Genomic DNA, 57,671 nt, shown 5'->3' with positions numbered 1-57,671 from the left:
CATCTGCTCCCAGATGCCCATGGTCCGGTCGCCCTGGACGTTGGAGTGGCCGCGGATCGGGGAGGCGCCGGCGCCGGGCTTGCCCATGTTGCCGCGCAGCAGCAGCAGGTTGATGATCTCCTTGATCGTCGCGACGCCCTTTTTCTGCTGGGTGATGCCCATGGCCCACGTGATGATGACCTTGTCGGCCTTCAGGTAGCGGGCGGCGAGCTCGTCGATTTCCTCGCTGCGGAGCCCGGTTGCCTCCAGCACCGCCTGTTCGTCGAGCATGGCCAGGTGCTCCTTGAGCTCCTCGAGCCCCTCGCAGTGTTCGGCCAGGAAGGCGTGGTCCAGGACGGTGCCGGGGTTCTTGGCCTCGGCGTCGAGCACGCGCTTGGAGACGGCCTGCAGCAGTGCCATGTCTCCGCCGATGCGGATGTGCATGAACTGGTCCGCGATCGGCGTACCGCGGCCAATGATGCCCTTGACCTTCTGCGGGTTCTTGTACCGGTGCAGGCCCGACTCGGGCAGCGGGTTGACGGCGACAATTTCACCGCCGTTCTCCTTGCAGTTCTCCAGTTCGGTGAGCATGCGCGGATGGTTGGTGCCCGGGTTCTGGCCCATGATGATGATCAGGTCCGCGTCGGCATAATCATCGAAGTTGACCGTGGCCTTGCCGATGCCGATCGTCTGCCCCATGGCCCAGCCCGAGGACTCGTGGCACATGTTCGAGCAGTCCGGCAGGTTGTTGGTCCCGTAGCCGCGCACCATCAGCTGGTACAGGAAGGCGGCCTCGTTGGACGTCCGTCCGCTGGTGTAGAACGCCGCCTCGTCGGGGGAGTCGAGGCCCTTGAGCTTCTCGGTGATGATCCGGATCGCGTCGTCCCAGCTGACCGGCTTGTAGTGATCCTCGCCGGCGGCCTTGTAGACCGGCTCGGTGAGCCGCCCCTGCATGCCGAGCCAGTAGTCGGAATGGTTCCGCAGCGAACTGACTGAGTTCTCGGCCCAGAACGACGTCGGAATCACCACCGGGGTCGCCTCCCAGGTGACCGCCTTGGCGCCGTTCTCGCAGAATTCGAAGGCCTTGCGGTGGTGCGGATCCGGCCAGGCGCAGCTGGGGCAGTCGAAGCCGTCCTTCTGGTTCATCTTCATGACCGTCTTGCGGGTCCGGTTGACGCCCATGTGTTCAATGGCCGGCTTCATCGAGTGATAGACGCCGGGGACGCCGGCGGCCCAATGCTTCGGCCCGTCGCCGACTTCGATGTCCTTTTCGCTGGTTTCCTCCACGCGCGGAGTCTTACGAGTCACGACAACTTCCCTTCTCCGGTTGCCCCCGGAGACCCGGCGGCCGGCACAACTACCTCTAGGCACCCTACCTGCCCGACTATTACCGGCCTACCAGCTTGCCCGGAGCGCCGCAAGCAATCTCACGGCATCCGGCGCCGGCGTCGTCAGCCCTGCCGGCCGGCCACCAGCTGGTCCTGGATCTCGCGGCGCAGGACCTTGCCGATCAGGGACCGCGGCAGCTTGTCCATGACCGCGACCCGCCGGGGCACCTTGTAGGCCGCCAGGTGCGCGCGGGCGAACTCCCGCACGGCCTCCGTCCGGAGGGTGGTGCCCGGGACCGGCACGACGGCGGCCACGACGTCCTCCCCGCCGCCGGCCCGGGGCAGGCCCACCACCGAGACCTCCGCGATGCCGGGGCACTCGGCCAGGACCTCTTCCACTTCGGTCGGCGAGACGTTGAAGCCGCCGGTGATGATCAGTTCCTTGATCCGGTCGCGGACCGTGACGAAGTAGTCCTTGTCCACGGAGACGATGTCCCCGGTCCGGAACCAGCCGCCCTCGAGCAGGGCGTCCTCGGTTTCCTGCGGCCGGTTCCAATACCCGGCAAACACCTGGGGGCCGCGGATGAGCAGCTCGCCGGCTTCACCTTGGGCCCGGTCGATCCGCACGTCGCGCGGGTCCACCACCCGGATATCGGTCAGCGGGAACGGCACGCCCACGGTGCCCGGCTTGCGGCTCGGGCCGAACGGGTTGCCCAGCGAGATGGGGGAGGTCTCGGTGAGCCCGTACCCTTCGATCAGGTGCCCACCGGTCGCCTTCTCCCAGGTCTCCACGGTGGCGACCGGCAGGTTCATCGCCCCGGAGATGGCGTAGCGGATGCTGCGCAGGCTGACGTTTTGCCGCGCGGCCGCGGCCGCGATCCGGTCGTAAATCGGCGGGACGGCGGGCAGGAACGTCGCCGGTGATTTCCGGTGCGCTTTCAGCACCAGGTCGGCGTCGAACTTGGGGAAGAGAACCAGCTTGGCGCCGATACTCAGCGCGAACGTCATGCACAAGGTCAGCCCGTACGCGTGGAACATGGGAAGCACCGCATAAACGGTCTCACGCCCGTCTTTGAGCCCGGGAACCCATGCCCGGCCCTGCGCGGCGTTGGCCTGCAGGTTTGCGTGCGTGAGCATGGCCCCCTTGGGTGCCCCGGTGGTGCCGCTGGTGTACTGGAGCGCCGCCAGGTCTGTCGCAGCCGGCCGGGGGTGCCGCTTCCGCAGCTCGCCGGCGTCAAGCAGCCGGTCCCACGGCAGGACCGTCCGGTCCGCGCTGCCGTGCCGGGCCGACGGCGTGCCGGCGGACAGCGCGGCCCGGGCCTTACGCGCGGCGGGGAGCGGCAGCCGCAGGGCTAGCCGTTTGCCCAGCGGCATCGCGGAGATCAGGTCCACCGAGACGACTTTCCGCAGCCCGACGTCGGCCGGCAGCTGCAGCACCCGGTCCACCGCCTTGTCCCAGACGACGGCGACCGCGGCACCGTGGTCCTCGAACTGGTGGCGCAGCTCCCGGTCCGTATAAAGGGGGTTGTGCTCCACCACGACGGCGCCTAGCCGCAGCGCCGCGTGGAAGGCGACCACGTGCTGCGGGCAGTTCGGCAACACCAGGGCCACCCGGTCGCCGGGCTTCACGCCCAGCTTCCGCAGCCCCTCGGCAGCCCGGTTGATCAGCCGTCCCAGCTCCCGGTAACTTGTCCGGGCCCCGAAGAACTCCAGCGCGGTCCGGCCCCCGAAGCGGCGGACCGAGGCGTCCATCAGGTCCACCAGGGACCCCTTGGGCAGCGGCAAGTCGGCACGGACGCCGGGACCGTAGTACCGGGTCCAGGGACGGTCGGCCCAGGGGTGCCCGGGGGTCCCGGTGACCGGGGTGGATTTCATAGTCATGCGCCGTCCTTGCAGCTGGCCCGGCGCAGCGCACTGTCCCGCTCCGCTCGGAGGCCGGCTCAAAGACCGGCCACCAAAAATCCTACCGGCGCGGCCCCTGGCGTCCCGGCGCGGAACCTGGGGATCCCGGTGCAGGCCCTGGCCGGGGCTCGTGACTTTCGGCCCTAGGTCGGGTGCGCGAATGCGCGGATGGTGGCCTTGACGGACTCCGAAACGGAGGCACCATGAAACATGAGCGACCGTCCCTCCGGTTTTTCGGTGCCACCGACACCGTGACCGGTTCCCGCTACCTGCTCGAGGCCGGCGGCCGCCGGGTCCTCGTGGACTGCGGACTTTTCCAGGGCTACAAGCGCAGCCGCGAACGCAACCGGATGCCCTTCCCGGTCCCGCCCCGCTCGATTGACGCCGTCGTCCTGACCCACGCGCACCTCGACCACACCGGGTACGTCCCGGCCCTGGTCCGCGACGGATTCACCGGGCCGGTCCACGCCACCGAAGGGACCACCGAGCTGAGCAAGCTGATCCTGCCGGACAGCGGCTACCTCCAGGAGGAGGAGGCCCGCTACGCGACGCACCGCGGATCGTCAAGGCACAGCCCGGCGCTGCCGCTGTACACGGCCGCCGACGCCGTCAGGTCGCTGGACAGTTTCCGGAGCCGGGACTTCGACGATCCGCTGGACCTTGGCGGCGGCATGGAGATGACCTTCGTGCCGGCGGGGCACATTCTCGGGGCTGCCCAGGTCCACGTCCGGTTCGGCTCCCAGTCGGTGCACTTCACCGGCGACCTGGGCCGCACGGACGACCCGCTGATGCTGCCGCCGCGGCCGCTGGGCGCCGTCGACGTGCTGGTCACCGAGTCGACCTACGGCAACCGGCAGCACTCAACTGTGGACCCGGAAAAGCAGTTGGGGGAGATCATCCGGCGCGTGGCCAAGCGCGGCGGCGTGGTGATGTTCGCCGCGTTCGCCGTCGGACGCGCCGAGACGCTCATGCTGTACCTCTCCCGGCTCCGCCGGAAGAACGCCATCCCGGACATCCCGGTCTTCCTCAACTCACCGATGGCTATCGATGCCTCCGACATGTACCAGCGGCACCCCGAGGAACACCGGCTTCGGGAGGATGAGTACGCGCACATGTACAGCGTCGCCAAGCTCACCCGCAGCGTCGACGACTCCAAACTCCTGAACCTCCGCGGCGGCCCGATGGTCATCATCTCCGCCAGCGGCATGCTCACCGGCGGCAGAATCCTGCACCACCTCGCCGCGTACGGCCCGGACCCGAAGAACGCCATCATCCTCAGCGGCTACCAGGCCGGCGGGACCCGCGGCGCAACGCTGGCCGCCGGCGAGCGGCAACTGCGGATCTACGGCGAGGACGTGAAAATCCGGGCCGAGGTCATCCAGATGGAAAGCCTGTCCGCGCACGCGGACTGCGACGGTCTGCTGGCCTGGATGCGCACAGCGCCGCGCGAACCCCGGATGACCTACATCACCCATGGTGAGCCGGATGCCGCCGATGCGCTGCGCATCCGGATCAAACGCGAGCTCGGCTGGCGGGCCAGGGTCCCCGAACACCTGGAACGGATCGACATCGGGGACCCGCGGTGAGCCCCGCCGGCGTGACCAGGGCGGCCGTGCTGGGCGAAATCCATTCGCTGGCACGGCAACTCCGCAGCGACCGTGACCTCGACGGGGTGGTCCGCCGTGCCGGCGACTGCCGCTTCACCGCGATCGGCGAAGCCTCGCACGGGACCCACGAGTTCTACACCTGGCGTGCCACCCTCAGCCGCCGCCTGATCGAGGAGCAGGGGTACACCTGGATCGGCGTCGAGGGGGACTGGCCCGACTGCTGGCGGATCAACCAGTGGGTCCGGGGGCAAAGCGGGCAGGACCAGGGGGTCCACGCGCTCCTGGCCGGCTTCCAGCGCTGGCCCACCTGGCTGTGGGCGAACGAGGAAGTCGCCGGGTTCCTCGACTGGCTGCGGACCTGGAACTCCCGCCGGCCGCTGTCCGAGCGGGTGGGTTTCTACGGGCTGGATGTGTATTCGCTCTGGGACTCGCTGCGCGAGATCATCGCCTGGCTCCAGGCGAACCAGCCCGACGCCGTCCCGGCCGCCCTGCGGGCCTGGCAGTGCTTCCAGCCGCACCACGAGGACCCGCACCAGTACGCGTGGAGCACGCGGCTGGTGCCGAACTCCTGCGAAGCCGACGTCGTGGCCCTGCTCAGCGAGGTGCGCAGCCGGGTCTTCAGCCCCGGCGACCACGACGAGGAGGCCTTCGACGCCGTCCAGAACGCCGAGGTGGCCGCCAACGCCGAGCACTACTACCGGATCATGGTCCGCGGGGACCGGCAATCCTGGAACGTCCGCGACCACCATATGGCGGATACCATCGACCGGCTGAGCCGGCACCTGGGCGCCGGGTCCAGGGGGATCATCTGGGAGCACAACACGCACGTCGGCGACGCCCGCGGAACCGACATGGCGCAGGACGGCCTGGTCAACGTCGGCCAGCTGCTGCGCGAGCGGCACGCCCCGGACGGTGTGCTGCTGGTGGGGTTCGCCGCCCACCGCGGCACGGTCATGGCCGCAGGTGCCTGGGGGACCCCGGAACGCATCCTGCCCGTTCCCGCGGCCCGGCCCGGCAGCCATGAGGACTTCCTCCATGAGGCCCTCGGGGTGCCTGCCGTGCTGGACTTCGGCGAAGACCGGAGCGGGGCCTGGCTTTCCACCTGGCTCGGGCACCGCGCCATCGGGGTGGTCTACCACCCGGAGCGGGAACAGGGGAATTATGTCCCGACCCGGATGGGGGAGCGGTATGACGCCCTGATCTGGCTCGAGGACACCGCTGCCCTGCGCCCGCTCCACCACGAGGGACCGCCGCTGGAGCCGGAGTTCGAGACCGAGCCCACCGGTTTTTGACCTGCTGCTTTTGACCTGACGTGCCGTCCGCGCGCCTCGGGGCTTAAGGCCCTAACCGGGCACCCGGGCCCGCGGCACACTGAAGTGTCGGCAGGGCCCCAGGCGCTGCCGGCATGTCATGCAGACAGCAGCGGCCGTTCCACGGTCTTCGCAGCGGTCCGGCAGCGGTCACAGACGGGTGCGCTGCCACGGCCGCGGCCGGGCCCGCGCAACAGGCCGCGGTAATGCGGCACCACGGACAACGCGCTACGGAAAAGAGCAGGGTTGAGCATGGGTAAACCAATCGTCGTCGGCATCAACGGTTCGGCGGGCAGCGAGGCCGCACTGACCTGGGCCTTGCAGCGCGCCGGCGCGGGCAAGCTGCCCGTCCTGTGCGTCCACGCCGTGGACGACCGCTGGATGTCACCGGACTTCCAGTACCACGAACTCATCCGCGAATCCGGGATGGAACTGCTGGAGAAGGCCCGGACCAGCGCCCGGAGCCAGGCGCCCGACATCGACGTCGACGTCCAGCTCCGGCACGGCAGCCCCGGCGCCGGCCTGCGCGAGGCCTCCAAGGAAGCGTCCATGGTGGTCGTCGGCGGCCACGACAAGCACTGGCTCGACGGCGGCCCGATGACCGACCGGGCGCTGCAGATCGTCAGTGCCGCGGACTGCCCGGTGGCCGTCGTCCCCGCAGCGGGAACCGGCGGCAAGCGCGGCGTCGTCGTCGGCGTGGACGGGTCGGAGGAATCGCTGCAGGCGGTGGCCTACGCCGCTGCGGAGGCCGACCGGGGCGGCGACGAGTTGACCGTGGTGCTGGCCTTCCGCAGCCCGGCCCGCTGGGTGGAGCAGCAGTTGCCCGAGAGCGGCCTGGCGGAGACGATCGTCGAGGAGAACAGGATCATCCTCTCCGAGTCCGTCGCCGGGCTCGGAGAGAAGTACCCGGACCTGGTGGTGCACCAGCGCCTGGAGACGGACACGGACCCGGCGAAGGCGCTCGTGGACATCGCCCGGGACGCCCGCCTGCTGGTCATCGGCAGCCGAGGACGCGGAGGTTTTTCCCGGCTGGTGCTCGGCTCCACGGCCCACGCCGTGCTGCTCAACGTTCCCTGCCCCACCGTGGTGACACGGGTACACAAGGCCAAGCACGGGGACTGACCCCGTCAGTGGCCCGGGCAGCGTCAAGGCCTCCTCACGTGAGGGGGCCTTCCCGTTGCCAGCCGGCCGTAGGAGGTAGTGCAGTGGACGGAATCACCGGCGCCATCGGCAACAACTGGTGGATGGTTTTTCCGCTGGGCGCGCTTTTCATTCACTGGTCCCGGTCCGGTGTCCGGACCCTCGGTCGCCGCCACCGCCGCAGCCTCGCCCGACGGCGGGCCCGAACCGGCCGGGCCAGGGCCGGCGTCCCGGATCCGGGCGAGGTGCGCAGGCTCACCGAAGCCCATGAGGCCGTGAACCGCCGGTGGCTCGATTACGAACTGGACATCGGCAAACTCATCGACTTTCCGCTCATGACAGATGTCCGGGAACCACTCACGGTCGCGTTCCTCCGGGCCAAGCGGGACGCGGACGGGCTGCGCCCCGAGGGATCGGCACCGCAGACTCTCGCACGGCTGGCCGAATACCGCGCCGCGGTCCGCAGCTTCGAAGCAGCGTTCGACGTCGCGGAGCGGGAAGCCCGCCGCATCAGGGACAGCCACTTCGCCGGGCCGGAGCGGGAGCGGCTCGCCACAGCGCGGACCCTGCTGCGGATCGCGGCAGATGAGTCCGCCACCCCGGCCGAGCGGCAGGCCGCCTACCGCCGGGCGCGGCGTGAACTGGATGGCCTGATTGCCCTGCCGGACGCGGCGCGCGCCGCTCTTGACCAAGGGGCGGCGGGCAGGCTCGGGGGCGGGCCGCGCCCTGCGCCGCCCGCCTGAGCCGGGACCGCCGCCCGGCCGGCACCTTGTTTTGCCCAGCCACCGCTGGCACGTACGATCTATAAGGTTTCAGGACAGCTTTGGTGAACCGCACAGGTGAAACCGGCCAAATAGCCGGTGAACAGTGAAAGACAAGGCCGCCACGGGGAATGAGACTGCTGACCGTCGACTCTGCAGATTGGGCAACAGGTGGAAATCACCGTCATGGTGGCGCTAGTAATTACGCTGGCGCTGTTCTTCGACTTCACTAACGGGTTTCACGACACCGCCAACGCGATGGCGACGCCCATCGCGACCGGTGCGATCAAGCCGAAAACCGCCGTCGCCCTCGCGGCGGTGCTGAACCTGGTGGGGGCCTTCCTCTCCACCGAGGTGGCAAAAACCGTCTCCGGCGGCATCATCCGCGAAGGCTCCGACGGCATCCAGATCACGCCGGCGATCATCTTCGCCGGCCTGATGGGCGCCATCCTGTGGAACATGATCACCTGGCTGAAGGGCCTGCCGTCGAGTTCCTCGCACGCGCTCTTCGGCGGCCTGATCGGTGCGGCCATCGCCGGCATCGGCCTGCACTCGGTGAACTTTGCGTCGGTGCTGCAGAAGGTGCTCCTGCCCGCCGTCTTCGCGCCCGTAATCGCTGCCGCCGTCGCCTACGTGTGCACCCGGCTGGCGTATGCCCTGACCTCCCGGCACGACCCGGAAACCGGCAGCAAGCTGACGCAGAAGCGCGGCGGCTTCCGCACCGGGCAGATCTTCACCTCCAGCCTCGTGGCCCTCGCCCACGGCACCAACGACGCGCAGAAAACCATGGGCATCATCACCCTGGTGCTCATTTCCGCCGGTAGCCAGGAGCCCGGCTCGGGCCCGCAGTTCTGGGTCATCGCCGCCTGCGCCCTGGCGATCGCGATCGGCACCTACTCCGGCGGCTGGCGCATCATCCGGACCATGGGATCCGGCCTCACCGACGTCAAGCCCGCCCAGGGCTTCGCGGCCGAAACCAGCACCGCCGCCGCGATCCTCGCCTCGTCCCACCTCGGCTTCGCCCTCTCTACCACGCACGTCGCCTCGGGTTCCGTCATCGGCTCGGGCATGGGCCGCCGCGGCACCACCGTCCGCTGGGGCACCGCCGGCAAGATCGTCACCGGGTGGCTGTTCACGCTGCCGGCCGCCGGAATCGTCGGTGCCCTGACCGCGCTGCTGGTCAGCACCGGCACGGTCGGCTTCATCATCGCCGCGGTCGCCGGCACTGCCGCCGTCATCTTCATGTTCTTCGCGTCCCGCAAGTCCCACGTCGGGCACCACAACGCCGTCGAGGTCGAAGAGGCCGGCCAGGCCATCCGTTTCGCCAAGAAGAAGGCGGCTGCGGTCAGCCGCACCAACAACTCCAAGGACGGCCGGAAATGAAATGGCTTGAACTCGTCCAGGTAGCGGGAGCAACCCTCGCCGCGGCCGTCACCGTCACCGTGCTCTACGCCCTCGGCGTCCGGCTCACCGCCATCGCCGGGGATGCACGGACTACCCAGCCGGGCTGGGTCCGGCCGCTGTCCTACGTCTGCTTCGCCCTGTGCGGCGTGGCCGTCCTCTTCGGGCTCTACCTGATCATTCCGTACTTCAGCAAGTAACCGCCGGCCGCTTCCGTCCACTGGGAAAGCCCGCACCGAATGGCTACGCTGGGCCCATGCCCGGTTTCCAGTACTTTGTAGGGTCCTCGCTGGACGGCTTTATCGCCACCACCGACGACCGGCTCGACTGGCTGCTCCAGTTCGACGGCTTCGAGGGCGGCGAGGAAAGCTACAAGGCCTTCATGGCCGACGTCGGCGCCGTCGTGATGGGCGGGGAGACGTACGCTTGGCTCCGCGCCCACGAGAGCGACTGGCCGTACCCCGGCATCCCGTGCTGGGTCTTCACGCACCACGAACTGGCCGCCCCGGCGGGCAGCGACATCACTTTCGTGCGCGGGCCCGTGACCGAGTTTGCGGAGGACCTGAGGCGTGACGCCGGCAACCGGAACGTCTGGGTGGTCGGCGGCGGCGTCCTCGCCGCACAGTTCGCCGACGCCGGCCTACTGACCGAACTGATCGTCTCGGTGGTCCCGGTGGTGCTGGGCTCCGGCAAGCCGCTCCTGCCGCTTGCCCGGCCGACGGCGCCGCTGGAACTCCTTGGCTGCCGGGCCATGGGCCGCGGCGTCGTCGAACTGCGCTACCGGCTCAGCTGACGCGCCCGGGCGCCGGCGCCGCCGGCCGCTGGCTACTCATCCGGGCGGGTGCCGCGCTGGGCGTGCGCTCCCGGGCGGGACCGCTACGCGGGGATGTCCCGCAGCAGGTTCGTGATCCGTGCCGTGGAGAGCCGGCGGCCCTGCTCGTCGGTCATCACAATCTCATGCGTGGTGAGCGTGCGGCCCAGGTGAATTGCGGTGCAGGTCCCGGTCACGGTGCCGGAGGAGACCGCCCGGTGGTGGGTCGCACCGACGTCGATCCCCAGCGCCTGCCGTCCCGGGCCGGCGTGCATGCCGGCGGCGAACGAACCGAGCGTTTCGGCCAGCACCACGTGGGCGCCGCCGTGCAGGATGCCGGCCACCTGCGTGTTGCCTTCGACCGGCATCGTGGCGACCGTCCGCTCCGGGCTCATCTCCAGGAAGTGGATTCCCATCTTCACCACCAGGGCACCCACGCCCATCCGGCCCAGCCAGCCGTGCAGCTCCGCCGGGACACCGGCCGCCTCCAGCTCGGCGGCGAACGGGGCGGGCGTGAAATTGTCGACCATGGCAACTAGGCTGGCACCTGTGAGCGAAACTACCAAACCGGCCCCCTCCCTTTCCGCAACGGACCTTCTCCCGGCCTCCGGGCCCGACACACTGCCGGCCGACCCGCCCGCCGCGAAGTCCAGCCGGGGCGCCGGGGTCTCCGCCACCGAAGCCCCCGTGATTCCGCTCACCGACCAGCCGCGCCTGCTGGTGCTCGACGGGCACTCCATGGCGTTCCGGGCCTTCTTCGCCCTGCCCGCGGACAAGTTCTCCACCTCCACCGGGCAGCACACGAACGCCATCCACGGATTCACTTCCATGCTGATCAACCTGATCAAGGAGCAGAAGCCCACGCACGTGGCCGTCGCGTTCGACGTCTCCGATGACACCACGCACCGTAAAGCGGAGTACGACGGCTACAAGGGTGGCCGCAACGAGACCCCCCGCGAAATGAGCGGCCAGATCGACCTGATCGACAAGGTCATGGGCGCGTGGGGCATCAAGACCATCAAGATGCCCGGCTGGGAAGCCGACGACATCCTCGCCACCCTCGCCGCCAAGGGCGAAGAAGCCGGATATGAGGTGTTGCTCGTGTCCGGGGACCGGGACACGTTCCAGCTCATCACGGACAACGTTTTCGTGCTCTACCCCCGCAAGGGCGTCAGCGACATCCCGCGGATGGACGCGGACGCCATCCAGGAAAAGTACTTCGTCAGCCCGGCCCGGTACTCCGACCTCGCCGCCCTGGTGGGGGAGACGGCCGACAACCTCCCCGGTGTTCCCGGCGTCGGGCCCAAGACCGCAGCCAAGTGGATCAACCTCTACGGCGGTCTTGAAGGCGTGCTGGAGCACCTCGACTCGATCGGCGGGAAGGTCGGGGACGCCCTCCGCGAGAACCTCGAAAACGTCAAGCGCAACCGCCGGCTCAACCGGCTCCGCACCGACCTCGACCTTCCCGTCAGCCTCGAGGACCTGGCGGATCCCCGGCCGGACCAGGCCGCGCTTGAGGAGCTCTTCGACACCCTCGAATTCAAGACCATCCGGACCCGCCTTTTCGCCCTGTACGGCAGTGAGACGCCGGAAGCCGAACGCGAAAGCATCGACACCCCGGACTACGTGACTCCGAAGGACGCCGCGGCCCTTGAGGAATTCCTCGCCGCCGGAGCCGGGAAGCGGTCCGCCGTCGCCGTCGACCTGGTGCCGGGCAGGATCGGCGAGGACGCCGCCGCCGTCGCCATCGTCCGGGACGACGCCGCCGCGTACATCGACCTCGCCACCCAGGACGCCGCCGCCGAAAACGTGCTGGCCGCCTGGCTGCGGGACCCGGGCGCGGCCAAGGTGATGCACGGCTTCAAGGCCGCCCTGAAGGCGCTGTCCGCCCGCGGCCTGGAACTGGACGGCGTCGTGGACGATACCTCAATCTCCGGCTACCTCATCCAGCCGGACCGCCGCAGCTACGAACTCGCGGAGCTGGCGCAGCACCACCTGAACATCGCCGTGTCGGCGGAGGCCGCGAAGGCCGGCCAGCTTGAGCTGGCGTTCGACGGCGACGACGCGGCCGCTGCCGGCGCGCTGGTCCATGTGGCCGCCGTCGTCCGGGAACTGAGCCGCTACTTCGAAACCGAGCTGCAGGAGCGCGGGGCGCAGGACCTGCTGACCACCCTCGAACTGCCGGTCAGCCGGGTGCTCGCCGACATGGAGCTGGCGGGGATCGCCATCGACATGGAACGCATGGACGAGCAGCTCGCGGACCTGGCCAAGGTCATCGACAACGCCAAGGAACAGGCATTCGCCGCGATCGGGCACGAAGTGAACCTCGGTTCGCCCAAGCAGCTGCAGACCGTCCTCTTCGAGGAGCTCGGGCTGCCGAAGACCAAGAAGATCAAGTCCGGGTACACCACGGACGCGGCATCACTGAAGAACCTGCTGGAGAAAACCGGCCACGAGTTCCTGGTCCAGCTGATGGCGCACCGGGAGTCGTCCAAGCTGCGGCAGATGCTCGAGTCGCTGAAGAAGTCCGTGGCGGCCGACGGCCGGATCCACACCACCTACGCCCAGAACGTCGCAGCCACCGGCCGGATCTCCTCGAACAACCCCAACCTGCAGAACATCCCCATCCGTAGCGAGGAAGGCCGCCGGGTCCGGGGCATCTTCGTCGTCAGCGAGGGCTACGAATGCCTGCTGTCGGCCGACTATTCGCAGATCGAAATGCGGATCATGGCGCACCTGTCCGGCGACGCCGGGCTGATCCAGGCGTACAAGGACGGCGAAGACCTGCACCGGTTCGTGGGCTCGAACATCTTCCACGTCCCCACCGACCAGGTCACCAGCGCCATGCGCTCCAAGGTCAAGGCCATGTCCTACGGCCTCGCCTACGGACTGACCTCCTTCGGGCTGTCGAAGCAGCTCGAAATCTCTGTCGATGAGGCGCGGACGCTGATGAAGGACTACTTCGACCGGTTCGGCGCGGTGCGCGACTACCTGCGCGGCGTCGTCGACCAGGCCAGGATCGACGGGTACACCGCCACGATCGAGGGCCGCCGCCGCTACCTGCCGGACCTGACCAGCAGCGACCGCCAGCTGCGGGAGAACGCCGAGCGGATCGCGCTGAACTCTCCGATCCAGGGTTCGGCTGCGGACATCATCAAACGGGCCATGCTCGGCGTCGCGGGCGCCCTGGAGGACCAGGGCCTGAAATCACGCATGCTGCTCCAGGTCCATGATGAACTGGTCCTCGAAGTCGCCGAGGGCGAACGCGAGGTCGTGGAGAAGCTCGTCACGGAGCAAATGGGCGCCGCGGCGCAGCTCAGCGTTCCGCTCGAGGTCCAGATCGGCATCGGGTCCAGCTGGTTCGAAGCCGGGCACTAGCCGGCCCGCCTTCGGGCCGTTCACGTTAGCAGCACATCCAGGGGGAGAAGCACGTGCCAGACCAGTATGAAATCCGACGGTTCAAGCCCGCCGCCAAGGACGACCCGGGGTACCCGGAAGCCGTCGCGTGGATGCGTGCGGTCGCGTTCGGGTTCCACGACGCCCGACGCAGTGACGAGCGGGTGGACCGCGGCATCGAGATGCAGCGCGTCGACGGACGGGAGATGACCGGCGTCTACCAGACCGGCGCGGTGCCGGAACACTCGCTCGGCGCCGAGATCCCCGTGGCGACCTTCGGCACCATGGACAAGACGCTGAACATCGGCTTCGGCCGGCTGCTGGATACCCGGCTCGTCACCGCGGTGACCGTGCGCACCTCGCACCGCCGCCGCGGGCTGTTGCGCCGCATGATGGCCGAGGACCTGGCGCAGGCCCGTACGGAGGGCCTGGCCATGGCGGCCCTGACCGCCTCCGAGGCCTCCATCTACGGCCGCTTCGGCTTTGGCGTGGCCACCTCGGAGCAGTCGATCAAGGTCGACACCGGTGCCCGCTTCGTCCTTAACCACACCCCGACCGGCCGGGTGGAAGTCGCCGACCCCAAGGTCCTGCTGGAGCTCGCGCCGGCCGTCTTCGACCGGCTGCACCGCCGCACGCCCGGCTCCGTCGACCGGCACGAGTTCTACCGGCAGTTCGCATCCGGTTCCGTCAGCCGGGACGACGGCGAGGACCCCAAGGTCAAGGTTGCGCTGCACTACGGGCCCGACGGCGGCGTGGATGGCTACGTGTCCTACAAGTTCGGCGGCTGGTCCAGCACGCCGCACACTATGGAGATCGTCGACCTCGTGGCGGCCACACACGCCGCCTACCTGGAGTTGTGGCAGTACCTTGGCGCCATTGACCTCGTTGAACGTGTCACCTGGGAAGAGGCGCCCGTGGATGACCCGCTGCCCTGGGCGCTCACGGACCCCCGCTGCGTCGACGCGTCGGAGGCCCGGGACATGCTGTGGCTGCGGATCCTCGACGTTCGCAAGGCGCTGGAGGCCCGCCACTACCCGCGGGACGGGCGGCTGGTCCTGAAGGTATCCGACACGCTGGGCCTGACCGGCGGAACGTTCGCCCTCGACGTTTCCGGCGGCGCCGCCGTCGTCAGCGATGCCGACGGCGCCGATGTCGACCTCGAACTCGATGTGGCCGTGCTGTCCTCGATCTACCTCGGCGGGGTGCACCCGGTGACGCTCGCCGCGTCCGGCCGCATCCGCGAGGCAGCGCCCGGGGCCGCGTTCACCGCCGCCGGCATGTTCGCCGTCGAACGCCCGGCGCACTGCCTGACGCACTTCTAGCCGGTCCGGCCGGACCGGCCTGCCGGCCCCGTTGCGCTTTGACCGGCGTTGTCGTATACGACTAGACTAAACGGGCGTGTACTACGTGCGCGCAATCAAATCCACAAATCAGGATGACCCGGCGGATCGCCTTTGATTCGCCGTGTTCTACGCGGGCGTCGCCGACGCCGGTGCAGCGGTTGGCCTGACCGACTAACTATCCACAACGGAGCCCCTACTACATGACCATCACCTCCACCGAGAAGTCCGGTACCCCTGTCGTCGCGATTAACGACATCGGGTCCGCTGAGGACTTCCTCGCAGCCGTCGACGCCACCATCAAGTACTTCAACGACGGGGACCTCGTCGAAGGTACCGTCGTCAAGGTCGACCGCGACGAAGTTCTGCTCGACATCGGTTACAAGACCGAAGGTGTCATTCCCTCCCGCGAGCTTTCCATCAAGCATGACGTTGATCCCGGGGACGTTGTCTCCGTCGGCGATCAGGTCGAAGCCCTGGTGCTCACTAAGGAAGACAAAGAAGGCCGCCTGATCCTCTCCAAGAAGCGTGCTCAGTACGAGCGTGCCTGGGGCGACATCGAGAAGGTCAAGGAAGAAGACGGCGTTGTCACCGGTACCGTCATCGAGGTTGTCAAGGGTGGTCTTATCCTCGACATCGGCCTGCGCGGCTTCCTGCCCGCATCCCTCGTCGAGATGCGCCGTGTGCGCGACCTTGCTCCGTACATCGGTCAGCAGATCGAAGCCAAGATCATCGAGCTGGACAAGAACCGCAACAACGTTGTGCTGTCCCGCCGTGCCTGGCTCGAGCAGACCCAGTCCGAGGTCCGCTCCACGTTCCTCAACAAGCTGGAAAAGGGTCAGGTCCGTCCCGGCGTCGTTTCCTCCATCGTCAACTTCGGCGCCTTCGTGGACCTGGGCGGCGTAGACGGCCTGGTTCACGTTTCCGAGCTGTCCTGGAAGCACATCGACCACCCGTCCGAGGTTGTCGAAGTTGGCCAGGAAGTCACCGTCGAGGTTCTCGAGGTCGACCTGGACCGCGAGCGCGTCTCCCTGTCGCTCAAGGCTACGCAGGAAGATCCGTGGCAGACCTTCGCCCGCACCCACGCCCTCGGCCAGGTTGTTCCGGGTAAGGTCACCAAGCTGGTTCCGTTCGGCGCGTTCGTCCGCGTTGAAGACGGCATCGAAGGCCTGGTCCACATCTCCGAGCTCGCCGTGCGCCACGTTGAGCTGGCCGAGCAGGTTGTCTCCGTTGGCGACGAGCTGTTCGTCAAGGTCATCGACATCGACCTCGAGCGCCGCCGTATCTCGCTGTCCCTCAAGCAGGCCAACGAGGGTGTCGACGCCGACAGCACCGAATTCGATCCGGCACTCTACGGCATGGCCGCCGAGTACGACGAAGAGGGCAACTACAAGTACCCGGAGGGCTTCGATCCGGAGTCCAACGAGTGGCTTGAAGGCTACGAGACGCAGCGCGCCACCTGGGAGCAGCAGTACGCTGACGCCCAGGCACGTTGGGAAGCCCACAAGAAGCAGGTTGTCCAGCACGCTGCCGACGACGCTGCCGCTGCAACGTCGGGCGAGAGCGACTCCGGCACCACCAGCTACTCCTCCGAGCCGGCCGCAACCGAGTCCGGTGCGGGTACGCTTGCTTCGGACGAGGCTCTTGCCGCTCTGCGCGAGAAGCTGACCGGCAACTAATTGCCACCGGCCCGGTTCGCCCGGGCCACTCACAGCGGGCCCCTGCCAAGTGCAGGGGCCCGCTGTGGTTTAAGCGGCTGTTACTTCCTGGTCCCGGGGCGCGGGGCGCCGCCGGTGTGCTTCGTGGCGGGCGGGCCTGGTCCCGGGCTGGTGGACATGCCCGTTCCTCGGTCCGGGGACTGGGCATAACCGGTTATGCCCGCTGGTCCGGCCCAGGAAAGAGCATGTCCGTTCGGGGCCGGGGTGTGCTGGCCTATTCAGGTGATGTGCCTGCGGGACATGCCCGTTCCTCGGTCCGAGGACTGGGCATAACCGGTTATGCCCAGAGATCCGCCCCAACACTGGGCATGTCCGGCTGCCGGAGGGGCGGTTTGTCAGGTGGTCGGGCCGAGGATGCGGTAGGTGGCAGGATCCGGGACTCCGTCGAAGTATTTGTCCAGAACCTTCTGGAACACGGGCTCGTCCGGCGCCGCCAGCGAGAAGAGGGTCGACGACGAGAGCATCTTCCGCGCGTCGATGGCGCCGAAGATCTGCTCGGCGCTTCTGCCGTCCACGTCGAGCACCGCGTGGCAGCACTCCAAAAGCCGTGGACCCAGAACGGGGTGGTCAAGGTAGGCCCGTGCCTCGTCTACCGAGGAAATTGCGAACCGGCGGGAGGTCGCGCTCTGGCCGAGGCCGGCGATCTGCGGAAAGACGAACCACATCCAGTGGCTGCGCTTGGAGCCCGCTTTGAGCTCCGACAGGGCCTGGACATACGTCCCGCCGGACTCCTGGGCGTCGACGAACCGGGACAGCTCGAACGGGTCATCCATCTGGGTCTTCCCTTCGGTTGGCTGTTACTGATTCCGCTGGCGTCGTGCCTGCCGGGCGGGACCTTCACTCCTATCCAAGCACGACCGCCAGCGTGCCGCGAGGATGTCGAGGCCGCCCCCGCACCCCGCGGCGGCATAGCCCCGCGCAGCATGGCGCGGCATGCCCGCCCGCAAGCCTGAACAACGAGCATGTCCGTCAGGGGAGTGGAGCCGGCAGGGTGGGCCTGTCCGACCCTAGGGCTCAGCAGTGGGCATGGCGCGGCATGCCCGCCCGCCGGCCGGACGGATGGGCATGTCCGTCAGGGGAGTGGTGCCCGGAGAATGGGCATGTCCGACCCGAGGGCTCAGCAGTGGGCATAGCGCGGCATGCCCACCCGCGAGCCTAGAGAATGGGCATGTCCGTTCGGGTGGTACAGGGGCGGGCCGCCGAGGCCGCGGTCAGGCCAGGGTGATCCGGGCGGTGACGCGCCGGCCGGCGGGGGTGAGTTCGGCGCCGGCGGAGCGCAGCAGGGCCTGAGCAGCGTGATTGCCGGCGTCTGACCAGCAGCCCGGCACCCAATGCGGCGGCTTCGGCCTTGACCAGCAGCAGCGCCGGCACGCCGATGCCCCGGCCGCGGAACTGCCGCCCCAGCCAGATCCCGGTCTCCACAGCGACTCCGTGGCCTGGGCCGGACAGGTCCGGTACCCGCCGGAGCCGAACCGACCCGGCCACGGCACCGCCGGCCGTGACTGCCCAGGTCTTCTCCCGCGCCGGCCCGTCGAGGCCGCAGGCGGCGCGGTGGTACGCCCGGAACCAGGCGATCCGCTCAGGGTTCCAGCCCGCGGCCGATCCAAGCGGCGGGGTGACGTCGTCGGGGTCGGCGTCGTGCACGGCCAGCGCCAGGAGCTGCTCCAGCACCAAAGCCGTCACCTCCGTCAGTGCCACCCCGGAATCCGGTTCACTCGAAATAATCGGCATCAACCCACTCCGTTCCGCCGGGCACCAAGGCGGCGCTGCCCGCGGTCAAGGCCGCGAGCCGCGCGGCCGCCTGCTCCACCTCGGCCGGGTCGTCCGGCAGCGCCAGGCGAAGGACGGCGGACTCGGCGGCGTAGTCGGTTCCGGCCATCAGGAAACCTGAGGCCCGCAGCTCGTTCTCCAGCCTGCCCGCGGAGGCGTGCGGGACCCGGACGGTGCACAGCCGCAGCCGGCGGCGGCGGACCAGCGGTGCCGTCTCCAGCGCGGTAGACACCGAATCGGAGTAGGCCCGGACCAGGCCTCCGGCGCCCAGCAGGATCCCGCCGAAATAGCGGACGACGACGGCGGTGATGTCGCTGAGGTCGGTCACGCCGGCAGCGGTTTCGCGTTTGAGCAGGGCCTCCAGCATCGGCAGGCCGGCCGTGCCGGAGGGCTCGCCGTCGTCGCTGGAGCGCTGCACCCCGCGGTCCGGTCCCAGCACGAAGGCCGAGCAGTGGTGCCTCGCGTCGTGGAATTCCTTGCGCAGCGCGCTGACCAGGGAGCGGGCGCTGTCCTCGTCCGGGGTGCGCCGCAGCACCGTGATAAAGCGGGAGCGCTTGATCTCGAGTTCGTGGCGGAAGCCGTCGCCGGCGGCCAGCGTGGTGTACGCGGTGGTCCTGCTTTCGGGGGAAACCGCATCGACTGGCACCGGTTCAGTCTAGTCTGGTGGGGTGTTGAAGATCGGGTTGACGGGCGGCATCGCCTCGGGGAAGTCGGTAGTGGCCGCGCGGCTGCGTGAGCTGGGCGCGGTGCTGGTTGACGCCGATGCACTCGCCCGCGAGGTCGTCGAGCCGGGTACCCCCGGGCTGGACCGGGTGGTGGAAGCCTTCAGTTCCGCCGTGCTGGGCCCGGACGGGCGCCTCGACCGGCCCCGCCTCGGCACGCTGGTGTTCGGCAACCCCGAGCGGCTCGCCGTGCTCAACGGGATCATCCACCCGCTGGTGCGCGAACGCGCCGCCGCCATCGCCGCCGCCGCGCCCCGGGGCGCCGTCGTCGTGCAGGACATCCCGCTCCTGGTCGAGACCGGGCAGGGAGCCAGCTTCCACCTGGTGCTCGTCGTGGACGCCCCCGACGACGTCCGCGTGCGGCGCATGGTGGAGCACCGGAAGATGACCGAAGAGCAGGCCCGCGCACGCATGGCCGCCCAGGCCACGCGCGAGGACCGGCTGGCGGCGGCCGATGTGGTGCTGGACAACTCCGGCACCAAGGACGAACTGCGCGACGCCGTGGACCTGCTGTGGCGCAGCCGGCTGCTGCCTTTCGCCGACAACCTCGCCAAGCACCGGGTCGCCCCGCGCCCCGGCGGGCCGGTCATCAGCCCGGCGGACCCGCGCTGGCCCGGCCAGGCCGCCCGGCTGGCCGGCCGGCTGCTGGCCCTCGCGCCGGAGGATTTCCTCGCCGTGGACCATATCGGCTCCACAGCCGTCCCGGGCCTGGACGCCAAGGACGTGCTCGACCTGCAGCTCACGGTCCGGGACCTGGCGACGGCGGACCGGCTGGAGCCGCTGCTGGCCGCCGCCGGCTACCCCCGCTGGCCCGGCATCGGCCCGGACAACCCCAAACCCGGGCACCCGGACCCGGCCGAGTGGGACAAGCGCGTGCACGGCAGCGCAGACCCCGGCCGGGCCGTCAACCTGCACGTCCGCGCCGCCGGGTCGCCGGGCTGGCGCTACGCGCTGTGCTTCCGGGACTGGCTGCGCGACGACGCCGAAGCACGCGGCGCCTACCTCGCCGAAAAACGCCGGGCGGCGCGGCGGCACGGCGTGGACAAGTCCGCCGCCGGCTACGCCGCTGACAAGGAATCCTGGTTCACGGCCTACGCCGCCCCGCGGATGGAGGACTGGGCCCGGCGCACCGGCTGGCAGCCGCCGTCGTACGCCGGCGTCGGAGGGCCGGGTACCGCCCAAAGCTGAATCCGGGATTCCTGTCGGCGGCCGGCGGTAGATTAGATGCATGAGCCTTGCCCAGGAAATCAACCGTGTCGTGGCGCCCTTCGAAGTCATCAGCGAGTTCAAACCCGCCGGCGACCAGCCTGCCGCGATCGCGGAGCTGACCGAGCGGATCAAGAACGGCGAAAAGGACGTGGTGCTCCTCGGCGCCACCGGTACCGGCAAGAGCGCGACGACGGCGTGGCTGATCGAGCAGGTCCAGCGGCCCACCCTCGTGATGGTCCAGAACAAGACCCTTGCCGCGCAGCTGGCCAATGAATTCCGGGAACTGCTGCCCAACAACGCCGTCGAGTACTTCGTCTCGTACTACGACTACTACCAGCCCGAGGCCTACGTGGCGCAGACGGACACGTTCATCGAAAAGGACTCCTCCATCAACGAGGAAGTCGAACGGCTCCGGCACTCCGCCACCAACGCCCTGCTGACCCGGCGAGACGTCATCGTGGTCGCCACCGTTTCCTGCATCTACGGCCTCGGCACCCCCGAAGAGTACATCGCCGGGATGGTGACCCTGCGCCGCGGCGCCGAAATGAACCGGGACGACCTGCTCCGGAAGTTCGTCTCCATGCAGTACGCCCGCAACGACATGGACTTCCACCGCGGCACCTTCCGGGTCCGGGGCGACACCGTGGAAATCATCCCGATGTACGAGGAGCTCGCCATCCGGATCGAGTTCTTCGGCGACGAGATCGAAAACATCCAGACCCTGCATCCGCTCACCGGCGAAGTCCTGCGCGAGGAAGAGGAAATGTACGTTTTCCCGGCCTCGCACTACGTCGCCGGGCCGGACCGGATGGCCCGGGCGATCAAGCGGATCGAGGACGAACTGGCGGACCGGCTCAAGGTCCTGGAGAGCCAGAACAAGCTCGTCGAGGCCCAGCGGCTCCGGATGCGCACCACCTACGACCTCGAGATGATGCAGCAGATGGGTTTCTGCAACGGCATCGAAAACTATTCCTCGCACATTGACGGCCGCGCCCCCGGCAGCGCCCCGCACTGCCTCCTGGACTACTTCCCGGATGACTTCCTGCTGGTGATCGACGAGTCCCACGTCACCGTGCCCCAGATCGGCGCGATGTACGAAGGGGACATGTCGCGCAAGCGGAACCTCGTTGACTTCGGCTTCCGGCTGCCCTCCGCGATGGACAACCGCCCGCTCAAATGGGACGAGTTCCTGCAGCGCGTCGGGCAGACCGTGTACCTGTCCGCGACACCGGGCAAGTACGAGCTGGGCAAGGCCGACGGGTTCGTCCAGCAGATCATCCGCCCGACCGGCCTGATCGACCCCGAGGTGATCGTCAAGCCCACCAAGGGCCAGATCGACGACCTGCTGGGGGAGATCAAGACCCGCACCGCGAGGAACGAACGCGTCCTCGTCACCACCCTGACCAAGCGGATGGCGGAGGACCTCACCGACTACCTGCTGGGCCACGGGGTGAAGGTCGAATACCTGCACTCCGACGTGGACACGCTGCGGCGCGTGGAGCTGCTCCGCGAACTCCGGATGGGGGTCTTCGACGTCCTGGTCGGCATCAACCTGCTGCGTGAGGGCCTGGACCTTCCCGAAGTGTCATTGGTGAGCATCCTCGACGCGGACAAGGAAGGCTTCCTGCGCTCGGCTACCTCGCTGATCCAGACCATCGGCCGCGCGGCCCGCAACGTCTCCGGCGAGGTCCACATGTACGCGGACCGGATCACCGACTCCATGGCCCAGGCGATCGACGAGACGAACCGCCGCCGCGCCATCCAGGTCGCCTACAACAAGGAAAACGGCATCGACCCGCAGCCGCTGCGGAAGAAGATCGCCGACATCACCGACCAGCTGGCCAAGGAGGACGCGGACACCCGCGAGCTGCTGGCCAGCGCCGGCAAGGCGCGGGGCAAGGGCAAGGGCGGCTCCAAGGTCCGTGCCGACGGCCTCGCCGCGGCGCCGGCCGAGGACCTCGTGGGGCTCATCGAGCAGCTCACCGAACAGATGCACGCCGCGGCCGGTGAGTTGCAGTTCGAGCTCGCCGCCCGTCTCCGGGACGAGGTCGGGGAGCTGAAGAAGGAGTTGCGCCAGATGCAGTCGGCCGGGCACGCCTGAGGTAAAGTGGACACCACGTAGGGGAGTATCCCGAGCGCTACGATCGTCAACACGCATGGCACAGACGCCCTGCCGGGCGTAGCGGGCAGCGCAGCGGCACCTGATGGCATTGGCCCGGGGCGGCGGCTTGGCCGGAGAGACTTACACCGCTCAGTCATACCCTGCGAAAGGTAACTTCGTGCCCGAACTTCCCGTCTGGTTCGAGATCGGCTCCTTTGTCGTTCTCGGCATCATCCTCGCCATCGACCTGCTCCTGGTCCTGAAGCGCCCGCATGAGCCGTCCATGAAGGAAGCAGGCCTCTGGGTCTCCTTCTACATCGCGTTGGCCCTGGTCTTCGCCGGCGCCATGTTCGCCTTCACCGGCCCCGAGTACGGCGGCCAGTTCATCGCCGGCTGGGTGACGGAGTACAGCCTCAGTATCGACAACCTGTTCGTCTTCATCATCATCATGGCCCGCTTCTCGGTACCCCGTAAGTACCAGCAGGAAGTGCTGATGGTCGGCATCATCATCGCGCTGATCCTCCGCGGCATCTTCATCCTGCTGGGCGCGATCGTGATCGAACAGTTCAGCTGGGTCTTCTACATCTTCGGCGCCTTCCTGCTCTGGACCGCGTGGAAGCAGGCCCAGGACGAGGGCGAAGACGAGGAAGACCGGGAGAACCCGCTGATCGCACGGATCCGCCGCGTCCTGCCGATGTCGGAGAAGTTCGACGGCGGCAAGCTGCGCACCGAGGTCGACGGCAAGAAGGTCTTCACCCCCATGGTGATTGTCTTCGTCACCATCGGCATGACCGACCTGCTCTTCGCGGTCGACTCCATTCCGGCGATCTTCGGCCTCACCCAGAGCGCGTTCATTGTCTTCACCGCCAACATCTTCGCCCTGATGGGCCTGCGCCAGCTGTACTTCCTGCTCGGCGGCCTGATGAACCGGCTGATCTACCTCAAGCACGCCCTGTCAGTCATCCTGGCCTTCATCGGGGTCAAGCTGGTGCTGCACGCCATGCACGTCAACGAACTGCCCTTCATCAATGGCGGCAAGCACATCGAATGGGCGCCGGAGATCCCCACGTTCGTCTCGCTCGCGGTCATCATCGGCACGATCATCATCGCCGTGATCGCCAGCCTGGTCAGCTCCAAGGCCTCCAAGGCCAAGCTGGACGCCCGGCTCGAGGAAGACTCCCGCAAGAGCCTGACCGACGCCGAGTAGCACCGGAGGCTCAAACACCACTGCCCGGGGAAGCGGACGCTTCCCCGGGCAGTGGTGTTTCCGGACGCCTCAGGCGGACTGGGAGCGCGCCATGCCGAGCAGGCGGCCGAAGATCGCCTCGCCGTCGTCCGCGATGCCGTCGTGGTGGAACGCGGATGTCTCCCACACCTGCAGGCCGCGGACGGCCGCAGCGGTTTCGAGCGACAGGTCACGGTCGACGTAGATGTCGTCGCTGTACACCGCCGCCGCGGCCGGGACGGTGTTGTGCGCGAGCCGGTCGGGATCGTAAAGCGGCTTCCAGTCGTCTTTCTCCGCGAGCAACTGCGCGACGGGCCGCAGCGGCGCGAGGGCCGGATCCTGTTCGAAGTACCAGGGGTAGACCATTTCGCCCGTGAGCAGCGGGGCGGGAACATCCGGCCGGAACTCAGGATGGTCCTGCAGCACCCTTAGGGCTGCCCAGTCGGTGGCCTCGCCCTGCCCGTAGATGGATTCGTGCATCAGCGCGTACAGCGGGTTCGCGGCCCGCGACACCAGGGCCCGGACCTGTTCCAGGAAGCTGTCGGAGAGCCGGTCGCCGTCGGGAGTGCCGACGAACGCGTCCTCGAGCAGGTGGTGCAGGGCATCGACCCGGGTGTTGCCGCCCAGGAAGGAGCCCACCATCTGGAACCGCTCGACGGTCAGCCGGCTGCCGTCCGGCAGGTGCTCGGGCGTCTCGCGCAGGTGCCGTGCGATCCGGTTGACCAGCTCACGGTCCTGCGGGTACCAGCCGAAGTACTCCGCATTGCGCGCCGCCACCCGGCGGAACGTCGCTTGGTAGACGCGGTCCGCGGGACCGGCCAGCGGGGCCAGCCCGCCCGTGATCAGCACCTCGCGGAGGCCCTCGGGGGCGAAGGAGAGATAGCTGAGCGCGCAGAAACCGCCGTAGCTTTGCCCGTACACGGTCCAGGGGGCCGCACCGAGGGTGCGCCGGATGGACTCCGCGTCGGCCACGATCGAGTCGGCCCGGAAGTGTTCGAGGTACCGGGCCTGGTCCTGTTCGTTGCCGCGCAGCGGCAGGGTCTTGCGGTCGACGGGGGAGGACAGGCCGGTGCCGCGCTGGTCCAGCATGAGGATCCGGAAGTCCCGGGCCGCGGCCTTGCTCCAGCCGCCCAGGGCGGGGAACCGGTTGCCGCGGCCGCCGGGGCCGCCCTGCAGGTAAAGCAGCCAGGGCAGCTCGGCGGCGGCGGTTTCGCTGTGGTCGGCGGACACATACTCCCGGGCGAAGACGGTGATCGTCTCGCCGTCGCCGCCGAAGTGGTCCAGCGGAAGTTCGAAGTAGTGCTCCGCCGTCCGCATGCCGCGGTACTCGTGCCGTGCCTTGACCACATGGCCGGCGCTGCCGCCCGGTCCGGCAGCAGCCGCCCGGGCCGCAGCCGGCTCAGCCTCCGCGGACTCCGCCAGGGCGGACTCGGCGACGGCGGGCTCAGCCACGGGCGTCGGCCGGGCGGGCGCCGCCGAAGGCATCCAGGGCATCGCCGGTGAGCCGGAAGGTGGACCAGCCGTTCATCGGGGCGGCGCCCAGGCTCCGGTAGAACCCGATCGAGGGTTCGTTCCAGTCCAGCACGCTCCACTCCACCCGGGCGTATCCGCGTTCCACGGCGGTCGCGGCCAGGTGCTGCAGCAGGGCCCGGCCGTGCCCGGCGCCCCGGGCCTCGGGCATGACGTAGAGGTCTTCGAGGTAGATCCCGTGCACCCCCTCCCAGGTGGAGTAGTTCAGGAACCACATGGCGAAGCCCTGAACGTCGCCGGACTCGTTCTCGGCCATGGTGGCGTAGACCCGCGGGGTCTCGCCAAAGAGCACCTCGGTGAGCATTTCCGGGGTGTTCCGGACAGCGTCCGGCTCCTTCTCGTAAATGGCGAGGTCGTGGATCATGCGCAGGATGGCGGGGACGTCGGAGACGGCAGCCGGGCGGATTACACTCATGGTCGCCAGTTTACTGGCACACCGCGCCGTACCGCGGCTACAGCCGGTCCACGGCCGTCACTGTGACGACGGCGGTGCCCGTCTCGTCCGAGGCGGCCAGATCCACCTCGGCGGAGATGCCCCAGTCGTGGTTGCCGGCCGGGTCGTCGAAGATCTGCCGGACTTTCCACGTGCCGGGCTCCTCGGTGATGATCAGCAGGCCGGGGCCGCGCGCGTCCGGGCCGGTGCCGATGTCGCCGTGCTCCTCGAAATAGTCGTCCAGGGCGTCTTCCCAGCGGTCGGCGTCCCAGCCGGAGCCGCCGTCGAGTTCGCCGAGGGCGGTGGCGGCCTCGTCCGCGAACAGTTCGACGCGGCGGAACATCTCGTTGCGCACCATCACGCGGAAGGCCCGGGTGTTGGAGGTAAGCGACGGCGGAGGGGGCGGCGGGGCATCGTGCGGGGTGGGTGCCGCTCCGGAGGTGAGCTCCTCCCATTCATCCAGCAGGCTTGAGTCGACCTGACGGACCAGTTCGCCGAGCCACGCGATGAGGTCCTCAAGGTCCTCGCGCAGCGCATCCTGCGGCACCGTCTGCCGGAGCGCCTTGAAGCCGTCGGCGAGGTAACGCAGCACGATGCCCTCGGAGCGGGCCAGGCCGTAGAACTGGACGAACTCGCCGAAGTTCATGGCCCGCTCGTACATGTCGCGGATGACGGACTTGGGTGCCAGTTCGAAGTCGCCGATCCAGGGCGCGGCCTTGCGGTACACCTCGAAGGCCTCGCCGAGGATCTCCGCTAGCGGCTGCGGGTAGCTGACCTCCTCGAGCATGGCCATCCGCTGGTCGTAGTCGATCCCGTCGGCTTTCATGGCCGCGACTGCCTCGCCCCGCGCCTTCTTCTGCTGGGCGGACAGGATCTGCCGCGGCTTTTCGAGCGTGGCTTCGATCACCGAGACGACGTCGAGGGCGTACGACGGCGACTCGGGATCCAGCAGCTCCAGCGCCGCCAGGGCGAAGGGGGAGAGCGGCTGGTTCAGGGCGAAGTTCGGCTGCAGGTGGACGGTGAGCCGGACAGTGCGGCCGTCGGGCCCCTGGTCCCCGGGCGGGATGCGTTCGACGACGCCCGCGGCCAGCAGTTCGCGGTAGATGCCGAGGGCCTTCTTCATCAGCTTCAGCTGGGCGGGGCGGGTCTCATGGTTTTCGGTCAGCAGGCGGCGGGCCGCAGTGAACGGGTCACCCGGACGCTCCATCAGGTTCATCAGCATCGCGTGGGTCACGGTGAAGCTGGAGACCAGCGGGTCCGGCACGGACTCCACCAGCCGCTGGTAGGTGGGCTCGCCCCAGGACACGAAGCCCTCGGGCGGCTTCTTCTTGACCACCTGCCGCAGCTTCTTCTGGTCGTCACCGAACTTGGCCGTCGCCTTGGCCATGGCCTTGACGTTTTCGATCACGTGCTCGGGCGCCTGCACGACGACGGTGCCCGCCGTGTCGTAGCCGGCCCGGCCGGCCCGCCCGGAGATCTGGTGGAACTCACGCGGATTCAGCAGGCGGGTGCGCACGCCGTCGTACTTGCTCAGCGCGGTCAGGAGCACGGTGCGGATGGGCACATTGATGCCGACGCCCAGGGTGTCGGTGCCGCAGATGACCTTGAGCAGGCCGGCCTGGGCGAGCTGTTCGACGAGCCGGCGGTACTTGGGCAGCATCCCGGCGTGGTGCACGCCGATGCCGTGCCGGACCAGCCGGTTCAGGGTCTTGCCGAAGCCTGCGGCGAAGCGGAAACCGGCGATCAGCTCGGCGATCTTGTCCTTTTCCTCCCGGGTGCAGACGTTGATGCTCATCAGGTTCTGGGCCCGGTCAATCGCTTCGAGCTGGCTGAAGTGCACCACATAGACCGGCACCTGCTTGGTCGAAAGCAGCTCCTCCAGCGTCTCGTGCACTGGGGTCTGCTGGTAGTAGAAGTGCAGCGGAATGGGCCGTTCCGCGGAACTGACGGTCGTCGTCGGGCGCCCGGTCAGTTCGGTGAGGCGCTCCTCGAAGCGGCTCACGTCGCCGAGCGTGGCGGACATCAGCAGGAACTGCGCCTGCGGAAGCTCCAGCAACGGAACCTGCCAGGCCCAGCCGCGCTGCGGATCGGAGTAGAAGTGGAACTCGTCCATGATGACGGCGCCGAGCTCCGCGGCCGATCCCTCGCGCAGGGCGATGTTCGCCAGGATTTCCGCGGTGCAGCAGATGATGGGTGCGTCCTGGTTGACGCCAGAATCGCCGGTGATCATGCCGACGTTCTCGGCGCCGAAGATCTCGCACAGCGCAAAGAATTTCTCCGAGACGAGCGCCTTGATCGGGGCGGTGTAGTAGCTGCGCTGCCCGCGCGCCATGGCCTGGAAGTGGGCCGCGATCGCCACCAGCGACTTACCGGACCCGGTGGGGGTGGCCAGGATGACGTTGGCGCCCGCAGTGAGTTCCATCACGGCCTCGTCCTGCGCCGCGTACAGGGCCAGGCCACGGCCTTCGGTCCATTCGACGAACCGGGTGTAGAGCTCATCCGGGTCGAGGCCGCTCCTGCCGGGGACTCGGGCGGCCGGGGCGGGAAGCTGATCAACAAGTTTCATTGCCTTCCAGCTTAGTGGTCGGCCCGGGGTTAGGCTTCGGCTGGGCACACCGATGAAAAGCAGGGGGACAGGCATGCAGTGGGATGCGGCGAAGTACCGACAGTTCGGCGACTACCGGGACCGGCCGTTCTTCGACCTGACCGCACGGATCCGGGCCGAAGCGCCGCGGCGCGTCGTCGACCTGGGCTGCGGTCCGGGGAACCTCACGGCGACGCTGGCCGCCCGCTGGCCGGGCGCCGCCGTCGAGGGTGTTGATTCCTCGGCGGAAATGCTGGAGAAGGCGGAAACCGTGGCCGGGGGAAACCTCGGCTTCCGGCAGGCGGACATCGCCGACTGGATGCCGGCGCCGGACACCGACGTCGTCGTCACGAACGCCGCCCTGCAGTGGGTGCCCGGTCACCGCCAACTCCTCGCCGGCTGGCTGGAGGCTCTGCCGGCAGGAGCCTGGTTCGCCCTCCAGGTGCCGGGCAACTTCGACGCCCCCTCCCACGCCCTGATGCGCGAACTCGCCGCCTCCCCGGAGTGGTCCGGCCGGCTCTCCGGGGTGCTGCGGCACGACGACGTCGTCGGGGAACCCGCCGACTACCTTCAGCTCATGCTCGATGCCGGCTGCGACGCCGACGCCTGGGAGACGACCTACCTCCAACTCCTGCAGGGACCGGATCCGGTCCTGGAGTGGGTTCGGGGTACGGGCCTGCGCCCGGTCCTCGCAGCACTCCCGGCCGAGGAGGCCCGCAGCTTCGAGGCGGACTACGCCCGGCTGCTCCGGCGGGCCTATCCGGCGGGCAGGCACGGGACAATCTTTCCGTTCCGGCGGGTCTTCGCCGTGGCGCAGAAGCGGGGCTAACCGTCGGCCGCAGCCACCATTTGACCGACGTGACACGCCGCGTGACAAAGTCTGTATGTGATGGGGCTTACAATGACAAGGCGGTCCGGGGGCGTCCGCAGCGCGGTCCGTAATCGAGCCCTGTTCCGGCGATGGAGGTTCGGTGCTGATCAAGCTGATGGGACGGCTGCTGTCCGCCCACCGGGCGGCGGTCCTGGCCATCGTCTGCCTTCAGCTCGTGCAGACCACCGCCGGCCTGATGCTTCCCACGCTTAACGCCGCCGTCATCGACGACGGCATCGTCGCCGGCAACACCCCCCTGATCCTGCGGCTGGGGGCGTGGATGGCCGGAATCGCGGCGCTCCAGGTCGCCGCCGCGGTGGCTGCGGGCTACCTGGGTGCCATCGTCGCCATGCGGATCGGCCACCAGCTGCGCTCTGACCTGTTCACCCGCGTGCAGCAATTCTCCTCGCAGGACGTCGGCACGTTCGGGGCGCCCAGCCTCGTCACCCGCGCCACCAACGACGTCATCCAGATCCAGAACCTGGCGCTCCTGGCCTTCACCATGCTCGCCGCCGCCCCGGCCAGCTTCCTCGGCGGCATCGTGCTGGCCGCCCACCAGGATCTTCCGCTCTCCGGCATTGTGGCCGCCGTGATCCCCCTGCTCGCCGCCGTCATGGTGCTGATTGTCCGGCGGCTGATCCCGCTCTACCGCCAGGGCCAGGAGCTTCTCGAGCGGATCAGCCGGGTACTCCGGGAACAGATCATCGGGGCCAACGTCATCCGGGGGTTCGTCCGGCAGGACCACGAGATCCGCCGCTTCGACGCAGCGAACAGGGACCTGACCCGCAACAATCTGGCCTCCGCCCTGCTGGTGGCCAGGATGAACCCGCTGATCATGGTGGTGGTCAACCTGTCCTCCGTGGCAGTGGTCTGGTTCGGCGGCCACCGCATCGAGGCCGGCGAGATGCGGCTGGGCGCGCTGACGGCCTTCATCGCCTACATCCTGCAAATCCTCATCGCCATCATGATGGCCATGTACGTCTTCACCACGGCTCCGCGCGCCGCGGTCTGCGCCGAGCGCATCCAGGCCGTCCTGGACACCGAACCGTCAATTGCCGGACCACCCCGCGGCGGACTCCCGCCGGCCCCGCAGGGCAGCGCAGCCGCGGAGGCGGCCCCGGTTGCCCCGGCAGCCGGGGGCACCGTGGAGTTCCGCGGCGTGTCCTTCGCCTATCCCGGGGCCGAGGCGCCGGTCCTGTCCGGCATCTCCTTCACCGCCGTCCCCGGCTCGACCACCGCGATCGTCGGCGCCACGGGCAGCGGCAAGACCACGCTGCTGAACCTGCTGCCGCGCTTCCTGGACCCGACGGCCGGGACCATCACGCTTGGCGGCCGCGACATCCGGTCCCTGCCGCTGGCCGCGCTGCGCGAACGGATGTCCCTGGTGCCGCAGCATTCCTACCTCTTTTCCGGCACAGTCGCGGACAACCTGCGGATCGGCGGGCCGGCCGCCACCGACGCGGAGCTGTGGGACGCGCTGGACACGGCGCAGGCCGGTGACTTTGTGCGCCGGCTCCCCGGCGGCCTGGATGCACCGGTCAGCCAGGGCGGCACGAACTTCTCCGGTGGCCAGCGCCAGCGCCTGTGCATCGCCCGGGCCCTGCTCCGCCCGGCCCCGGTCTACCTGTTCGACGACAGCTTCTCCGCCCTCGACTACGTGACCGACCGCCGTCTCCGGGCCGCGCTGGACCCCCTGCTGGCGGCCGCCACCGTGCTCATCGTGGCCGAACGGGTCTCGACCATCGAACGGGCGGACCAGATCCTCGTGCTGGAGGACGGCCGGCTGGCGGCGAGGGGCAGCCATGCCGAGCTGATGGAAACGTCCCGGACCTACCGGGAGATCGCGGCCTCGCAACTGGTGCTGGAGGAGTCCCCGTGACCGCGGCACTGCCGGCGGGTCCGGAAGGCGGCAAGTGGCGGGCCGCCTGGCGGCTGCTGGGGCTCCTGAAGCCAATGCGGGCGCGGATGGCGGCTGTCGTCGCGGCCACCTGCGGCTTTGCGGTGCTGAACGTGGCTGCCCCCAAGTACCTGGGCGACGCCACCGACGTCGTCGTGGCCGGGGTCGTCGGCGGTGCCTTCGATGAACGCAGGCTCGGCCGGTTGCTCCTCGCCGTCGCCCTGATGTACCTCGGGGCCTCGCTCTTCAGCTGGATCCAGGGCGCCCTGACCGCGACCGCCGTGCAGCGGCTGGTCTACGGGCTCCGGTCCGCGGTGGAGCACAAGCTGCACGTCCTGCCGTCCGGCCACTTCGACGACCAGCACCGGGGCGATGTGCTCAGCCGCGCCACGAACGACGTCGACAACGTCTCGCAGTCGCTCAACCAGCTGCTCAACCAGCTGATCATGTCGATCCTGATGCTCTCCGGCGCCCTGGCCATGATGTTCTGGCTCTCGCCCCTGCTGGCGCTGATTGCGCTGGCGTCCGTTCCGCTCTCCACCCTGCTCACCGTGGTCGTGGCGCGCCGGTCACAGGCCCATTTCACCGAGCAGTGGGCCAGCACCGGCACCCTGCACACACACCTGGAGGAGTTCTTCACCGGCCACGAGGTGGTCAAGGCCTTCGGCCGGCAGGACACCGCCGCGGCCGCCTTCGGCGAGAGCAACGACCGGCTCTTCCGCGCCGCGTCCCGGGCGCACTACGTCTCAGGCATCGTGCAGCCGCTGATGATCTTCGTCTCCAACCTCAACTACATCGCGGTCGCCGTCGTTGGTGCCCTCCAGGTCGCCGCCGGCACCATGACGATCGGCGGAGTCCAGGCGTTCATCCAGTTCAGCAGGCTCTTCAGCCAGCCCATGGGCCAGATCGGCGGCATGCTGACCCTGATGCAGTCCTGCGCCGCGTCGGCCGAGCGGGTCTTCGCCCTGCTGGACGCCCCGGAGATCCCTGCCGACGCGGCGGAACCGGCCCCCGGGGCCGCGGCGGCCGCCGCCCACCACGCGCCCCGCGGCAACCACCCCGGCGGCACCGGACCGGCCCCCGCCGGCCGGGTCACGTTCGAGCACGCCACCTTCGGGTACAGCCCGGGGGCGCCCGTGGTCCAGGACCTGTGCTTCATGGTCGAACCCGGACAGACCGTGGCGATCGTCGGCCACACCGGCGCCGGCAAGACAACGGTGGTGAACCTCCTGATGCGCTTCTACGAGCTGGACGCGGGCCGCATCACCGTGGACGGGGCGGACATCGCCGGGATGCCGCGGGACCGGCTGCGTTCCGGGTTCGGCACCGTCCTGCAGGATGCCTGGCTGTTCACCGGCACCATCCGGGAGAACATCGAATACGGCCGGCCCGGGGCCAGCGACGAGGACATCATCGCCGCGGCGCAGGCCAGCCATGTCGACCAGTTCGTGCGCGCCCTGCCGGCCGGCTACGCCACCATGCTCGGCAATGACGGCGACTCGCTCAGCCGCGGCCAGCGCCAGCTCATCTCGATTGCCCGGGCGCAGCTGTCCGGCCGGAGCATCCTGGTCCTGGACGAGGCGACCAGCTCGGTGGACAGCCGCACCGAGGTGCAGATCCGGCAGGCAATGGCGCGGCTCCGCCAGGGCAGGACCAGCTTCGTCATTGCCCACCGCTTGTCCACGGTCCGGGACGCTGATCTAATTCTGGTCATGGACCAAGGACGCATCGTTGAACAGGGCAAACACCGGGAACTGCTGGCGGGGGACGGGCTCTACAGCTCGCTCTACCGCTCCCAGTTCGCCGGGCGCAACGACGCGGACAGCGTCCTGGAGCCGGAGCAGTGAGCCCGGTCGAAGCGGCCGCGGCGGCCTACCCGGGCGGTTGGAAGCCCAACACCGGCAGTTCCGTCCCGCTCTTTGAGCAGCTGCGCCTGAACATCATCGAACGGGCCGACGACGGGTCGCTCGCGCCGGGCACCCGGCTCCCGGCGGTCCGCAGCCTGGCGGCCGAACTGGGCGTGGCACCGCACACGGTGGCCCGCGCCTACAAGGAGCTGGAAGCAGCCGGCGTCGTCGCGACCCGCGGCCGCAACGGCACGGTGGTCTGCCCCCGGGACGAAGCGTGGGATTCGCTCAGTGCCGCGGCGGCTGACTTTGCCGCTGCCGCCCGCGCCCAGGGAGCCAGCTTCGCCGAAGCCGTCCAGCTGCTCGCCGCGGCCTACGACCGGCACTAACAGACGTTCCAATAGCACAAGCACCGCCCGAATAGAGATTCGAAGAAGTTTTCGATTAGCATTGGAGGCGTGCCTAAAGCCGTAGCTGAAGAACCCGCCATCGAAATCCAGCCCGCCGCCCTGCCCAACCGGCCCCTGTCCGGCGGCCAGGAGATCGTCCGCCCGGACCTCTCCCGGCTGGTCGTCAAGGGTGCGCGCGAACACAACCTGCGCAACGTGGACCTGGACCTGCCACGCGATGCGATGATCGTCTTCACCGGTCTCTCCGGCTCCGGCAAGTCCTCGCTGGCCTTCGACACCATCTTCGCCGAGGGGCAACGCCGCTACGTGGAATCCCTGTCGGCATACGCGCGGCAGTTCCTGGGCCAGGTGGACAAGCCCGACGTCGACTTCATCGAGGGCCTGTCCCCGGCGGTGTCCATCGACCAGAAGTCCACGAGCAAGAACCCGCGCTCCACGGTCGGCACCATCACCGAGATCTACGACTACATGCGCCTGCTCTGGGCCCGCGTGGGGCGCCCGCACTGCCCCGTCTGCGGCGAGCCCGTCACCAAGCAGACCCCCCAGCAGATCGTCGACCAGCTACTCGAACTGCCCGACGGCACCCGCTTCCAGGTCCTGGCCCCGGTGGTCCGCGGCCGCAAGGGCGAATTCGTCGAACTGTTCAAGGAGCTCACCGCCAAGGGCTACTCCCGCGCCCGGGTGGACGACAAGCTCATCCAGCTCAGCGACCCGCCCAAGCTGGGCAAGCAGTTCAAGCACACCATCGAGGTGGTGGTGGACCGCCTGGTCGTCAAGGAGGGCATCAGCCAGCGCCTTACCGACTCGGTGGAAACTGCGCTGGGCCTGGCCGAGGGCCGTGTGCTGGCAGAATTCGTCGACCTTGAGGCGGACGATCCGGACCGCATCCGCGCCTTCTCCGAACACCTCGCCTGCCCGAACGAGCACCCCCTGGCGATCGACGAAATCGAACCGCGGTCGTTTTCGTTCAACAACCCCTTCGGCGCCTGCTCGGTCTGCAGCGGCATCGGCACCCGGCTCGAAGTGGACGAGGAACTCCTGATCCCCAACCCGGAGCTGTCGCTCTCCGAGGGCGCCATCGCTCCCTGGTCGCTGGGCGCCGCCACCACCGAGTACTGGAACCGGCTGCTCGGCGGCCTGGCCAAGGAACTCGGCTTCAAGATGACCACGCCCTGGGAAAAGCTCTCCGCGGAGGCGCGGAAGACCGTGCTGCACGGCAAGGACCACAAGGTCGTGGTGCAGTACCGCAACCGCTTCGGGCGCGAACGCAAGTACAGCACCGGCTTCGAGGGCGTCGTGCAGTACGTGCATCGCAAGCACACGGAGACCGACTCCGATTCCGCGCGGGACCGCTACGAGGAATACATGCGGCAGGTCCCGTGCCCGGCCTGCAACGGTGCCAGGCTGAACCCGGCGTCGCTGTCGGTCCTGATCAACGGCAAGTCCATCGCCGAGGTCGCCGCCCTGCCGATGCGCGAATGCGCCGAGTTCCTGGACAGCCTGGTGCTCACCGGCCGGGAAGCCCAGATCGCGCACCAGGTGCTAAAGGAAATCCAGGCCCGCCTGACCTTCCTGCTCGACGTCGGCCTGGAGTACCTGAACCTGGAACGGCCCTCCGGAACCCTGTCCGGCGGCGAGGCCCAGCGCATCCGGCTCGCCACCCAGATCGGCTCCGGCCTCGTGGGCGTGCTGTACGTCCTCGACGAGCCCTCCATCGGCCTGCACCAGCGCGACAACCGCCGCCTGATCGAGACCCTCACCCGGCTCCGCGACCTGGGCAACACCCTGATCGTCGTCGAGCACGATGAGGACACCATCCACGAAGCCGACTGGGTGGTCGACATTGGACCCGGCGCCGGCGAGCACGGCGGCACGGTGGTCCACTCCGGGTCTTACCAGGACCTGCTGAAGAACACGGAGTCCCTGACCGGCGACTACCTCTCCGGGCGCAAGTCCATCGAGGTGCCGAAGAAGCGCCGCAAGTACGACAAGAAGCGCGAGCTGAAGGTCGTCGGCGCCAAGGAAAACAACCTCCTGAACGTGGACGCGGCGTTCCCGCTGGGGCTCTTCACCGCCGTCACGGGTGTCAGCGGTTCCGGCAAGTCCACCCTGGTCAACGAGATCCTCTATAAGGTCCTCGCCAACAAGCTCAACGGCGCCAAGCAGGTCGCCGGCCGGCACAAGACCGTCCAGGGCCTCGAGCACCTGGACAAGGTGGTGCACGTCGACCAGAGCCCGATCGGCCGGACCCCGCGCTCCAACCCCGCCACCTACACAGGCGTCTTCGACCACATCCGGAAACTCTTCGCGGAGACCACCGAGGCCAAGGTCCGCGGCTACATGCCCGGCCGGTTCTCCTTCAACGTCAAGGGCGGCCGCTGCGAGGCCTGCTCCGGCGACGGCACCCTGAAGATCGAGATGAACTTCCTGCCGGACGTCTACGTGCCCTGCGAGGTCTGCCACGGAGCGCGCTACAACCGCGAAACCCTCGAGGTCCACTACAAGGGCAAGACCATCGCCGACGTGCTGAACATGCCGATCGAGGAGGGCGCCGAATTCTTCGCCGCGTTCTCGCCGATCGCCCGGCACCTGAAGACCCTGGTCGACGTCGGCCTCGGTTACGTCCGGCTGGGCCAGCCCGCCACCACCCTCTCCGGCGGCGAGGCGCAGCGCGTGAAGCTGGCGGCGGAACTGCAGAAGCGGTCCAACGGGCGCAGCATCTACGTCCTGGACGAGCCGACCACCGGCCTGCACTTCGAGGACATCCGCAAGCTCCTCATGGTCCTCCAGGGCCTGGTCGACAAGGGCAACACCGTGATCACCATCGAGCACAACCTCGACGTGATCAAGAGCGCGGACTGGCTCGTCGACCTCGGCCCCGACGGCGGCTCCGGCGGCGGCCGGATCGTGGCCACCGGCACCCCGGAGCAGGTCGCAAAGTCCAAGGAAAGCCACACCGCCGCGTTCCTCGCCGAACTGCTCGGCTGAGGAACCCCGCCGGTGCCCATGCCCCCAGGGATGTATTCCCTGCGGGGCATGGGAGTTTCTGGCATCCGCGGAGTCGTGAGAAACTAGGCCGGTGACGCCAACAACCGTGCCCGCGAACTTCCACCCCGGCGGCACCTCCATCGGTCCGGCCGCGGGGACCACAGCCCTGAATGAGGTGCACATCCTTGGCAATGTTTGACGCGATCCGCTGGACCACCCGCGGGTTGATCTCCTCCACCTGCCGTCCCACCGTGATCGGCCTCGAGAACGTGCCCAAGGAGGGCCCGTTCATCGTCGCGCCGAACCACCTGTCCTTCCTCGACAGTGTGATCGTCCAGGCCCTCATGCCGCGCCCCGTGGCGTTCTTCGCCAAGGCGGAGTACTTCACCACCGGCGGCGCCAAGGGCAAGATGATGAAGTCCTTCTTCGAAGCGGTCGGCTCCATCCCCGTCGAACGCGGTGAGCAGGCCGCCAGCGTGCAGGCCCTGAAGACGCTGCTGGACATCCTCGACGCCGGCAAAGGCGTCGGGATCTACCCCGAGGGCACCCGCTCCCGCGACGGCATCCTCTACCGCGGCCGCACCGGCGTCGGCTGGCTGGCCCTCACCACGGGCGCGCCGGTGATCCCGGTGGGCCTGATCGGCACCGGGAACCTCCAGCCCGCCGACACCAACAAGGTCAAGCCGCAGCACTTCACCATGAAGGTCGGCGAGCCGCTCTACTTCGACAAGACCGGACCGGACCACTCCCTGCCCGCGCGGCGCCAGGTCACCGACCGGATCATGGACGCCATCGCGGAACTGAGCGGGCAGCAGCGCGCCACCACGTACAACCAGAGCAAGAGCGTCGACTAGCCGCTCCGGCCCCCGGTGGCGGGGCTGCGGCCGCCGGGACACCGGCGGATGTCAGGTCCGCCCCGGGAGGCTCAGTAGAATGGGACGGTGGCAAATCCAGCGAGTTACCGTCCGCAGACGGGCGAAATCCCGACCAACCCGGGCGTGTACCGCTTCCGTGACCCGCACGGCCGGGTCATCTACGTGGGCAAGGCCAAGAACCTCCGCTCCCGGCTGAACTCCTACTTCGCCAACCCCGCCGGGCTACTGCCCAAGACCCACGCCATGGTCCACACGGCGAGCAGCGTGGAATGGACCGTGGTCGGCAGCGAACTGGAATCGCTGCAGCTCGAATACACCTGGATCAAGGAATTCAAGCCGCGGTTCAACGTCATGTTCCGCGACGACAAGTCCTACCCCTACCTCGCCGTCACCATGGGGGAGAAGTACCCCCGGGTCCAGGTGCTCCGCGGGGACCGGCGCAAGGGCACCCGGTACTTCGGCCCGTACACCGCCGGTGCCATCCGCGAGACCATGGACACCCTGCTGCGGGTCTTCCCGGTCCGCAGCTGCAGCGCCGGCGTGCTCAAGCGCGCCGAGGCCAGCGGCCGGCCCTGCCTGCTTGGCTACATCGACAAGTGCTCCGCCCCCTGTGTCGGCCGGATCTCCACCGAAGACCACCGGGCCCTGGCCGAGGACTTCTGCGCGTTCATGGGCGGCGAAGCCAAGCGCTTCGTTTCCCGGCTGGAAAAGGACATGGCCGCCGCCGTCGCGGAGCTGGACTACGAGCGCGCGGCCCGTGTCCGCGACGACATCGTGGCCCTGAAGAAGGTGTTCGAACGCAACGCCGTGGTCCTGGCCGAGGACACCGACGCCGACGTGTTCGCACTGCACGAGGACGAACTCGAAGCAGCCGTCCAGGTCTTCCACGTCCGCGGCGGGCGGATCCGCGGCCAGCGCGGCTGGGTGGTGGAAAAGGTCGAGGACACCACCACACCGGACCTCGTCGAGCACCTCCTCCAGCAGGTCTACGGCGAGGAAGGCGAGGTGCAGGGCAGGCTGCCGCGCGAGGTCCTGGTCCCGGAGGAACCGAGCAACGCCGAGGAACTGGCCCAGTGGCTCAGCGGCCTGCGCGGCGCCCGGGTGGACGTCCGGGTCCCGCGCCGCGGCGACAAGGCCACCCTGCTCTCCACGGTGCGGGACAACGCCGAGCATGCGCTCAAACTGCACAAGTCCCGGCGCGCCGGCGACCTGACCATGCGCTCCCAGGCGTTGCAGGAACTGCAGGAAGCCCTGGACCTGCCGGACGCGCTGATGCGGATCGAATGCTTCGACATTTCCCACGTCCAGGGCACCAACGTGGTCGGGTCGATGGTGGTGGTCGAGGACGGGCTGCCCAAGAAGTCCGACTACCGGAAGTTCTCGGTCACCGGCGCGGCCGCCAACGACGACACGGCGGCCATGCACGATGTCCTGACCCGGCGCTTCCGGCACTACCTGGAGGACCAGGCGGCGCAGGCGGCGGCCGCGGCAAAACCCGGGCACCAGGCCGCGCTGGACGCCGCCGCCGAGGCGGTCGTTGCGGACACCACCACACCGGCCCCGCGGGCGAAGTTCGCCTACCCGCCCAACCTCGTCGTCGTCGACGGCGGCAAGCCCCAGGTGAACGCCGCCGCCAAGGCCCTGGTCGAACTCGGCGTCGACGACGTCTACGTCGTCGGGCTGGCCAAACGGCTCGAGGAAGTCTGGCTGCCGGACAGCGACTTCCCAGTCATCCTGCCCCGGGCCTCGGCCGGCCTCTACCTGCTGCAGCGGATCCGCGACGAGGCGCACCGCTTCGCGATCTCCTTCCACCGGCAAAAGCGGGGCAAAGCCATGACGGTCTCGGCGCTGGACAGCGTGCCGGGCCTCGGTGAATCCAAGCGCAAGGCCCTGCTCAACCAGTTCGGGTCGGTCAAGAGCATCAAGGCCGCCAGTGCCGAGGAGCTGACCGCGGCGAAGGGAATCGGTCCCGCCCTCGCGGCCGCGATCGTGCAACATTTCAGCGCCGACGACGGCGCCGCGGCCCCGGCGCTGCCGGCGGTCAACATGACGACCGGCGAAATCCTCGAAACTTAGCTAGCGCCGGCAATCTTAGCTAGGGTTAGGAGCTGAAGTGTGGCGCGCACCGGGAAACTGCCGCGCCGCCCTCGCAGCAGAGCGGACAGCAGAGATGGGGCACGACGCATGACAGAGTCAACGGCAGGATCCGGCATGGAGGCGGACGGGCTGACGCCCGTCAAGCCGGTCGAAGCGGAGCTGCTGGTGGTGACCGGGATGTCCGGCGCCGGGCGCAGCACCGCCTCGGACGCCCTGGAGGACCACGGCTGGTACGTGGTCGACAACCTGCCGCCGCAGATGCTCGGGACGCTCGCGGAGCTCGTCTCGCACGCGCCCGGCTCCATCTCCAAGCTCGCCGTCGTCGTGGACGTCCGCAGCAAGGACCTCTTCGCCGACATCCGCGCCGCGCTGCGCAACCTCGAGGCCAGCGGGGTCATGTTCCGCGTCCTGTTCCTGGACGCCAGCGACGACGTGCTGGTGCGCCGCTTCGAACAGGGCCGCCGGCCGCACCCGCTGCAGGGCGGCGGCAGGATCCTGGACGGCATCGCCACCGAACGCGAACTGCTGCGCGAACTGCGGGAATCCTCGGACATCGTGCTGGATACCTCGCCGCTGAACGTCCACGGCCTCGCCACCGCCATCACCGAGCTGTTCAGCGAGACGGGACCCGTCGCGCTGCGCCTTAACGTGATGAGCTTCGGCTTCAAATACGGCCTGCCCGTGGACGCCAACTTCGTCGCCGACGCGCGCTTCATCCCCAACCCGCACTGGGTGCCGCAGCTGCGCCCGCACACCGGACTGGATGAGGACGTCCGCGACTACGTGCTTGAGGCCAAGGGCGTCAGCAACTTCGTGGAACGCTACGTCCTGGCCCTCGAACCGGTCCTGGACGGCTACCGGCGCGAGAACAAGCACTACGCCACGATCGCCGTGGGCTGCACCGGGGGCAAGCACCGTTCCGTCGCCGTCGCCGTCGAACTCTCGCGGCGCCTGGCGCAGTACCCCCGCGTCACCGTCACCACCACCCACCGGGATCTGGGCCGCGAGTAATGGCGCTCCTGACCGGGCCCCTGCCCCTGGTTCCGGCCGCCAGCGCGGCCTCCGCCGGCCAGCAGGACAAAGGCCCCTCCGTGGTCGCCCTCGGCGGCGGGCACGGCCTCTCCGCTTCGCTGTCCGCGCTGCGGCTGCTCACCTCCGAGCTGACCGCCATCGTCACCGTCGCTGACGACGGCGGCTCCTCCGGGCGGCTGCGCGAGGAGTACGGCGTCCTCCCGCCCGGGGACCTGCGGATGGCGCTCTCGGCCCTCTGCGACGACACCGACTGGGGCCGGACCTGGCGCGATGTCATGCAGCACCGTTTCAAACCCGGCAAGGGCAGCGGCGGCTCGCTTGACGAACACGCCATGGGCAACCTGCTGATCGTCACCCTGTGGGAACTGCTGGGCGACGCCGTCGTCGGACTCCAATGGGCCGGTGCGCTGCTCGGCGCCCGGGGACAGGTCCTGCCGATGTCCACCACCCCGCTCACCATCGAGGGCGAAGCCCGGGTGGCGCGGCCGGACGGCGGGTCCGAGCTGCAGACCGTCCGCGGGCAGGCCCGGTGCGCCGTGGCCGGCCGGTTGGAGGCTGTCCGCCTCCTCCCCGAGGCCGCACCCGCCTGCGTCGAGGCGCTCACCGCCATCGAACTGGCCGACTGGGTGGTCCTCGGCCCCGGGTCCTGGTACACCTCGGTGCTGCCGCACCTGCTGCTGCCCGAGATGCGCGACGCCCTGTGCAAGACCGAGGCGCGGCGGTGCCTGACCATGAACCTCGCCACCGACACCAAGGAAACGCTCGGCATGACCGCCGCGGACCACCTGCGCGTGCTGCGCGACTACGCGCCGGAGTTCACCGTCGACGTCGTGCTGGCCGATCCCGCGTCGGTGCCGGACCGCCGCGACTTCGAGCAGGCCGCCGGGATGCTCGGCGCGGAGGTGGTCTTGGGTAAAGTAGGGGCGTCGAACCGCCGGCCGATCCACGACCCGCTGCGCCTGGCTACGGCGTACCACGACATTTTTGGGAACAGGTAGGGAAGGTGCCATGGCACTGACAGCATCAGTCAAGGAAGAACTTTCGCGGCTGGACATCAAGAAGTCCTCGGTCCGCAAGGCTGAGGTGTCCGCCATGCTCCGGTTCGCGGGCGGGCTGCACATTATCTCCGGCCGGATCGTGATCGAGGCCGAGGTGGACCTCGCCTCGACCGCCCGCCGGCTCCGCGCCGCCATCGCCGAGGTCTACGGCCACCAGAGCGAGATCATCGTCGTCTCCGGCGGCGGGCTGCGCCGCGGCAGCCGCTACGTGGTCCGGGTGGTCCGCGACGGCGAAGCCCTGGCCCGCCAGACCGGCCTGCTGGATTCCCGCGGCCGGCCGGTCCGTGGCCTGCCGTCCGTCGTTGTCAACGGCTCCGCCGCCGACGCCGAGGCCGTCTGGCGCGGCGCGTTCCTGGCTCACGGCTCGCTGACCGAACCGGGCCGCTCCTCCGCCATGGAAGTGACCTGCCCGGGACCGGAGTCCGCTCTGGCCCTGGTCGGGGCCGCGCGGCGGCTCGGCATCCAGGCCAAGGCCCGCGAAGTCAGGGGAGTGGACCGCGTCGTGATCCGCGACGGCGACACCATCGCGGCGCTGCTGACCCGGATGGGCGCCCACGACGCGCTGATGGTCTGGGAAGAGCGGCGGATGCGCAAGGAGGTCCGCGCCACCGCGAACCGGCTGGCCAACTTCGACGACGCCAACCTGCGCCGCTCCGCCCAGGCGGCGGTCGCCGCCGGAGCCCGCGTCGACCGGGCGCTGGAGATCCTCGGCGACGACGTGCCGGACCACCTCAAATACGCCGGCGAGCTGCGTGTGGCGCACAAGCAGGCCAGCCTCGACGAGCTCGGACGGCTCGCCGACCCGGTGATGACCAAGGACGCGATTGCCGGCCGGATCCGCCGCCTGCTGGCGATGGCCGACAAACGCGCGCAGGACCTTGGGATTCCCGGCACGGAGGCAAACGTGACCCCGGAAATGCTCGACGAGTAGCCGCGGCCGGGGGATTAAGGACAGAATCAGAGCCGGGGCGGGAATACCCCGGTGGGGCCGGGAGCTATGCACCCTGGACCCGCAGCCACAGATTTCCGGGTGCCAGCCACCCGGATGCACAATCCGAGAAGTAGCAAAACCGGACGGACAGTCCATGACATTGGAGGATTTTGTGACCGAATACGTACTGCCAGAACTGGACTACGACTACGCGGCGCTGGAGCCGCACATCTCCGCGAAGATCATGGAGCTGCACCACAGCAAGCACCACGCCGCCTATGTGACCGGCGCGAACAACGCCCTGGCCCAGCTGGCCGAGGCGCGCGAGAAGGGCGACTTCGCCAACATCAACCGCCTCTCCAAGGACCTCGCGTTCCACACCGGCGGCCACATCAACCACTCCGTGTTCTGGAAGAACCTCTCCCCGGACGGCGGCGACAAGCCCGAGGGCGAGCTCGCGGCCGCGATCGATGACGCCTTCGGCTCGTTCGACGCCTTCCGTGCGCAGTTCACCGCCGCGGCCATGGGTCTGCAGGGCTCCGGCTGGGGCTTCCTGGCCTACGAGCCGATCGGCGGCAACCTGGTCATCGAACAGCTCTACGACCAGCAGGGCAACGTCGCGCTCGGCACCACCCCGCTGCTGATGCTGGACATGTGGGAGCACGCCTTCTACCTGGACTACGTCAACGTCAAGGCCGACTACGTCAAGGCCTTCTGGAACATCGTGAACTGGGCCGACGTCGCCCGGCGTTTCGACGCCGCCCGGCAGAAAGCCACCGGCCTGATCACGCTCTGACCCGTCCCCGGACGGCGCAGTGCTGTAACAAAGCTCACATTTCGGTCCATTCGGCCCGGATCGTGGACGGCCCGCCCCCGCAGTTGCGGGGGCGGGCCCAGTTAAACGTAAGATGGATCACGGAAGGCGGTTAGCCTTCAGCAACGTGGCTGGTCGCCCTCCGATCTGGTAATCATCTCTGCCCAATGGCGTGCGGGATCTGTTAGTTGGCTTGAACGCCTACTCAACTAATCGTGCTTGATAGAGAGCACCAAGGAGACTGAAAACGTGACGACACGTATTGGTATCAACGGCTTCGGCCGCATCGGCCGCAACTACTTCCGCGCCGCCCTGGCCCAGGGTGCAGACCTCGAGATCGTGGCAGTCAACGACCTCACCAGCCCCGAAGCGCTGGCCCACCTCTTCAAGTACGACTCCGTCGGCGGCCGCCTGGCCGAAACCATCGAGGTCAAGGACGGCAACATCGTCGTCGACGGCAAGACCGTCAAGGTCCTCGCGGAGCGCGACCCGGCCAAGCTGCCCTGGGGCGAGCTCGGCGTCGATATCGTGATCGAATCGACCGGTTTCTTCACCAAGGCCGCCGACGCGCAGAAGCACATCGATGCCGGCGCCAAGAAGGTCCTGATCTCCGCCCCCGCCTCGGACGAGGACATCACGATCGTGATGGGCGTCAACGACGGCCTCTACGACCCGGCCGCGCACAACATCATCTCCAACGCTTCCTGCACCACCAACTGCCTCGGCCCGCTGGCCAAGGTCGTCAACGACGCCTTCGGCATCGAGCGCGGCCTGATGACCACCATCCACGCCTACACGGCCGACCAGAACCTGCAGGACGGCCCGCACAAGGACCTCCGCCGCGCCCGCGCCGCCGCCATCAACATGGTCCCCACCTCCACCGGCGCGGCCAAGGCCATCGGCCTGGTCCTCCCGGAACTCAAGGGCAAGCTGGACGGCTACGCCATCCGCGTCCCGGTCCCGACCGGCTCGGCCACCGACCTCACCGTCACCGTTTCCCGCGAGACCACCGTCGAGGAAGTCAACGCCGCCCTCAAGGCCGCCTCCGAGACCGAGGAACTCAAGGGCCTGCTGACCTACACCGATGAGCCGATCGTCTCCTCGGACATCGTCGGGGACCCGGCGTCGTCCATCTTCGACTCCGGCCTGACCAAGGTCATCGGCAACCAGGTCAAGGTTGTTTCCTGGTACGACAACGAATGGGGCTACTCCAACCGCCTCGTCGACCTTACGGAGCTTGTCGCGTCCAAGCTGGGCTAGGGTAAGACTCATGACATTCCACACCCTCGACGAACTGATCGCTGATGGTGTCCGCGGGCGGTACGTTCTGGTTCGAAGCGACCTGAACGTGCCGCTCGACGGCTCTACAGTCACTGACGACGGCCGCATCAAGGCCTCCCTGCCAGTGCTGTCGAAGCTCACGGACGCCGGTGCCCGCGTGCTGGTCACGGCACACCTGGGCCGCCCCAAGGGCGCCCCGCACGCGAAATACTCGCTGAAGCCCGCCGCGGACCGGCTGGCATCCCTGGCGTCCTTCAAGGTCTCCCTCGCCGACGACACCGTGGGGGAGTCCGCCAAAGCGGCCGCCGCCGCGCTGGCCGACGGTGAGGCGCTGGTCCTCGAGAACGTGCGATTCGACGCCCGGGAGACGTCCAAGGACGACGCCGAGCGCGGCGCCTTCGCCGACGAACTGGTGGCCCTCACCGGCTCCAACGGGGCCTTCGTAGATGACGCCTTCGGCGCCGTGCACCGTAAGCACGCGTCCGTGTACGACGTCGCCACCCGGCTGCCGTCCTACCAGGGCGACCTGGTCCGCACCGAGGTCGAGGTGCTGCGCAAGCTCACCGACGACACCCAGCGGCCCTACGTCGTCGTCCTCGGCGGCTCAAAGGTCTCCGACAAGCTCGCGGTCATCGCGAACCTAATCGGCAAGGCGGACACCATCATGGTCGGCGGCGGCATGCTGTTCACCTTCCTCGCCGCCGCGGGCCACAAGGTCGCCGGCAGCCTGCTCGAAGAGGACCAGATCCCCGCGGTGCAGGACTACCTCAAGCGGGCCGCCGACGCCGGGACCGAGTTCGTGGTTCCCACCGACGTGGTCGTGGCGGAGAAGTTCGGCGCCGAGGCTGCCCACGAAACTGTCTCCGCGGACGCCATCGAGTCCAGCAGCTTCGGCGCCGCAGGCATCGGCCTGGACATCGGCCCGGACTCGGCTGCCGCCTTCGCGGACCGGATCAAGGGCGCCAAGACGGTGTTCTGGAACGGGCCGATGGGCGTCTTCGAGTTCCCCGCCTTCGCGGCCGGCACCCGTGCCGTGGCACAGGCCCTGACCGAAACGGAGGCGTTCACCGTCGTCGGCGGCGGCGACTCCGCGGCTGCAGTCCGGACCCTCGGCTTCGCCGATGACCAGTTCGGACACATTTCCACCGGCGGCGGCGCCAGCCTGGAATACCTGGAGGGCAAGGACCTGCCGGGCCTGAGCGTGCTGGACCGCTAAAACCTCAAGCCGGCACGGTGCCCCGGCGGGCACCGTGCCGGCTTCTTCACCGCAACGACTCTTTTGGAGATCACGTGACAACCTCAACCAACGGCAAGTTCGACCGGAAGCCCTTTATCGCGGGCAACTGGAAGATGAACATGGACCACGTCCAGGGTATCACCCTGCTGCAGAAGCTGGCCTGGACACTGTCCGACGCCAAGCACGACTACAGCCGGGTGGAGGTCGCGGTCTTCCCGCCGTTCACCGACCTCCGCGGCGTGCAGACCCTCGTCCAGGGCGACGAGCTCCAGGTCGCCTACGGCGGGCAGGACCTGTCACAGTTCGACTCCGGCGCCTACACCGGCGACATCTCCGGCCAGTTCCTGGCCAAGCTCGGCTGCCGCTACGTCCTCGTCGGCCACAGCGAACGCCGCACGATCCACCACGAATCCGACGACGTGCTGAACGCCAAGACCAAGGCCGCCTTCCGCCACGGGATCACCCCGGTGCTGTGCGTCGGCGAAGGCCTCGAGGTCCGCCAGGCCGGCACCCACGTCGAGCACACCCTGACCCAGCTCCGCGCCGGCGTCGAAGGCCTTACCGGCGAGCAGGCGGCCGAGCTCGTCGTCGCCTACGAGCCGGTCTGGGCGATCGGCACCGGCGAAGTCGCCGGGCCGGAGGATGCCCAGGAGATGTGCGCAGCGATCCGCGCCGAGCTGTCCACCCTCTTCGACGCCCCGGTCGCGGCCAAGACGCGGCTGCTTTACGGCGGCTCGGTCAAGGCCAACAACGCCGCCTCAATCCTCAAGGAACGCGACGTGGACGGACTCCTCGTCGGCGGTGCCAGCCTGGACGCGGCCGAGTTTGCTAATATTGTCAGGTTCGAGAGCCACCTGCTGGCGGACTAGTCCGGACACAGCTGTGGCCCCCGTATTCCCCTCTTTCGAAAGGCCGTCGTGGACGTTCTTCATGTCATCCTGCAGGTGCTGCTGGGCATCACCAGCCTCCTGCTGACCTTGCTCATCCTGCTCCACAAGGGGCGCGGCGGCGGCGTATCCGACATGTTCGGCGGCGGCATGAGTTCCGGGCTGAGCTCCTCGGGCGTGGCCGAACGGAACCTGAACCGATTCACCGTGATCCTGGGCGTCACCTGGGGCGTCGTGATCATCGCCCTGGGCCTGCTGATGCGCTTCAGCACCGGCGCCGACTCCTAGGCCGACGCGCCGGACCGGCGCAGACAACTTCATATGGGCCTTGCGGCCCTCCCGGCATCGGGAACTCCCGGCGTACGCTGTCGCTGGCAAGAAGCACACCACCGACAGTAGCCAGGAGTTCCCGATGCTGCATTCTGCTTCCGGATTCAGGGGCATCCGTGTTGGAGCCATCGCCGGGGCACCGGCCCGCCACGAGCCGCTCGACGGGAGGGGCGTGGGCCAGCCCAGGGTCTCGGTCACCTACCAGTGTGCCAAGGGGCACCAGACCGTCCTCGTGTTCGCCAAGCTTCCGGAGGAGCAGATCCCGGGGGTGTGGGACTGCCGCCGCTGCGGCGGGGCTGCGACCCGTGATGAGGCCCGGTTCGCGCTGGAGGACGAACCGGCCGAGGGATACAAGAGCCACCTCGAATACGTTAAAGAGCGGCGCTCCAGCCAGGACGCCGAAGACGTGCTGGCCGGAGCGCTGGAAAAGCTACGCGCCCGCCGGGCCCTTCCGAACGAGCTGCTCGGGGACGCGTGAGGCCGCGTCCTCGTCGATCAGCCACAGCGTCCGGTTCCGCCCCCGGGGCCCCGCGGCCGGCACCTGCACAGGGTTAGCCCCGGCGAGGGCCAGGCCCACGGCTCCGGCCTTGTCGTCGCCGGCCACCACCATCCAGACCTCGCTGGCGGTGTTGATCGTCGGCAGCGTCAGGGACAGCCGTGCCGGCGGCGGCTTGGGGGAATTCCTGACCCCGACGACCGTGAGGTCCTTCTCGCGGATGCCTGCCTGCTCGGGGAAGAGCGAGGCCACGTGCGCGTCGGGTCCGACGCCGAGGAGCACAATGTCCAGCCGGGGCAGCCGGCCCGGCTGTTCCGGGCGGTCGTCGGACATGTCGGCGGCGTGCTCCGCCGCGGCGGCCTCGGCCAGGCGGCGGGCGTAGTCCGCCGCCGCTTCCTCCGGGGTGTCGAAGTCATCCGTGGACCCCGGGACGTGTACGCGGGCCGGGTCGACCTCGATGTGCGAGAGCAGTGCCTCGTGCGCCTGGCGGGCGTTGCGGTCCGCGTCGTCGCCGGCGACGAAGCGTTCATCCCCCCACCAGAAGTTCACCTTGGACCAGTCCACCGCCGGGGCAGCGGGGGACTGGGCGACCGCTTTGAGCGATCCGATGCCCATCGAGCCGCCGGTCAGCACAACCGTGGCCTCGCCGTGCCGGTCCTGGATGTCCACGAGCTTGGTGATCAGGCGTGCCGCGATCGCGGCCATCAGGACCGTGGAGTCAGGATGGATGCTTACTCTGGGCTCAGCGCTCACTGGGACGGACACTCCTTAGGTTGGTACGGGGCAGTCCCATAGTAATCACTTCACCGAAGACTTCATCCGGGTCCAGCCGCCGGAGCTCCTCGGCCAGGCAGTCCTTGAGGCTGCGGCGCGGAAGGGAGATCCGCTGCGCGGGCTGGCCCGGCTGGGTCAGTTCGGCGACCGTGAGGCCGGGCCGGTACAGCTGGATGTCACCGCCGGTGCGGGTCAGCCGCACCCGGCGGATGCCGGTGCCGGCCGGGTCCGCGACGATGGTGACCGGGGCGTCCAGCGCCAGGGTCAGCCATGCGGCCAGCAGCATCGTGCTGGGGGAGTCGGAGGCGCCTTCGACGGCGACCGCGGTCACCGGCGAGGAGTCCACCTGGTCGAGCACGGCGGCGAGTTGGATCCGCCAGTTCGTCAGGCGGGTCCAGGCCAGGTCGGTGTCGCCGGCCTTGTAGGTGCTGCGGAGGTTGTCCAGCGACGCGAGCGGATCGGCCTCGTTCGCGGCGTCCGTGATGCGCCGGTGCGCGATCTTGCCGATCGAGGTTTCGCAGGCGTTGCGCGGCGCGCCGTGCGGCCACCACGCCACGATCGGCGCGTCCGGCAGCAGCAGCGCGGCCACCAGGGATTCACTCTCCTCGGCGAGCTCGCCGTAGCCGCGGAGCAGGATGACTTCGGAGGCACCGGCGTCGCCGCCCACCCGGATCTGGGCATCCAGCCGGGTCGGCGCCGAGGCGCCGGCGTCGGCAAGGACGATGATTCGGCAGGGGTGCTCGCGGCTGGCCTCGTTGGCGGCCTCGATGGCCTCCTCTTCCAGACCGGACTTGGTCACCACGACCAGGGTCAGCACGCGGCCCAGGGCGATCACGCCGCCCGCTTCGCGCAGCGCCATGATCTTCTTGGAAATCTTGGAGGTCGTTGTGTCGGGGAGATCTACGATCATGGCCTTCTCCAGGTGCGTCCGTCGCGGGCGAGCAGTTCGGCCGAGGACGGCGGACCCCAGCTGCCGGGGGCGTAGGGTTCCGGCTGCTCGTCCAGGCTGGCCCAGTACTCCTCAAACGGATCGAGGATCTTCCACGACAGCTCCACCTCCTGGTGCCGCGGGAAGAGCGGCGGTTCGCCCAGCAGGACGTCGAGGATGAGCCGTTCGTAGGCCTCCGGGCTGGACTCGGTGAAGGAGTGCCCGTAGCCGAAGTCCATCGTCACGTCACGGACTTCCATTTGCGTGCCGGGAACCTTGGAGCCGAAGCGGATCGTGGCGCCCTCGTCCGGCTGCACCCGGATTACCACGGCGTTCTGGCCGAAGTCGTCCTCGCCGTGGTCGCGGAACAGCAGGTTGGGCGCCCGCTTGAAGACGACGGCGATCTCGGTCACCCGGCGGCCCAGGCGCTTGCCGGCCCGCAGGTAGAACGGCACACCGCTCCAGCGGCGGGTGTTGATGTCCACCCGGATCGCGGCGAACGTCTCGGTGGTGGAGTCGGCTGGGATGCCTTCCTCCTCGAGGTAGCCCACGACTTCCTCGCCGCCCTGCCAGCCGCCGGTGAACTGTCCGCGCGCCGAATGGGTCGAGAGGTCCTCCGGCAGCCGGACGGCGGCCAGGACCTTCTCCTTCTCGGCCCGGAGGTCGTCCGCGTTGAAGGAGATCGGTTCCTCCATGGCGGTCAGGGCCAGCAGCTGCAGCAGGTGGTTCTGGATGACATCGCGGGCCGCGCCCACGCCGTCGTAATAGCCGGCCCGGCCGCCCGTGCCGATGTCCTCGGCCATGGTGATCTGGACGTGGTCGACGTAGTTGGCGTTCCACAGCGGCTCGAACAGCTGGTTGGCAAAGCGCAGTGCCAGGATGTTCTGGACCGTTTCCTTGCCCAGGTAGTGGTCGATCCGGAACACTGCGTCCGGCGGGAAAACCGATTCGACGATGTCGTTGAGCTGCCGCGCGGACTCGAGGTCGTGCCCGAAGGGCTTCTCGATCACGACGCGGCGCCACTTGTCGCCCTCCGCCTGGGCCAGCCCGTGCTTGGAGAGCTGCCGGCAGACCAGTTCGAACGCCTTCGGCGGGATTGACAGATAGAAGGCGTGGTTTCCCCGGGTCCCGCGCTGTTCATCGAGCTCGTCGATCGTGTCGCTGAGCCGCTCGAACGCGTCGTCGTCGTCAAATTCGCCCTGGACGAAGCGGATTCCTTCGGAGAGCTGCTCCCAGACCGTTTCGTCGAAGGGGGTGCGGGCGTAGTTCTTGACCGCTTCCTTCACCTCGGCGGCGAAGTCCTCGTTCTCCCACTGGCGCCGGGCGAACCCGACCAGGGCGAAGCTCGGCGGCAGGAGCCCGCGGTTGGCCAGGTCGTAGACGGCCGGCATGAGCTTCTTCCGGGCAAGGTCGCCGGTGACGCCGAAGAGGACAAGGGAGGACGGGCCGGCGATGCGGTTGAGCCGCCGGTCCCGCGGGTCGCGGAGCGGATTGCGCCCACGGCCCGCCGTCGGACGGGCGCCGTTTTGCGAAAATGGCATGGTGGTGGTGGTGCCTTAGCTTTCGGTAGAGGTTGCCGGCCGGGCGGCAGTGCCGGCCAGCGTGGAGACGAGCTGCTGCAGCTGGCTGACGCCGGCGGCCCGGTCCGTCAGGTGGAGCCGCAGCACGGGGCGGCCGTGGTCGCCGAGTACCTGCGCGTCGCCGGCGGCCTGCGCGGAGATCAGCTCGCCGAAGGTGAACGGACGGCCGGGGATGCCAAGGTCGGTGGCGGACGCCGCGGTGACCTGCAGGAACACCCCGATGGCCGGGCCGCCCTTGTGGAACTGCCCGGTGGAGTGCAGGAAGCGCGGGCCCCAGCCGAAGGTCACCGGACGGCCGCTGAGGGCGGCCAGCTCGTCGCGGATGCCCTCCAGCGGGGCGTAGTTGAGCCGGTCGAAGTAGGCCTGGACGCTGAGGTAGCCGTCCGTGCCGAGCTGGCCGAGCAGTGCGCTGACGGCGTCGGCTGCGGTGGACGCGCCGCCCAGCCAGTCGCCGCCGCGGACCTCAATGGCGCCGTCGGTAAAGTTGGCGGGCGTCGGTTCCGGCTGGGCGTCCAGCAGGCCGCGGGCGGCGACCTTGGCCGCTTCGACGTCGGGCTGGTCGAACGGGTTGATGCCGAGCAGCCGGCCGGCGACGGCGGTGGCGAACTCCCAGGCCATCATCTGCGCGGCGAGGCCGCCGGCGATGGCCGCTTCGTTGGCGCCGAGCTCGACGTCGGCGTCGGCCGCCACGAGGCGGACGACGAGCACGTCGTCGGCCCCGGAGCTGACCTCCGGGGCGTTGACGCCGGCGACCACGGGCAGCACGCCCGTGCCCAGTTTGCCGGTGGATTCGGCGATCAGCTGTTCGGCCCAGTCCGCGAACCCGGCGAACCCGGAGCCGTCCTCGGCGATCACGATCTTGTTCCGCAGCGGGTTGGTGCCGCCCAGGGCCGCGCCGAGGGCGAGGCCGATGTTGTCCTCGCTGTCGTCATTGAGGATCTCGGCGGCCTCTTCGGCCTCGTCCAGGAAGGCCTGGATGTCGACGCCGGCCAGCCCGCACGGCACCAGGCCGAACGCGGTCAGCGCCGAGTAGCGCCCGCCGACGTTGGGGTCGGCGTTGAACACGGCCCGGTACCCCGCCTCGCGTGCGGCGGCATCGAGCGGTGACCCGGGGTCGGTGACGATGATGATCCGGCTCTTGGCGTCGAGACCGGCCTCGGAGAACGCGTGCTCGAACACGCGCCGCTGCGAGTCGGTCTCCAGGGTGGATCCGGACTTCGAGGACACCACGATCGCCGTCTCTGCCAGCCGGTCGGCGAGGGCGCCGGCGACCTGTTCCGGGTCGGTGCTGTCGAGGACCGTCAGCTCGACGCCGGCGGTTCCGGCGATGACCTCGGGGGCCAGCGAGGAACCGCCCATGCCGCACAGCACGATCCGGGTGACACCCTCGGCGCGGAGGGCGTCACGGAGCGAGAGGATGTCTGCGACCAGCGGCTGGGACACGGTGGCTGCTTCCACCCAGCCGAGCCGCGCCGCGGATTCGCCCTCGGCGTCGGGACCCCACAGGGTGGCGTCCTTGGCGAAGATCCGGGTGGCGACCCGGTCCTCCAGGAGTGCGGGCAGGTGCTGTTCGTGGGCCTGGCGGGCGGCGCCCGTGGCGTCGTAGCTGAGAGTGGTCATGAGGAGGCTATGCGTCCTTCCGTGCAGCGGCGAGGGCGCCCTCGACGTCGGCCAGCAGTTCCTTCCAGCTTGCCACAAACTTGTCGAGGCCTTCGGACTCGAGCACGGCGACAACCTCGTTGTAGGAAATGCCGAGCGCATCGAGCGCGTTGAGCGTCGCGTTCGCGTCGTCGTAACCGCGGGTGATCGTGTCGCCGGTGATGGCGCCGTGGTCGTAGGTGGCGTCGAGGGTCTTCTCCGGCATGGTGTTCACGACGCCGGGGGCGACCAGTTCGGTGACGTACAGGGTGTCCGGGTAGGCCGGGTCCTTGACGCCGGTGGAGGCCCACAGCGGCCGCTGCGGGCGGGCGCCGGCTTCGGCGAGCAGGGCCCAGCGTTCGGTGGAGAACAGCTCCTCGTAGACCTGGTAGGCCAGCCGGGCGTTGGCCAGGCCTGCCTTGCCCTTGAGGGCCTTGGCTTCGTCGGTGCCGATCGCGTCGAGGCGCTTGTCGATTTCGGTGTCCACGCGGGAGACGAAGAAGGACGCCACGGAGTGGATCTTGGAGAGGTCGTGGCCGTTTTCCTTGGCCTGTTCGATGCCGCTCTGGAAGGCGTTGATGACGGCGCGGTAGCGTTCCAGGGAGAAGATCAGGGTGACGTTGACGCTGATCCCGCTGGCCAGGGTCGCGGTGATGGCTTCGAGGCCTTCGAGCGTGGCGGGGATCTTGATCAGGACGTTGTCCTTGTTGACCTGGCCGTAGAGCTCCTTGGCCTCGGCGATCGTACCGGCGGTGTCCCACGCCAGCCTCGGGTCCACCTCGATCGAGACGCGGCCGTCGACGCCGTTGGAGGCGGCGGCGACCGGGGCGAACAGCTCGCAGGCGTCGGCGACGTCGGAGGTGGTGATCGCGAAGACCGTCTCCTCGACGCTGGCGCCGGCGGCGGCCTTCTCCTTGATCGTGGCGTCGTAGTCGGTGCCGGTGGTGATGGCGGCGTGGAAGATGCTCGGGTTGGTGGTGACCCCGACGACGTTCTTCTCTTCGATCAGTTTGCGCAGCGTGCCGGTGGCGAGGCGGCCGCGCGAAAGGTCATCGAGCCAGATGGAGACGCCGGCGTCGGACAACTGCTGCGTGGGGGTGCTGTTCATAGCTAACTCCTGAAGTCTGGGGCCGCCGCCCCGTGGGGCGGCGGCCGGGTGGCGTGAGGTGGTGCTCAGGCGGTGAGGCCGGCGAGGGATTCCTTCGCGGCGGCCGTGACGGCTTCGGCGGTGATGCCGAATTCCTGGAAGAGGCGCTTGTAGTCAGCGGACGCGCCGAAGTGTTCGAGGCTGATCGAGCGGCCGGCGTCGCCGACGAACTCCTTCCAGCCCAGGGCGAGCCCGGCTTCGACCGAGACGCGGGCCTTGACGGAGGCGGGGAGCACGGCGTCGCGGTAGGCGGCGTCCTGCCTGGTGAACCATTCCACACACGGCATGGAGACCACCCGGGTCGGGATGCCTTCGGCCTGGAGGGCCTCGCGGGCCTGGACGGCGAGCTGGACCTCGGAGCCGGTGCCGATCAGGATGACCTGCGGTTCGGCGGTTTCGCCGTTGGCCGAGGCTTCGGCCAGGACGTAGCCGCCGCGGGCGACACCGGCGGTCGAGGCGAACGTGTCACCGGTGGCCTCGCCGGTGCCGCGGTCCCAGGTCGGGATGTTCTGCCGGGTCAGGACGATCCCGGCCGGGTTGGCGTGGTTCTCCAGCATGGCCTTCCACGCCGCGGCGACCTCGTTCGCGTCGCCGGGACGGACCACGTCCAGGCCCGGGATGGCCCGGAGCGAGGCGAGCTGCTCGACCGGCTGGTGGGTCGGGCCGTCCTCGCCGAGGCCGATCGAGTCGTGCGTCCAGACGTACAGGGACGGCACGCCCATCAGGGCGCCGAGCCGGATCGCGGGGCGCTGGTAGTCGGAGAAGATCAGGAACGTGCCCGAGAACGCCCGGGTCGGGCCGGCCAGGGTGATGCCGTTGACGATCGAGGCGGCGGCGTGCTCGCGGATCCCGAAGTGCAGGACCCGGCCGTAGGGGTTGCCCTTCCACGCCTCGGTCTGCCGGGACGCGGGGATGAAGGACGGCGAGCCTTCGATCGTGGTGTTGTTCGACTCGGCCAGGTCCGCGGAGCCGCCCCAGAGTTCGGGCAGGACCGGGCCGAGGGCGTTGAGGACCTTCCCGGATGCGGCGCGGGTTGAGACGTCCTTGCCGGCTTCGAAGACCGGCAGGGCGTCCTCGATGCCGGCCGGCAGTTGCCGGGATTCGATCCGCTCGAGCAGGGCCGCGTCCTCGGGGTGGGCTGCCTGCCACGCGGCGAAGGACTCCTCCCACACCTTCCGGGCGTGCCCGCCCCGGGCCTGGGCCTCACGGGTGTGGGCCAGGACCTCGTCCTCGACCTGGAAGGACCGCTCCGGGTCAAAGCCCAGGACTTCCTTCAGGGCCGCGACTTCCTCCGCGCCCAGGGCCGAACCGTGGATCTTGCCGGTGTTCTGCTTCTTCGGCGCCGGCCACCCGATGATGGTCCGCAGCGAGATGATCGAGGGCCTGCCCGTTTCGGCCTTCGCGGCGAGCAGCGCTTCGTGCAGGGCGGCGACGTCCTCGACGTACTCGCCGGTCGCGGTCCAGTCGACCCGCTGGGTGTGCCAGCCGTAGGCCTCGTACCGGCCCAGGACATCTTCGGTGAACGCCACGTCGGTGTCGTCCTCGATGCTGATGTGGTTCTCGTCGTAGATCACGACGAGGTTGCCCAGTTCCTGGTGCCCGGCGAGCGAGGACGCCTCGCCCGTGACGCCTTCCTGCAGGTCGCCGTCGGAGGCGATCACCCACACGGTGTGGTCGAACGGGGATTCCCCGGCCGGGGCGTCGGCGTCGAACAGGCCCCGCATCCGGCGCTGGGAGTACGCGAAACCGACCGCGGACGCCAGGCCCTGGCCCAGCGGCCCGGTCGTGATCTCCACCCCGGCGGTGTGCTTGTACTCCGGGTGGCCCGGGGTCAGGGAACCCCAGGTGCGCAGCGCCTCAAGGTCCTTCAACTCGAGCCCGTAACCGGAGAGGAAGAGCTGGATGTACAGGGTCAGCGAGGTGTGGCCCGGGGAGAGGATGAACCGGTCGCGGCCCAGCCAGTCCGGGGACGCCGGATCATGCCGCATGACCTTCTGGAACAACAGGTACGCCGCCGGCGCCAGGCTCATCGCCGTCCCCGGGTGGCCATTGCCGACCTTCTCCACCGCGTCCGCCGCCAACACCCTCACGGTATCGACCGCACGCCGGTCCAGATCAGTCCAAGACAGTTCTTGCTCTTCCAAATGTGGCACGAAAACCGGGCCCCTCTCTGTGCTGACGGCCGGAGGTACGGGACGCAGCCCTTGGCGTGTTGCCTTGGGGCGGCTCCGCCGGAGCACAGGAAGGTGCCCGCTGCGGTTCGTACCAGCCGTTCACCATCGAAACGTTGATCTATCACTAGTCGCATGCGCAGAGGCAGGGAGCGCCGTTGGGGCGGCCGCCCGTGCGTGCCGATCTGTGACCCAGCTTAGCCCCATTCCACCTGCCGGGCAGTGAACATCTCACGCTGTGGACCGCTTTTTGTCTTATGTGAATCACCGCGGGCCGGGCGGCAGAGAGTCCGCGTTGGTGCGGTCGAACGGGCCGGGCCGGCCGGGAACCGGCGCCGGTGCCGCCACGGTATGATGGTGGGTGGCTACCAACGGGGGCGGGGACATGCCTGTGCGCTGTGCGCGGACCCCCTTGCGGCCGCGGTGCAACGGACCTGTCCGCGCCGCGGCGACCAGCCGGCCAGACCAGCCAGACAGAACAGAGTGACTGCCACCGTGAGCACAACAGATACGCCGCTTAATGCCTCCCAGGCCCCTGGCCGGATCGGCTTCGCCCGCAAGGCCAAGGCCTATCTGGCGCTCACGAAACCCCGGGTGATCGAGCTGCTGCTGGTCAGCACCCTGCCGACCATGATCTATGCCGAGCGCGGCTTCCCGTCGCTGGGCCTGATCCTTGCCACCCTGGTCGGCGGCGCCTTTGCCGCCGGCAGCGCCGGCTCCTTCAACTGCTACATCGACCGGGACATCGACAAGCTGATGCACCGGACCGAGAACCGTCCGCTTGTCACGGGCGAGGTGACACCGAGGGAAGCATTGGTCTTCTCCTGGCTGCTCGGTGCGGCCGCCATCGTGATCCTCTGGTTCGGCGCGAACCCGCTCTCGGCCTGGCTGGGCCTGGGAGCCATTGTCTTCTACGTCGTCATCTACACGATGATCCTCAAGCGCCGCACCGCCCAGAACATCGTCTGGGGCGGCGCCGCGGGCTGCTTCCCGGTGCTGATCGCCTGGGCGGCCGTGACCAATACGGTGGAATGGCCTGCCTTCGTCCTGTTCATGGTGATCTTCCTCTGGACGCCGCCGCACTACTGGCCGCTGTCCATGCGCTACGGCGAGGATTACCGGAACGCCAACGTGCCGATGCTCGGAGCGATCGCCGGCGCCAAGGTCGTCTCCGTCCAGGTGGTCCTGTACGCCTGGGCCATGGTCGCCTGCTCGCTGCTGCTGATTCCGGTCGGCGGCGCCGGCTGGGTCTACACGGTCACCGCCGTCGCCGCGGGTGCCTGGTTCCTGTATGAGTCGCATGCCCTGTACAACCGGGCGCAGGGCGGGGACGTGTCCAACAAGGGCGCCATGAAGGTCTTCCACGGCTCCATCAGCTACCTGACGCTGCTGTTCCTGGCGCTCGCCGTCGACCCGTTCGTCGGGTCCGCGATCGTCGGCGGCTAGGCAGCCCGCACACGCAAACACAAACGGGGCCCCGCCCCGCCGGTCCGGCATCGAGCGGACGGGCGGGACGGGGCCCCGTGGTGTTGGCGGCCTGTTACTGCCGGGGGCTGCTGTGTGCGGCGTCGGCGGCGTTGGTGGCGGAGCGAAAACCCTTAAGCAGGCGATCGGCCCGGGGGAAGTGCGACGCCGGCTCGCCGGGGGCACATTGGCGCGGACACGCCGTAAACCCGGCCGCCGTCGGAAATGGCAGCCAAAGTGCCCCCGGACGGCGGGGCTCCTCCGAGCCGGCGGCTGAGGAAGGCAGCCTGCGGTTGGGGGCTAGTTCTTCACCGGACTGCTGTGTGCGACGTCGGCGGCGTTGGTGGCGGCGCTCATCAGCAGGGCCGCGCCGAGCATGTGGGCGCCGACCAGCAGGGCCGGGATGCCGTTGTAGTACTGCGTGAAACCAATAACGGCCTGCAGCACGGTGACGCCCAGCAGCAGGAAAACGGCAGTGCGGAAGGGGCCCTGGATACGGCCGCGGACCACCAGAAACACGCCGAACAGCGCGCCCGCGGTCACCAGGTAGGCCGGGACGGCGTGGATGTGTGAGAACAGGTCCCAGTCCAGGTTGTTGCGCGGCGCGTCCGCGTCACCGGCGTGCGGGCCCGCGCCGGTGACCACGACGCC

General features: G+C 68.9%; 46 protein-coding genes (2 of these 46 running past the window's edge). 30 read left to right on the top strand and 16 right to left on the bottom strand.

Annotation, left to right across the window (positions count from 1 at the left end; translation table 11 throughout):
• Together ASG71_RS12310 and ASG71_RS12305 are read right to left on the bottom strand one after the other, a co-directional pair.
• Positions 1-1,287 carry the 5' portion of an FdhF/YdeP family oxidoreductase gene (locus ASG71_RS12310; RefSeq protein ID WP_056739603.1) on the bottom strand. 1,071 nt of this gene lie to the left of the window's left edge, so only the first 1,287 of its 2,358 coding nucleotides appear in the window; its start codon is at positions 1,285-1,287; the stop codon falls past the left edge of the window.
• Between the two features lie 143 nt (positions 1,288-1,430).
• Complete coding sequence (locus ASG71_RS12305) at positions 1,431-3,182, bottom strand: long-chain-fatty-acid--CoA ligase (RefSeq protein ID WP_056739601.1); 1,752 nt, start codon at positions 3,180-3,182, stop codon at positions 1,431-1,433.
• A 230-nt stretch (positions 3,183-3,412) separates the two neighbouring features.
• On the opposite strand from ASG71_RS12305, the gene ASG71_RS12300 reads away from it, so the two are divergent.
• From ASG71_RS12300 to ASG71_RS12270, 7 genes are all read left to right on the top strand, one after another.
• Positions 3,413-4,795, top strand: coding sequence for an MBL fold metallo-hydrolase (locus ASG71_RS12300; protein WP_056739599.1), 1,383 nt, complete (start codon positions 3,413-3,415; stop codon positions 4,793-4,795).
• Entirely contained in the window at positions 4,792-6,108 is a 1,317-nt protein-coding gene (locus ASG71_RS12295; protein WP_056739597.1) for an erythromycin esterase family protein, read from the top strand. Before ASG71_RS12300 ends, ASG71_RS12295 begins: the two co-directional genes overlap by 4 nt.
• A gap of 270 nt (positions 6,109-6,378) precedes the next feature.
• Complete coding sequence (locus tag ASG71_RS12290; RefSeq protein WP_056739594.1) at positions 6,379-7,248, top strand: universal stress protein; 870 nt, start codon at positions 6,379-6,381, stop codon at positions 7,246-7,248.
• Positions 7,249-7,331: 83 nt separating this feature from the next.
• Positions 7,332-8,009 carry a hypothetical protein gene (locus ASG71_RS12285; RefSeq protein WP_082575101.1) on the top strand — a complete coding sequence of 226 codons (678 nt, stop codon included), beginning with the start codon at positions 7,332-7,334 and terminating at the stop codon, positions 8,007-8,009.
• Positions 8,010-8,198: 189 nt separating this feature from the next.
• Positions 8,199-9,410 (top strand): inorganic phosphate transporter, encoded by a 1,212-nt coding sequence (locus ASG71_RS12280; protein WP_056739592.1) that lies wholly within the window; start codon positions 8,199-8,201, stop codon positions 9,408-9,410.
• A complete protein-coding gene (locus ASG71_RS12275) occupies positions 9,407-9,628 on the top strand; it encodes a hypothetical protein (RefSeq protein WP_056739590.1) in 222 nt (73 codons plus the stop codon). The genes ASG71_RS12280 and ASG71_RS12275 overlap by 4 nt, the downstream gene beginning before the upstream one ends.
• 56 nt (positions 9,629-9,684) lie before the next feature.
• Positions 9,685-10,221, top strand: coding sequence for a dihydrofolate reductase family protein (locus ASG71_RS12270; RefSeq protein WP_056739588.1), 537 nt, complete (start codon positions 9,685-9,687; stop codon positions 10,219-10,221).
• Between the two features lie 83 nt (positions 10,222-10,304).
• Here the strand turns inward: ASG71_RS12270 and ASG71_RS12265 are convergent, their stop codons facing one another.
• Entirely contained in the window at positions 10,305-10,769 is a 465-nt protein-coding gene (locus ASG71_RS12265) for a hotdog fold thioesterase (protein ID WP_082575099.1), read from the bottom strand.
• 208 nt (positions 10,770-10,977) lie between these two features.
• On the opposite strand from ASG71_RS12265, the gene polA reads away from it, so the two are divergent.
• From polA to rpsA, 3 genes are all read left to right on the top strand, one after another.
• On the top strand, positions 10,978-13,617 hold the full coding sequence (gene polA / locus ASG71_RS12260) for a DNA polymerase I (RefSeq protein ID WP_056739586.1): 2,640 nt from the start codon (positions 10,978-10,980) through the stop codon (positions 13,615-13,617).
• A gap of 53 nt (positions 13,618-13,670) precedes the next feature.
• The gene (locus tag ASG71_RS12255) at positions 13,671-14,957 is read left to right on the top strand and encodes a GNAT family N-acetyltransferase (protein ID WP_056739584.1); all 1,287 of its coding nucleotides are present in this window, start codon (positions 13,671-13,673) and stop codon (positions 14,955-14,957) included.
• A gap of 221 nt (positions 14,958-15,178) precedes the next feature.
• Positions 15,179-16,654: a 30S ribosomal protein S1 gene (gene rpsA, locus ASG71_RS12250; RefSeq protein ID WP_056739582.1), complete on the top strand. Its 1,476-nt coding sequence runs from the start codon at positions 15,179-15,181 to the stop codon at positions 16,652-16,654.
• A gap of 374 nt (positions 16,655-17,028) precedes the next feature.
• Here rpsA and ASG71_RS12245 read toward each other — a convergent pair whose 3' ends face one another.
• The 3 genes from ASG71_RS12245 to ASG71_RS12235 all read right to left on the bottom strand — a co-directional run bounded on the left by ASG71_RS12245 (position 17,029) and on the right by ASG71_RS12235 (position 19,109).
• A complete protein-coding gene (locus tag ASG71_RS12245) occupies positions 17,029-17,466 on the bottom strand; it encodes a DUF1810 domain-containing protein (RefSeq protein WP_056739580.1) in 438 nt (145 codons plus the stop codon).
• Positions 17,467-17,848: 382 nt separating this feature from the next.
• Positions 17,849-18,391: a GNAT family N-acetyltransferase gene (locus tag ASG71_RS12240; protein ID WP_321164506.1), complete on the bottom strand. Its 543-nt coding sequence runs from the start codon at positions 18,389-18,391 to the stop codon at positions 17,849-17,851.
• Between the two features lie 13 nt (positions 18,392-18,404).
• Positions 18,405-19,109, bottom strand: coding sequence for an IMPACT family protein (locus ASG71_RS12235; RefSeq protein ID WP_056739578.1), 705 nt, complete (start codon positions 19,107-19,109; stop codon positions 18,405-18,407).
• A gap of 22 nt (positions 19,110-19,131) precedes the next feature.
• Between ASG71_RS12235 and coaE the strand changes: the two genes are divergently transcribed.
• From coaE to ASG71_RS12220, 3 genes are all read left to right on the top strand, one after another.
• On the top strand, positions 19,132-20,373 hold the full coding sequence (gene coaE, locus ASG71_RS12230) for a dephospho-CoA kinase (protein WP_056739575.1): 1,242 nt from the start codon (positions 19,132-19,134) through the stop codon (positions 20,371-20,373).
• Positions 20,374-20,413: 40 nt separating this feature from the next.
• Complete coding sequence (gene uvrB, locus ASG71_RS12225; RefSeq protein ID WP_056739573.1) at positions 20,414-22,495, top strand: excinuclease ABC subunit UvrB; 2,082 nt, start codon at positions 20,414-20,416, stop codon at positions 22,493-22,495.
• A gap of 178 nt (positions 22,496-22,673) precedes the next feature.
• Positions 22,674-23,702 (top strand): TerC family protein, encoded by a 1,029-nt coding sequence (locus tag ASG71_RS12220; protein ID WP_056739571.1) that lies wholly within the window; start codon positions 22,674-22,676, stop codon positions 23,700-23,702.
• Positions 23,703-23,771: 69 nt separating this feature from the next.
• Here the strand turns inward: ASG71_RS12220 and ASG71_RS12215 are convergent, their stop codons facing one another.
• The 3 genes from ASG71_RS12215 to ASG71_RS12205 all read right to left on the bottom strand — a co-directional run bounded on the left by ASG71_RS12215 (position 23,772) and on the right by ASG71_RS12205 (position 28,249).
• Positions 23,772-25,037 carry an alpha/beta fold hydrolase gene (locus ASG71_RS12215; RefSeq protein WP_235564082.1) on the bottom strand — a complete coding sequence of 422 codons (1,266 nt, stop codon included), beginning with the start codon at positions 25,035-25,037 and terminating at the stop codon, positions 23,772-23,774.
• Positions 25,038-25,164: 127 nt separating this feature from the next.
• On the bottom strand, positions 25,165-25,665 hold the full coding sequence (locus ASG71_RS12210) for a GNAT family N-acetyltransferase (RefSeq protein ID WP_056739569.1): 501 nt from the start codon (positions 25,663-25,665) through the stop codon (positions 25,165-25,167).
• 37 nt (positions 25,666-25,702) lie between these two features.
• Positions 25,703-28,249 carry a DEAD/DEAH box helicase gene (locus tag ASG71_RS12205; protein WP_056739566.1) on the bottom strand — a complete coding sequence of 849 codons (2,547 nt, stop codon included), beginning with the start codon at positions 28,247-28,249 and terminating at the stop codon, positions 25,703-25,705.
• 73 nt (positions 28,250-28,322) lie between these two features.
• On the opposite strand from ASG71_RS12205, the gene ASG71_RS12200 reads away from it, so the two are divergent.
• The 16 genes from ASG71_RS12200 to ASG71_RS12125 all read left to right on the top strand — a co-directional run bounded on the left by ASG71_RS12200 (position 28,323) and on the right by ASG71_RS12125 (position 47,300).
• Positions 28,323-29,096, top strand: a complete 774-nt coding sequence (locus ASG71_RS12200; RefSeq protein WP_056739564.1) for a trans-aconitate 2-methyltransferase — start codon at positions 28,323-28,325, stop codon at positions 29,094-29,096.
• Positions 29,097-29,253: 157 nt separating this feature from the next.
• Entirely contained in the window at positions 29,254-31,017 is a 1,764-nt protein-coding gene (locus ASG71_RS12195) for an ABC transporter ATP-binding protein (protein ID WP_082575150.1), read from the top strand.
• Between the two features lie 86 nt (positions 31,018-31,103).
• Positions 31,104-32,882: an ABC transporter ATP-binding protein gene (locus ASG71_RS12190; protein WP_082575148.1), complete on the top strand. Its 1,779-nt coding sequence runs from the start codon at positions 31,104-31,106 to the stop codon at positions 32,880-32,882.
• Positions 32,879-33,271, top strand: coding sequence for a GntR family transcriptional regulator (locus tag ASG71_RS12185; RefSeq protein ID WP_056739557.1), 393 nt, complete (start codon positions 32,879-32,881; stop codon positions 33,269-33,271). Before ASG71_RS12190 ends, ASG71_RS12185 begins: the two co-directional genes overlap by 4 nt.
• Before the next feature lie 69 nt (positions 33,272-33,340).
• A complete protein-coding gene (gene uvrA, locus ASG71_RS12180; protein WP_056739555.1) occupies positions 33,341-36,280 on the top strand; it encodes an excinuclease ABC subunit UvrA in 2,940 nt (979 codons plus the stop codon).
• A gap of 185 nt (positions 36,281-36,465) precedes the next feature.
• Positions 36,466-37,134 (top strand): lysophospholipid acyltransferase family protein, encoded by a 669-nt coding sequence (locus ASG71_RS12175; protein WP_056739553.1) that lies wholly within the window; start codon positions 36,466-36,468, stop codon positions 37,132-37,134.
• Positions 37,135-37,221: 87 nt separating this feature from the next.
• On the top strand, positions 37,222-39,231 hold the full coding sequence (uvrC, locus tag ASG71_RS12170; protein ID WP_056739551.1) for an excinuclease ABC subunit UvrC: 2,010 nt from the start codon (positions 37,222-37,224) through the stop codon (positions 39,229-39,231).
• Positions 39,232-39,339: 108 nt separating this feature from the next.
• Positions 39,340-40,263 (top strand): RNase adapter RapZ, encoded by a 924-nt coding sequence (rapZ, locus tag ASG71_RS12165; RefSeq protein WP_056739549.1) that lies wholly within the window; start codon positions 39,340-39,342, stop codon positions 40,261-40,263.
• Positions 40,263-41,282 carry a gluconeogenesis factor YvcK family protein gene (locus ASG71_RS12160; protein WP_056739547.1) on the top strand — a complete coding sequence of 340 codons (1,020 nt, stop codon included), beginning with the start codon at positions 40,263-40,265 and terminating at the stop codon, positions 41,280-41,282. Before rapZ ends, ASG71_RS12160 begins: the two co-directional genes overlap by 1 nt.
• A gap of 10 nt (positions 41,283-41,292) precedes the next feature.
• Positions 41,293-42,273 (top strand): DNA-binding protein WhiA, encoded by a 981-nt coding sequence (gene whiA / locus ASG71_RS12155; protein WP_056739545.1) that lies wholly within the window; start codon positions 41,293-41,295, stop codon positions 42,271-42,273.
• 172 nt (positions 42,274-42,445) lie between these two features.
• Positions 42,446-43,069, top strand: coding sequence for a superoxide dismutase (locus ASG71_RS12150; RefSeq protein WP_056739543.1), 624 nt, complete (start codon positions 42,446-42,448; stop codon positions 43,067-43,069).
• Positions 43,070-43,336: 267 nt separating this feature from the next.
• Entirely contained in the window at positions 43,337-44,347 is a 1,011-nt protein-coding gene (gene gap / locus ASG71_RS12145; protein WP_056739541.1) for a type I glyceraldehyde-3-phosphate dehydrogenase, read from the top strand.
• A 10-nt stretch (positions 44,348-44,357) separates the two neighbouring features.
• Positions 44,358-45,584: a phosphoglycerate kinase gene (locus tag ASG71_RS12140; protein WP_056739540.1), complete on the top strand. Its 1,227-nt coding sequence runs from the start codon at positions 44,358-44,360 to the stop codon at positions 45,582-45,584.
• A 74-nt stretch (positions 45,585-45,658) separates the two neighbouring features.
• On the top strand, positions 45,659-46,474 hold the full coding sequence (gene tpiA / locus ASG71_RS12135; RefSeq protein WP_056739538.1) for a triose-phosphate isomerase: 816 nt from the start codon (positions 45,659-45,661) through the stop codon (positions 46,472-46,474).
• A 48-nt stretch (positions 46,475-46,522) separates the two neighbouring features.
• Positions 46,523-46,780 carry a preprotein translocase subunit SecG gene (secG, locus tag ASG71_RS12130; RefSeq protein ID WP_056739536.1) on the top strand — a complete coding sequence of 86 codons (258 nt, stop codon included), beginning with the start codon at positions 46,523-46,525 and terminating at the stop codon, positions 46,778-46,780.
• Between the two features lie 124 nt (positions 46,781-46,904).
• On the top strand, positions 46,905-47,300 hold the full coding sequence (locus ASG71_RS12125) for an RNA polymerase-binding protein RbpA (RefSeq protein ID WP_056739534.1): 396 nt from the start codon (positions 46,905-46,907) through the stop codon (positions 47,298-47,300).
• On the opposite strand, the gene pgl is transcribed toward ASG71_RS12125, so the two are convergent.
• From pgl to tkt, 6 genes are all read right to left on the bottom strand, one after another.
• Positions 47,253-48,071 carry a 6-phosphogluconolactonase gene (gene pgl / locus ASG71_RS12120; protein ID WP_056739532.1) on the bottom strand — a complete coding sequence of 273 codons (819 nt, stop codon included), beginning with the start codon at positions 48,069-48,071 and terminating at the stop codon, positions 47,253-47,255. The two genes, ASG71_RS12125 and pgl, sit on opposite strands and share 48 nt — an antisense overlap.
• The gene (locus ASG71_RS12115; RefSeq protein WP_056739531.1) at positions 48,061-49,002 is read right to left on the bottom strand and encodes a glucose-6-phosphate dehydrogenase assembly protein OpcA; all 942 of its coding nucleotides are present in this window, start codon (positions 49,000-49,002) and stop codon (positions 48,061-48,063) included. Before ASG71_RS12115 ends, pgl begins: the two co-directional genes overlap by 11 nt.
• Complete coding sequence (zwf, locus tag ASG71_RS12110; RefSeq protein WP_056739529.1) at positions 48,999-50,561, bottom strand: glucose-6-phosphate dehydrogenase; 1,563 nt, start codon at positions 50,559-50,561, stop codon at positions 48,999-49,001. The genes ASG71_RS12115 and zwf overlap by 4 nt, the downstream gene beginning before the upstream one ends.
• 15 nt (positions 50,562-50,576) lie before the next feature.
• Positions 50,577-52,220 (bottom strand): glucose-6-phosphate isomerase, encoded by a 1,644-nt coding sequence (locus ASG71_RS12105; RefSeq protein WP_056739527.1) that lies wholly within the window; start codon positions 52,218-52,220, stop codon positions 50,577-50,579.
• A gap of 7 nt (positions 52,221-52,227) precedes the next feature.
• Positions 52,228-53,346: a transaldolase gene (tal, locus tag ASG71_RS12100; RefSeq protein ID WP_056739524.1), complete on the bottom strand. Its 1,119-nt coding sequence runs from the start codon at positions 53,344-53,346 to the stop codon at positions 52,228-52,230.
• A gap of 65 nt (positions 53,347-53,411) precedes the next feature.
• Complete coding sequence (gene tkt, locus ASG71_RS12095) at positions 53,412-55,529, bottom strand: transketolase (RefSeq protein ID WP_056739520.1); 2,118 nt, start codon at positions 55,527-55,529, stop codon at positions 53,412-53,414.
• A gap of 510 nt (positions 55,530-56,039) precedes the next feature.
• Here tkt and ASG71_RS12090 point away from each other — a divergent pair.
• Complete coding sequence (locus ASG71_RS12090; protein WP_056739518.1) at positions 56,040-57,002, top strand: heme o synthase; 963 nt, start codon at positions 56,040-56,042, stop codon at positions 57,000-57,002.
• Positions 57,003-57,320: 318 nt separating this feature from the next.
• On the opposite strand, the gene ASG71_RS12085 is transcribed toward ASG71_RS12090, so the two are convergent.
• Positions 57,321-57,671, bottom strand: partial view of a COX15/CtaA family protein gene (locus ASG71_RS12085; protein ID WP_056739516.1) — the end only. The gene runs 597 nt beyond the window's last position; only the last 351 of its 948 coding nucleotides appear in the window; its start codon lies off the right edge, out of view; the stop codon is at positions 57,321-57,323.

Source organism: Arthrobacter sp. Soil763 (assembly GCF_001428365.1).
Lineage (GTDB): Bacteria > Actinomycetota > Actinomycetes > Actinomycetales > Micrococcaceae > Arthrobacter.
Note: the sequence above shows the minus strand (reverse complement) of the source record. Positions and strands in the feature narration are given on the sequence as shown.

Bases quoted from the DNA above. Each gene is read 5' to 3' on its own strand.
- ASG71_RS12305 (WP_056739601.1), bottom strand. From the start codon at position 3,182: ATGAAATCCACCCCGGTCACCGGGACCCCCGGGCACCCCTGGGCCGAC.
- ASG71_RS12300 (WP_056739599.1), top strand. From the start codon at position 3,413: ATGAAACATGAGCGACCGTCCCTCCGGTTTTTCGGTGCCACCGACACC.
- ASG71_RS12290 (WP_056739594.1), top strand. From the start codon at position 6,379: ATGGGTAAACCAATCGTCGTCGGCATCAACGGTTCGGCGGGCAGCGAG.
- ASG71_RS12275 (WP_056739590.1), top strand. From the start codon at position 9,407: ATGAAATGGCTTGAACTCGTCCAGGTAGCGGGAGCAACCCTCGCCGCG.
- ASG71_RS12270 (WP_056739588.1), top strand. From the start codon at position 9,685: ATGCCCGGTTTCCAGTACTTTGTAGGGTCCTCGCTGGACGGCTTTATC.
- ASG71_RS12265 (WP_082575099.1), bottom strand. From the start codon at position 10,769: ATGGTCGACAATTTCACGCCCGCCCCGTTCGCCGCCGAGCTGGAGGCG.
- polA (WP_056739586.1), top strand. From the start codon at position 10,978: ATGGCGTTCCGGGCCTTCTTCGCCCTGCCCGCGGACAAGTTCTCCACC.
- rpsA (WP_056739582.1), top strand. From the start codon at position 15,179: ATGACCATCACCTCCACCGAGAAGTCCGGTACCCCTGTCGTCGCGATT.
- ASG71_RS12245 (WP_056739580.1), bottom strand. From the start codon at position 17,466: ATGGATGACCCGTTCGAGCTGTCCCGGTTCGTCGACGCCCAGGAGTCC.
- uvrB (WP_056739573.1), top strand. From the start codon at position 20,414: ATGAGCCTTGCCCAGGAAATCAACCGTGTCGTGGCGCCCTTCGAAGTC.
- ASG71_RS12215 (WP_235564082.1), bottom strand. From the start codon at position 25,037: ATGCGGACGGCGGAGCACTACTTCGAACTTCCGCTGGACCACTTCGGC.
- ASG71_RS12210 (WP_056739569.1), bottom strand. From the start codon at position 25,665: ATGAGTGTAATCCGCCCGGCTGCCGTCTCCGACGTCCCCGCCATCCTG.
- ASG71_RS12205 (WP_056739566.1), bottom strand. From the start codon at position 28,249: ATGAAACTTGTTGATCAGCTTCCCGCCCCGGCCGCCCGAGTCCCCGGC.
- ASG71_RS12200 (WP_056739564.1), top strand. From the start codon at position 28,323: ATGCAGTGGGATGCGGCGAAGTACCGACAGTTCGGCGACTACCGGGAC.
- ASG71_RS12195 (WP_082575150.1), top strand. From the start codon at position 29,254: ATGGGACGGCTGCTGTCCGCCCACCGGGCGGCGGTCCTGGCCATCGTC.
- ASG71_RS12190 (WP_082575148.1), top strand. From the start codon at position 31,104: ATGGCGGCTGTCGTCGCGGCCACCTGCGGCTTTGCGGTGCTGAACGTG.
- rapZ (WP_056739549.1), top strand. From the start codon at position 39,340: ATGACAGAGTCAACGGCAGGATCCGGCATGGAGGCGGACGGGCTGACG.
- ASG71_RS12160 (WP_056739547.1), top strand. From the start codon at position 40,263: ATGGCGCTCCTGACCGGGCCCCTGCCCCTGGTTCCGGCCGCCAGCGCG.
- whiA (WP_056739545.1), top strand. From the start codon at position 41,293: ATGGCACTGACAGCATCAGTCAAGGAAGAACTTTCGCGGCTGGACATC.
- ASG71_RS12140 (WP_056739540.1), top strand. From the start codon at position 44,358: ATGACATTCCACACCCTCGACGAACTGATCGCTGATGGTGTCCGCGGG.
- ASG71_RS12125 (WP_056739534.1), top strand. From the start codon at position 46,905: ATGCTGCATTCTGCTTCCGGATTCAGGGGCATCCGTGTTGGAGCCATC.
- ASG71_RS12115 (WP_056739531.1), bottom strand. From the start codon at position 49,002: ATGATCGTAGATCTCCCCGACACAACGACCTCCAAGATTTCCAAGAAG.
- zwf (WP_056739529.1), bottom strand. From the start codon at position 50,561: ATGCCATTTTCGCAAAACGGCGCCCGTCCGACGGCGGGCCGTGGGCGC.
- ASG71_RS12105 (WP_056739527.1), bottom strand. From the start codon at position 52,220: ATGACCACTCTCAGCTACGACGCCACGGGCGCCGCCCGCCAGGCCCAC.
- tal (WP_056739524.1), bottom strand. From the start codon at position 53,346: ATGAACAGCACCCCCACGCAGCAGTTGTCCGACGCCGGCGTCTCCATC.